Origin of the sequence: Streptomyces regalis (genome assembly GCF_001509475.1) — a bacterium.
Lineage (GTDB): Bacteria > Actinomycetota > Actinomycetes > Streptomycetales > Streptomycetaceae > Streptomyces > Streptomyces regalis.
This window is the reverse complement of sequence record NZ_LLZG01000382.1, coordinates 1-47,086: the sequence shown is the minus strand read 5'-3', so window position 1 is coordinate 47,086 and position 47,086 is coordinate 1. Positions and strand designations below refer to the sequence as shown.

Here is a 47,086-nt window from a genome sequence, read left to right as displayed (position 1 = left end):
GGCCTGGGGTTGTCGACGGGTCGGCTTCGCGTGAGGCGGGACTGTCCCGGGGGTGCTCACGGGCCGGGCCTGCGTGAGGTGGGACTGGCCGGGGGTGCCCACGGGGCGACCCTGTGGAAGGCGGGGCCGGCGTGGGAACGCCGACGGCCCGGCACCGCGCGAGGCGGGGCCGGGCCGTCGTATGGGAGATCAGCTCTCCGCGGGCTCCGTGGCGGCCGTGGCCTTACGGGTGCGGCGCACCTTGGGCTTTGCCTCGGCCGTGGCGTCGGCGGCCTCTACGGTCGCAGCGGCCTTGCGGGTGCGGCGACGGGGCGCGGGCGCCTCCGTGGCCGTCGGCTCCTGCGTGGCCTGGGCCGGGATGTCGGCGGCCGAGGTGGCGGTCGCCGCGGTCTTGCGGGTGCGGCGTGCCTTGGGCTTGGCCTCCGTGGCCTCGGCCGTGTCGACGGCGGTCTCGGCGGCGGCCGTCGCCTTGCGGGTGCGCCGCGGCTTGGCCTCGGCGGCCTCCGGCTCCGCGACGGTCGCGGCGGCCTTGCGCGTACCGCGCGGCTTGGCCTCCGTGCCTTCGGCCGTGTCGACGGCGGCTTCGGCCGTGGCCGTGGCCTTGCGGGTGCGGCGCGTCTTGGGCTTGGCCTCCGCTGCCTCGGCCGTGTCGACGGCGGCCTCCGCTGCGGCGGTCGCCTTGCGGGTCCGCTTGGGCTTGGCCTCGACGGCCTCCGGCTCCTGGGCCGTCTGGGCCGGGATGTCGGCGGCCTGGGTGGCGGATGCCGCGGTCTTGCGGGTGCGGCGTGCCTTGGGCTTGGCCTCGGTGGCCTCGGCCGTGTCGACGGCGGTCTCGGCGGTCGTCGCTGCCTTACGGGTGCGGCGGCGCGGCTTGGCCTCCGTCGCCTCCGTCGCCTCCGGCACCTCCGGTGCGGCCTCGGGGGTGCCCTCGGCTGTGTCGACCGCGGTCTCCGCCGTGGCCGTCGCCTTGCGGGTGCGGCGGCGCGGCTTGGTGGCGGGGGCCTCCTCGGGCTCCGCGACCTGGGGAGCCGTAGCGGCCTCGGACGCCTGCACGGCCTCCGTGACCTTCGCGGCCTCCGCCTCGGGCGCCGGCACGGCCTCCGCCGAAGTCGCCTTCGGCTCGGCCGAGTTGCGGGTCCGGCGGCGGCGCGGCTTCGCCGTGGCCTCCTCGGCGGTGTCCAGGGACGGGCCCTCAGCCGTGGTGACAGCCGCCTCTGCGGCGTCCGCGGGCTCGGGGGCCGAGGACACGGCCGTCACGGCCGGGGTCGGCTCCGCCGATGCCCCGCTGCGCGTACGGCGACGGCGGCGCGGGGTACGAGGCGCGGTCACGGACTCGGCCGTGGTGGCCTCGACGGTCTCGTCCGCAGTCGCGGGACCGGCGGCCGGAGCCGACGTCCCGTCCAGCGATGCTCCGCCGCGCGTACGGCGGCGGCGACGCGGCGTACGCGCCGAGCGCTCGCGGTCCGGCGAGGACGAGCGGGACTCGTCCCGGCCGCCCCGGCCACCGCGACCGCGTGCACCGCGTCCACCGGTCTCGCCGAGGTCCTCCAGCTCCTCCGCCCCGAGCCCGGCGCGCGTGCGCTCCGAACGCGGCAGGACACCCTTGGTGCCCGCGGGGATGTTCAGCTCCTCGAAGAGGTGCGGGGAGGTGGAGTACGTCTCCGGCGGGTCGTTGAAGTTCAGCTCCAGCGCCTTGTTGATCAGCTGCCAGCGCGGGATGTCGTCCCAGTCGACAAGAGTGATCGCGATGCCCTTGGCGCCCGCGCGGCCGGTGCGGCCGATGCGGTGCAGGTACGTCTTCTCCTCTTCCGGCGACTGGTAGTTGATGACGTGCGTCACACCCTCGACGTCGATGCCGCGCGCGGCGACGTCGGTGCAGACAAGGACGTCCACCTTGCCGTTACGGAAGGCGCGCAGCGCCTGCTCGCGGGCGCCCTGGCCGAGGTCACCGTGAACCGCGCCGGCGGCGAAGCCGCGCTGCTGGAGCTGGTCGGCAAGGTCGGCCGCCGTGCGCTTCGTACGGCAGAAGACCATGGCCAGTCCCCGGCCGTCGGCCTGCAGTATGCGCGCGACCATCTCGGGCTTGTCCATGTTGTGCGCGCGGTAGACGAACTGCGCGGTGTTCGCGACCGTCGCGCCCTCGTCGTCCGGCGCGGTGGCGCGGATGTGGGTGGGCTGCGACATGTAGCGGCGCGCGAGGCCGATCACCGCGCCCGGCATGGTCGCCGAGAACAGCATGGTCTGGCGGCGGGCCGGCAGCATGTTGATGATCTTCTCGACGTCGGGCAGGAAGCCCAGGTCGAGCATCTCGTCGGCCTCGTCGAGGACGAGCGCCTTGATGTGCTTGAGGTTGAGCTTCTTCTGGCCCGCGAGGTCCAGCAGCCGGCCCGGGGTGCCGACGACGACGTCGACGCCCTTCTTGAGGGCCTCGACCTGGGGCTCGTAGGCCCGGCCGCCGTAGATGGCGAGGACGCGGACGTTGCGCACCTTGCCCGCGGTCAGCAGGTCGTTGGTGACCTGCGTGCACAGCTCGCGCGTGGGGACGACGACGAGCGCCTGCGGGGCGTCGGTGAGGGCCTCGGGCTTGGCGCGCCCGGCCTCCACGTCGGCGGGGACGGTGACGCGCTCCAGGAGGGGGAGACCGAAGCCCAGCGTCTTGCCGGTGCCGGTCTTGGCCTGGCCGATGACGTCCGTGCCGGAGAGGGCGACGGGGAGGGTCATCTCCTGGATGGGGAAGGGGGTGACGATGCCGACGGCCTCAAGGGCCTCGGCGGTCTCGGGAAGGATTCCGAGCTCTCGGAAAGTCGTAGTCAGGGTGCTGCCTCTTCTGTGTGCGCGGTGCGAGGCGAGCGCGGGGGTCTTTGACGGACCGTGCCGGGGGACGTCGGCTGCCATACGGTCGGGCCGTAAGGCACGGGACCACTGCCGACGCTCTAGCGCTCGTACCGCTGAGGGTGTCCCCCTCCGGGCTCCGTACGCAGAGTGCCGTACGGACGGGGAGGGCTGTCGGGTCGGAGCCGATCGGGCCACCGACCGGGCATCCTCATAACGTGCGGCCCGTCGAGATACGTCTGAGTACTCAGCGGGCGCATTACCACCATACCCCGGAAACGCGCACATGCGATGGCCGAATTGGTCACGTAGTCGGCGTCACAGTCATTGACCAGGGACTTCCGCGACGCGGTGAGCGAGCTATTGTGCGCTTCATGACGACGCCTGACAACACTCCTGACGCCTCTGACACCGCTGACTCCACCGTCGAAAACACCGGGGTCGCCGCCCAGGACTGGGCGCAGGCCTCCGCCGATCCGCAGTACCGGGCCGCTGTCGTTGACCTGCTCGGCGCGCTGGCCTATGGGGAGCTGGCGGCGTTCGAGCGGCTGGCGGAGGACGCCAAGCTGGCGCCGACGCTGGCGGACAAGGCGGAGCTGGCCAAGATGGCGTCGGCCGAGTTCCACCACTACGAGAAGCTGCGGGACCGGCTCACCGAGATCGGGGCGGAGCCGACTGAGGCCATGGAGCCGTTCGTCGCCGCGCTGGACGGGTTCCACAAGCAGACGGCGCCTTCGGACTGGCTGGAGGGGCTCGTCAAGGCGTACGTCGGTGACTCGATCGCCAGTGACTTCTACCGGGAGGTCGCGGCTCGGCTCGACTCGGACTCGCGGGGGTTGGTGCTGGCCGTGCTCGACGACACCGGGCATGCGTCGTTCGCCGTCGAGAAGGTGCGGGCTGCGATCGATGCCGATCCGCGGGTGGGTGGGCGGCTCGCGTTGTGGGCTCGGCGGTTGATGGGGGAGGCGCTGTCGCAGTCGCAGCGGGTGGTTGCCGATCGGGATGCGCTGTCGACGATGCTCGTGGGTGGGGTCGCGGACGGGTTCGATCTCGCGGAGGTCGGGCGGATGTTCTCGCGGATTACTGAGGCGCACACGAAGCGGATGGCTGCGCTGGGGTTGGCCGCGTAGGGTTTTCGCCCCCGCCGCCCCTACCCGTCCCATCCTGAAGGGGCTCCGCCCCTTCGACCCCGCCAGGGGGCTGCCCCCCTGGACCCCCGCTTCGGCCCTGAACGGGCCTCGTCCTCAAACGCCGGACGGGCTGATGTTGCTGACCGGCGTTGGTGCGTGGTCGTCGGCGTCAGGGCTTCGGCGGCCGGCGCTTCTTGGGGGTCACGCGGCCGCCGAGTGGCGGTGGAGTCTTCCCGCGGGGCGTACCAGCAGGGAGAGGGAGGCGGCGGAGACCACTGCCGCGCCGATGAGGATCACGAAGAGGTTGCCGAAGTCCAGCGCGGTGTGCGTGATGAAGGCGCCGAAGAGGGCACCGGCGACACCTGTCGGCAGGACCAGGGAGCGGGTGGGCAGGCGGTGCGGCAGGCGGTGGGCGGCAGCCCATGCCAGGGCCAGGCCGAGGATCGCGGAGCTGAGCGCTTCCAAGAGCATGCTGGGGTCCCTCCCACATGGCCGACCTGCTCGAAACGGTCGTAGCCCGTCATACCCCTGACCTGCGGAATGCAATCCTCCCCTGTGATCGGCTTGTGCTCCATCTGTGGAGAAATCCCATCCGGGGAGAGCCGGGGAGATCCGTGGAAGAAAAGGAGGGGCCCGGCGACCGTAGTCACCGGGCCCCTCCCGTCACGCCTGTCTGCCGGCGTCTTGCTACAGCGCCCCGAAGCCCACCTTGCGCGGGGCCGGCTCGCCGAGCTCCACGTACGCGAGGCGGTCGGCCGGGACCAGGACCTTGCGGCCGTGCTCGTCCACGAGGGTCAGCAGCTGTGACTTCCCGGCCAGCGCCTCGGACACGGCCCGCTCGACCTCCTCGGCACTCTGACCGCTCTCCAGAACGATCTCGCGGGGCGCGTGCTGCACGCCGATCTTGACCTCCACGGCTATGTCCCTCCGACGGTCAGTGAAGTGCGCGACCTTCCGCGCCGTACCAGCACACATTAGCCCGGTGAGGGGACGTACACGCTCCGCCCGAGAACGCCAGGAGCGAACAGCGGACGGGAACAAACGCCCCGCACACGCGCGTGCGTGTCAGTGATGCTCCGTGCCGTGCAGCGGGAAGCCCGCGATGCCGCGCCACGCCAGCGACGTCAGCAGCTGCACCGCCTGGTCGCGCGGAACGCTGCGGTCGCTGTGCAGCCAGGAGCGGGCCACCACCTGGGCGAGGCCGCCGAGGCCGGAGGCGAGCAGCATCGACTCCGCGCCCGAGAGGCCGGTGTCCTCGGCGATGACGTCGCGGATCGCCTCGGCGCACTCGTTCGTGACCTTGTCGACGCGCTCGCGCACGGCCGGCTCGTTCGTCAGGTCCGACTCGAAGACCAGGCGGAAGGCGCCGCCGTCGTCCTCGACGTACGCGAAGTACGCGTCCATCGTCGCCCGGACGCGCTGCTTGTTGTCGGTCGTCGACGCCAGCGCGTTCCGTACGGCCTGGATCAGGGACTCGCAGTGCTGGTCCAGCAGGGCGAGGTAGAGGTCGAGCTTGCCCGGGAAGTGCTGGTAGAGCACCGGCTTGCTGACGCCGGCGCGCTCGGCGATGTCGTCCATCGCGGCAGCGTGGTAACCCTGCGCGACGAAGACCTCCTGGGCGGCGCCCAGAAGCTGGTTCCGTCGGGCACGGCGCGGCAGGCGAGTGCCCCGCGGGCGTGCCGCCTCTGTCTGCTCGATGGCTGTCACGCCGCCTCCCAATGTCGTCCACATGCGGTGTGCGCCGCGCCGCCATCGTACTTTTCGGTAACCCTGCTGTGCGCGGTGCGAGCGCAGAATTTCACGGACCGGACGGTGACGAAAGTCCTACAGAAGGTTTGAAACCGGGCTGGAACGGGCAACAAATTGCCTCATTCCTGCTCAGCGGCGCTCTCTTCCACGCTCTTCCGTGTCCGGCCGCACCTTCGTTCGTGCTCGGCGGCACCCTGGGTCGGCTGCCGTCATCGGTGGTCACCGATAGTCGTCCTCGTCGATGGAGACGACACGCGCCTGTTCGGCCAGATCGGCCTCGTTGGCCCGGTCCTGGTTCGCGCCGGTCATCGGGTCGTCGCGGTCGGGCCTGACGTCGGCGTGCTGCTCGGCGGCGTCGGCCGCGGGGGCCTCGACGTCGAACTCCTCGGCTTCCTCGGTGTCGTCGTCCACGAATGTCTCGGGATCGGTGGGATCGACGGCCATGGCGGGCTCCCTTCCTAGAACGTCCCCGTGGGGCACGACGTCCCTGGGTGATGCAGGGGTCCATGTGCGGGTGCCCTGCGTATGAGCCTAGGAGACACAGGTTCTGGACGCTATGCGATCCGCGGGGGATCTGTCGGGGGATTTGCATGGGGATCTGCGGGTATTTGGGCGGGTGTGTGGCTGCCATGTACGTGTCGACTTGTGACGGCGAACACATGAACCATGGCGTGATCGTCTCGTAACATTGCCGCATGTCTTCGACCGAACTCCCGTCCGCGCCGGCGACTGCCAATGTGCTGCCCAAGGTGGCGACCGTCAGGGTCGCGGAGGGGGAGCGGCTTCGATCGGTCGGGCTGCCGGGGATCACGCTGACGGTGCGTTCGAGGCCGCCCGCGCGCGAGGGCCTGCCGCCCGCGCTGTACGTCCACGGACTCGGCGGTTCCTCGCAGAACTGGTCGGCGCTGATGGAGCAGCTCGAGGGCGACGTCGACTGCGAGGCCGTCGACCTGCCGGGCTTCGGCGACTCGCCGCCACCGGACGACGGCGACTACTCGATCACCGCGCACGCACGCGCGGTGATTCGTTATCTGGACGCCTCCGGCCGCGGTCCCGTACACCTCTTCGGTAACTCGCTCGGCGGCGCGGTCACCACGCGCGTCGCGGCGGTTCGTCCCGATCTGGTCCGTACGCTCACTCTTGTGTCGCCCGCGCTGCCCGAAATCCGCGTCCAGCGCACGGCTGTGCCCACAGCGCTGCTCGCGGTGCCCGGGGTGACCGCGCTCTTCACCCGGTTCACCCGGGGCTGGACGGCCGAGCAGCGGGTCCGTGGCGTGATGCACCTCTGCTACGGCGACCCCGGGCGGGTGACGCCGGAAGGGTTCCGCAACGCCGTCGAGGAGATGGAACGGCGGCAGCAACTGCCGTACTTCTGGGACGCGATGACGCGTTCCGCGCGCGGGCTGGTCAACGCGTACACGCTGGGCGGGCAGCACGCGCTGTGGCGCCAGGCCGAGCGGGTGCTGGCGCCGACACTGCTCATCTACGGCGGCCGGGACCAGCTCGTGGGCTACCGCATGTGCCGCAGAGCAGCGCGCACCTTCCGTGACTCCCGCCTGCTGAGCCTGCCGGATGCCGGGCACGTGGCGATGATGGAGTACCCGGAGGTGGTCGCCCGGGCGTGCCGTGAACTCCTCGCGGAAGCGGAGGCGGGGGAGCCGGTGGCCGTCGGCCGGGGCGCGGACGGCGCCGGGGTCAGGAGTGCCGCCGCGGGCGAGGATGAGGCCGTGACCGAGAACGCGGGGAGCTGAGGCGACGTGGGACGCCACAGCCGCCGCGGGTCTGCCGACAAACGCGACACCGCGGACACAACTGCACGACAGGGCTCTCGGGGAGCGCCACCGGAGGCGGGCGGGGCCCAGCGGGGGCCGTCCGTGCCGGGTGCGGGTGGGGGATCCGGCAGGGTCCCCGCTGCGCGGCCGGGTGTGGCTCCGGGGGCGGGGCAGGGCGGTTGGTCGCAGGGCGGTGGTGCTGGGGGCCCCGGTGGGCCTGGTCTCGGCGGGCCTGGTGGTCCCGGGGGGCGCCGGGTGCCTGGTCCGCCGCCCGCTCGGCAGGGGGTGCCGACGGGTGGGGCGCCGACGTATGGAGGGCGGGGGTTCCCGGACGGTACGCCCGCGCATGGCTTTCCCCGGCTGCCTGATGGCACGCCTGCGCAGGGGATCCCGAGGCTGCCCGACGGTACGCCCGCACACGGCTTCCCGAGGCTCCCCGATGGCACGCCCGCCCGCGGTGTCCCTCGCCTGCCGGACGGCACCCCCGCTCAGGGCGTCCCCCGCTTCGTCAACGGCACTCCTGCCCACGGCACCCTCGTCCATGGCGCTCCACAGGCCCGCAGCGGTCACCCCGAGCAGCGTGAACCAGGCGGTGGCTGGGGCGAGTTGAGGGGAGGACCCGGGGTGGCGTACGGCGCTCCCGGGGCGGCCGGTGCTCCAACGGTGACCGGTGTTCCCCTTCCGCGGCCCCGGCGCGGATCGCCGCCCAACGGGCCCCGGCAGGAGTACATCGACGCCTTCGAAGGGGACGTCGACGTCTTCGCGCCCCGTACGTCCGACGCCGCGCACGCCGCCGATCCGTATGCCTCGGTCACCGACTGGGACACCGAGGCCGGGGGTCGTATCGGCGTCGCGAACGACACCGACGACGGTGACGACTTCGACGACGCCCCGCCGACCGGCGAGCCCGTGCAGGCGAAGGGCGCCAAGGGCCGGGCCTTCACCGGCATCGCGGCCGCCGCCGTTGTCACCGCGCTGGCCGTGGTCGTCGCCGGTCAGGTCACGAAGGGGCGGGAGGGCAGCGACGTACAGTCGCAGTCCGCCGCCGATCAGGCGCGGGACGCCCGTGACTCGGCCTCGCGCGGGGACGGGCGGCCGGCGCCGAGCGCGGCGCCGCTGACGTACGAGCAGAAGATCGGCAAGAGGTACGCGCTCAGCCCCACGCTCAAGGGCTCGGGGAAGTTCGACGCGGTCCCGGGGATCGACAGGGCGCCCGGTACGGGGCAGAAGTTCACCTATCGCGTGGATGTGGAGCAGGGGCTCGGGCTCGACGGTGAACTCTTCGCGCAAGCCGTGCAGAAGACGCTCAACGACGACCGCAGCTGGTCCCACAACGGCGCCCGCACCTTCGAGCGCATCTACTCCGGCAAGCCCGACTTCGTGATCACGCTGGCCAGCCCCGGTACGACGGCTGACTGGTGTGCCAAGTCAAGTCTGGACACCACCGTCGACAACGTGTCGTGCGACTCCGCCGCCACCGAGCGAGTGATGATCAATGCGTACAGATGGGCACAGGGGTCGGAGACATACGGTGATCGGATTCACGCGTACCGGCAGATGCTGATCAACCACGAGGTCGGCCACCGACTCGGCTACAACCACGTCACCTGCGACAAGGACGGCGACCTCGCTCCGGTCATGCAGCAGCAGACCAAGTTCCTCGAACGCAACGGGATCCGCTGCCGGGCCAACCCCTGGCCGTATCCCGGGAGTTGACGGGTGACTCACGAGTCACATTGACATGTGCAGCGAGTTCATACATATTTCTGCACATGTCGACCCGTCACGCCTCCTCTCGCGCCGCCATCGAGCTGGCGCTCATCGGTGTGACCCCTCTGTGCGTGGCCGACATTCACTGTCGCTGACGCCCGCCCCTCGGCGTGCGCGTCGCGTTTTTTCCACTCCTGTGAGTCGCTGACGGGTTTCCGGACCCGCGGCTCGTTCATGGGCTTCCGACGACCCGGCGCCGGGGCAGACGTCTGCTCATCTCCGTCTCACTCCTCGTCAAACCGTCTCGCCATTCGAGAACGGGTGCCTTCCGACCCGTCTCCGCGAGAGCAATCAATCCGAGAGGTCGTCTCCGATGCGTCAACCGTCCGTCATAGCGCGCCGCGTGGCCGCGGCATCCGTCAGCCTGGTCGTGGCAGCGGGCGCCGCCGCCTGCGGGCCTGAGGACAACGATGCCAAGAGCGCCGGCGGCGACTCCACGCCCCACAAGGGCGGCACGCTCACGGTCCTGAACTCCGATCCGCAGCAGGACTTCGACCCCGCCCGCCTGTACACCTCGGGCGGCGGCAACGTCCCCTCCCTCGTCTTCCGCACGCTCACGACCCGCAACCGCGAGAACGGCGAGGCCGGCGCCGAGGTCGTCCCCGACCTCGCCACCGACACCGGTCGCCCCAACAAGGACGCGACCGTGTGGACGTACACCCTCAAGGAGGGGCTGAAGTACGAGGACGGCACCAAGATCACCTCGGCCGACATCAAGTACGGTATCGAGCGCTCCTTCGCCCCCGAACTGTCCGGCGGCGCCCCCTACTTGCGGGACTGGCTGGTCGGCGCCGCCGACTACCAGGGGCCGTACAAGGACAAGAAGGGCCTCTCGGCGATCGAGACGCCGGACGAGCGGACCATCGTCTTCCATCTGAACAAGCCCGAGGGCGAGTTCCCGTATCTGGCCACGCAGACGCAGTTCACGCCCGTGCCGAAGAGTAAGGACACGGGTACGAAGTACGAGGAGCACCCGGTCTCCTCCGGGCCGTACAAGGTCGTCACCAACGAGAGCGACGGTGAGCGGCTCGTCCTGGAGCGCAACACCTACTGGTCCGCCTCGACGGACGCCGAGCGCAAGGCCTACCCCGACAAGGTCGACGTACGGTCCGGGCTCGACTCGTCCGTGATCAACCAGCGGCTGTCCTCGTCCCAGGGTGCGGACGCGGCCGCCGTCACCACGGACACCAACCTCGGTCCGGCCGAGCTGGCCAAGGTGACCGGCGACAAGGACCTTGCTTCTCGCGTCGGCACTGGACACTTCGGCTACACCAACTACATCGCGTTCAACCCGACGATCAAGCCGTGCAACAACGTCAAGGTGCGGCAGGCGATCTCGTACGCCATCGACCGGTCGTCCGTGGTCAACGCCGCGGGCGGTTCCGCGCTGGCCGAGCCCGCCACCACCTTCCTGCCGGACCAGAAGTCCTTCGGTTACGAGCCGTACGACCTGTTCCCGGCCGGCAAGGCGGGCAACGCCGCGAAGGCCAGGGAACTGCTGGCTCAGGCCGGTTACAGGGACGGGCTCACCGTCACCCTGACCCACTCCAACGCCAAGGACTTCGAGACCAGCCCCGAGATCGCGACCGCGATCCAGGACGCGCTGAAGAAGGCCGGCATCACGGTCAAGTTGCAGGGTCTGGAGGAGAACGACTACTCCGACAAGATCCACAACGTGAAGACCGAGCCCGGCTTCTTCCTCGCGCACTGGGGTGCCGACTGGCCCTCCGGCGGTCCCTTCCTCGCCCCGATCTTCGACGGCCGGCAGATCGTCAAGGATGGCGCGAACTTCAACACGGGCCTGCTCAATGACGAGTCGGTCAATGCCGAGATTGACGCGATCAACAAGTTGACCGATCTTGACGCGGCCGCGGAGCGATGGGGTGCACTGGACAAGAAGATCGGTGAGCAGGCGCTGACCGTGCCGCTGTTCCACCCGGTCTACAAGCGGCTGTACGGCGAGGACGTCAAGAACGTCGTGATCAGTGACTGGACCGGTGTTCTGGACATCTCCCAGGTCGCGGTGAAGTAGCGCCGTGAGTGAGGCAGTTCTCGCCGTCGAGGCTCCCGGGGTGTCTGCCCCGGGGGCCTCGGGGGCCCGTCAGCTCTGGCGGCGGCTGCGGACGCAGCGCTCCGCCCTTGTCGCGGCGGTCGTCGTCGCGCTGCTCGTCCTGGTCGCGCTCGGCGCACCGCTGCTCACCGCGATCGAGGGCCAGGACCCGACCACGTACCACCCGTCCCTGGTGGACTCCGCGCGCGGGGGCGTGCCCATCGGGTCGTTCGGGGGAGTGAGCGCCGAGCACTGGCTCGGCGTCGAACCGCAGACCGGCCGGGACCTGTTCGCACGGCTGGTCCACGGCGCGCGCGTGTCGCTCGGTGTCGCGCTGGCGGCGACGGTCGTGCAGCTCGTGCTGGGCGTCGTCATCGGCGTCGCGGCCGGGCTCGGCAACCGCTGGGTGGACCTGGTCCTGACCCGGATCGCCGACATCTTCGTGGCCATGCCGCTGATGGTCGTCGCGCTCGCGCTGCTCGCCATCGTTCCCACGAGCTTCCCGCGCCCCGTCCTGGTGGCGCTGGTCGTCGGGCTGGTCTCCGGCTGGGGCACGCTCGCCAAGATGGTGCGCGCGCAGACGCTCACCCTCAAGGAGCTCGACTACGTCGCCGCCGCCCGGCTCAGCGGTTGGGGCACGGTCAGGATCGCCCGCCGCGAACTGCTCCCCGGACTCGCCACACCCGTCATCACATTCGCGGCCATCCTCGTCCCGACGAACATCACCGTCGAGGCGGCCCTGTCCTTCCTCGGCGTGGGTGTGAAGCCGCCGACGCCCTCCTGGGGGCAGATGCTCACCTCCGCCGACGTCTGGTACCAGGCCGCCCCGCAGTATCTGCTGCTGCCCGCCGGCGCGTTGTTCGTGACCGTCCTCGCCCTCACCGTGCTCGGCGACGGCGTGCGCACAGCCCTCGACCCTCGCGCGGCGTCCCGGCTGAGCGTCGGGACGGGCCGCAAGCAGGAGGCCAAGGGGGAGGTGTCGTGACCGGCTTCGGTGGTTTCATTCTGCGGCGTGCCGTCGGCGCCCTGGTAACCCTGTTCGCCCTCTCGGTGATCATCTACGTCGTCTTCTACGTCACGCCCGGCAACGTCGCCCAGATCACCTGCGGCCCGCGCTGCTCGCCGGCCCAGGTACAGCAGGTCGCCGGGCAACTGCACCTCGACGACCCGCTGTACGCGCGTTACTGGCACTTCCTGCAGGGCCTCTTCGTCGGCCAGGACTACTCCACCGGCACGTCGGTGCAGCACTGCTCGGCGCCCTGCCTCGGGCTGTCGTACCAGAGCGACCAGCAGGTCACGGAGCTGATCCTGGCCAAGCTGCCGGTCACGGCGTCGCTCGCGCTCGGCGCCATGGTGCTGTGGCTGGTCATCGGCGTCGGCACCGGCGTGCTGTCGGTGTGGCGGCGCGGCCGGCTCACCGAGCGGCTGCTGACCACGCTCACCCTCGCGGGCATGTCCACGCCGGTCTTCGTCATCGGCCTCGTCCTGATGATCGTCGTCTGCGGGCAGCTCGAGCTGCTGCCGTTCCCGCAGTACGTCGCCTTCACCGACGACCCCGAACAGTGGGCCTGGAACCTGCTGCTGCCCTGGCTGTCGCTCGCGCTCATCGAGTCCGCCACGTACGCCCGGCTGACCCGGGCCTCGATGCTGGAGACCCTCGCCGAGGATCACGTCCGCACCTTCCGGGCCTACGGCGTCGGGGAGCGGGGGATCATCTGGCGGCACGCCCTGCGCGGCGCGGTGGCCCCGCTCATCGCCGTGAACGCCAACAACATCGGCGTCCTGTTCGGCGGCGCCGTGCTCACCGAGACGCTGTTCGGTCTGCCCGGCATCGGCCAGGAGATGGTCGAGGCGGTCAAGGTCGTCGACCTGCCGGTGGTCGTCGGCATGGTCCTGGTGACCGGCTTCTTCGTGGTCCTGGCCAACGCCGTCGCGGACGTGCTGTACGCGGTGGCCGACCGACGGGTGGTGCTGACATGAGCGAGGCCGAGAAGGCGCCCTCCAGGAGCCTTGTCGAAGTGACCGACCTGACAGTCGAGTTCGGCGAGCTGCGCGCCGTCGACCGGCTCTCGTTCCGCCTCCAGCGGGGCGCCGCCCTCGCCCTCGTCGGCGAGTCCGGCTCCGGCAAGTCCACGGTCGCCGCCGCCCTGCTCGGCCTGCACCGCGGCACGGGCGCCCGGGTCGCCGGCGCGATCGAGGTGGCCGGCGTCGACGTACAGGAGGCGCCGGAGCAGACACTGCGGCGGCTGCGCGGCGGCAAGGCGGCGATGGTGTTCCAGGACCCACTGTCGTCCCTGGACCCGTACTACGCCATCGGGGACCAGATCGCCGAGGTCTACCGTGTGCACACGCGTGCCTCGCGACGAGCGGCACGCGCGCGTGCCGTGGAGGTGCTGGACCGGGTTGGAATTCCGGACGCGGTACGGCGATCCCGTTCGCGCCCGCACGAGTTCAGCGGCGGCATGCGCCAACGCGCCCTCATCGCCATGGCGCTGGCCTGCGAACCCGACCTGCTGATCGCCGACGAGCCGACGACCGCGCTCGACGTGACCGTCCAGGCCCAGATCCTCGACCTCCTGCACACGCTCCGCGAGGAGATGGGGACGGGGCTCCTCCTCGTCACGCATGACGTCGGGGTCGCCGCCGAGAGCGTCGACGAGGTGCTGGTGATGAGGCACGGGCGGTCGGTGGAACATGGGCCGGTCTCCGCCGTACTGGGCTCGCCCGAGCAGCCGTACACGCGCGAACTGCTCGGCGCGGTCCCGCGCGTGGACGTGCCGCGCGCCTCGTCCGAAGCTCCCGAGGAGCCGGCCGCGGTCGTCCTGGAGGCGACCGGCCTCCGGCGCGAATTCGGGCGCGGGAAGCGGGCGCTCACAGCCGTGGACGACGTGTCGCTGACGATCCACCGCGGCGAGACCCTGGGCATCGTGGGGGAGAGCGGCAGTGGCAAGACGACCCTAGGGCGCATGCTGGTCGGTCTCCTGGAGCCGACGGCCGGCGAGGTCCGTTACGACGGCCACGCGCGCGTGGGCGTGAATCCCGCGGTGCAGATGGTCTTCCAGGACCCGGTCTCCTCCCTCAACCCCCGCCGCAGCGTGGGCGAGTCGATAGCCGACCCGCTACGCGCGCGTGGCGAGGGCGATGAGAGGCGCGTCCGGGGGCGTGTGCGGGAACTGCTGGAGCGCGTGGGGCTCGAAGCGGCGCATTACGACCGCTACCCGCACGAGTTCAGCGGCGGCCAGCGCCAGCGCGTCGGCATCGCGCGGGCGCTCGCGGCTGACCCGCGCGTCATCGTCTGCGACGAGCCCGTCTCCGCGCTCGACGTGACCACGCAGGCCCACGTGATCGCCCTGCTCGGCGAGCTGCAGCGCGAACTCGGACTTGCGCTCGTCTTCGTCGCACACGACCTCGCCGTCGTACGCCAGGTCAGCGACCGGGTCGCGGTGATGCGGCGCGGGCGGATCGTCGAGGAAGGCCCTGCCGACGAGGTGTACGACAACCCGCAGGACCCGTACACCAAGCAGCTCCTGGCCGCCGTACCTGCACTCGATCCGCAGATCGCGGCCCAGCGGCGGGCCGCACGACGGGAGTTGGCCGTGGTGTGACCGCCCCGGTCGCCCCGGCCGCCCAGTCCGTCCGGTTCAGGAGTGACGGTCCGTGCGCGTTTGAACTCTTAGCGCGACGGAACGCGACCTGCACGGGAAAGTTACGACCGTTCACCCCTTTTGGTGGCGCGATGGACAACCGTCCATCGCGCCACCGCCTTGTCCGCATACGTTCGTCCCGCTGTGAGCCGCGGGGAACGGCGGCTCCCCTTACGGGAGATCGGGGGTGTAGTCGTGCGCATCGGACTGGTTACGGAGGGTGGCTATCCGTATGTGAACGGTGACGCCAGGCTCTGGTGCGACCGCCTCGTACGCGGGCTCGCACAGCACGAGTTCGACATCTACGCGCTCAGCCGCAGCGAGCGCCAGGAGGACGAGGGCTGGGTCCCGCTGCCACCGCAGGTCAGCCGTGTGCGCACGGCGCCGTTGTGGACCGCCGAGGATGACGGGGTGGCGTACGGGCGCCGTGCGCGCCGGCGGTTCGCCGAGTGCTACGGCGAGCTGGTGGCCGTGCTCTGCGCGGGCGGAGCCGCAGACGCATCCGGGGCCCCCGGGGGTGCGTCGGCCACTGAGGCGGACCGTTTCGGCAATGCGTTGTACGGGCTCGCCGAACTCGCCCGCGACGAGGGCGGCCTGGTGGGAGCGCTCCGCTCCGAGGCCGCCGTACGCACCCTTGAGCGCGCCTGCAGGGCGCGGGGCGCCCTGCGCGCGGCGCGTGAGGCGCGCGTACCCGATCTGCTGGCCGTTGCCGCGCATCTGGAACACGCCCTGCGCCCCCTCTCGCTCGACTGGTACGAGGACGACAACCTGGGCTCGGTCGACCTGTGCCACGCCGCTTCCGCCGGTTCGGCGGCCCTGCCCGGCCTGCTCGCCCACCACTTCTGCGGCGTACCGCTGCTGCTGACCGAGTACGGAGTCCGGCTCCGCACGCACTACCTGGCCGCCCCCGAGTCCTCGCCCGCCGTACGGTCCCTGCTCGCCGCCTTCCACGGCAGGCTCGCCGCCGAGACCTACGCCCGGGCCGCCCTCGTCACACCCGGCAACACCCACGCCCGCCGCTGGCAGGAGCGCTGCGGCGCCGACCGCGCGAAGCTGCGCACGGTCTACCCCGGCATGGACGCCGCGCGCTTCGCGGAGGTCGGCGAGGCCCCCGAGTGCGCGGACCCGGACACGCTCGTCTGGGTCGGCCGTGTCGAACCGGCCAAGGACCTGGTGTCGTTGCTGCACGCCTTCGCCGAGGTCCGCAAGGAGGAGCCGAAGACGCGGCTGCGGATCGTCGGCGCCCCCTCCTGCTCCGAGGGCGCCGCCTATCTCGGCCACTGCAAGGTGCTCGCCGCGCAGCTCTTCCCCGACGAGGCCGAGGGCCCGCACACGGTCGGCGACAACCCGGTCTCCTTCGAGGAGGTCGGCGGCCCGGAGATCCCCACGCTCGCCGATGCATACGCCGCGGGTGCCGTGGCCGTCCTGTCCAGCGTCGTCGAGGGCTTCCCGATCAGCCTGGTCGAGGCCATGTTCTGCGGCCGCGTGACGGTGTCCACGGACGTCGGCGCGGTGGTGGAGGTCATCGGCGGCACCGGTCTCGTCGTACCACCGCGCAACCCACGGGCGCTCGCGGAGGCCTGTGTGGCGCTGTTGCGCGACCCTGAGCGCCGTGAGCGCCTGGGCGCGGCGGCACGCGCGCGTGCGCTCGAACTGTTCACCGTCGAGCAGAACGTCGCGGCATTTCACGGCATTTACCTGGAGATCGTCTCGCGCACGCCGGTCCGCCGCGTCGTCCTCGACGAGGCCGGAGCCCCCCTGCCCTTCGCCGTCCCCGCCGAGGCCCACGTCCCCGGCCGCTGGACCGAGCGATCCGCACGCCTGGTGGCCCGCGGCGGCCCGTCCCGCCCGGCGGGAGCCCCCGTGCGCGCCACGGCGTTGCCCGCGACGGAGGCGGCGCGATGAGCGGCCTGGGAGGCCTGGGAGGCCTGGACCGTCCCGAAGCCCCGACCAGCCCTGGGGCCTGGGACGAGCGGTCAGGGGAGTGGCTCGTGGCGGAGACGGACGTCCGCGGGAACGGAGCCGACGCACCGCCCACCGCCGGTCAGGAACCAACCGCCACGCGCACCAACGGCCCCCGACCTGCCCCCACCCGTCGTACCGGCGCCGACCCCGTGAAAGCGCTGATCCACCGTCACCGCGACCTGTGCGAACGCGCGGTGGACCCCCTGGAGATCGCCGCCGGCCTGGAAGCCCACGGCCTCACCGACCGCACCGCGGCACGCTTCCTGCACCGCGACGTCTTCTCCCTCGCGGAGGAGATGTACGCGCGCGTGGCCCGCGACGGCGAAACGCCCTCCAGCCTCCCGCCCCTCACCACCCCCCGCGCACGAGCCGACTGGATTCTCCTCACCCTCCTCCCCGGAGCCCTCTGCGCGGCGGCCGTGACTGCCCTGCACCTGACCCACGGCCGGGCCCGCCTGATCGCGGCCGCCGCGGGAGCCCTCGCCGTGACCCTCGCCCTGCGCGCGGCACTGGCCCGAGGTCCCCTCGCCACCCCGCACGCCGCACGCTCGGCGGCCACCCGCACCTGCTGGCTCTTCGCCTACGCGCTCCTCGGCGACGGACTCCTCCAGGCAGCCGCCATCGGAGGCCCCGACGCCCTCCCCGCCGGCACCGCCGACGGCCCCTGGCCGTTCACCACCGCCCCCGTCCTGGCCCTCGCCCTCTCCTGCGCCCCCGCGGCATGGTGCGCCCACCTCCTTGCCGTACGAGCCCGCCGCAAACTGTCGGCCAGCCGAGCCCTGGAGGACTTCGCCACCTCCGTAAAGCCCCTGCTCCTGGGCACCTTCGCCCTCTACCTCTGCGCCCTGACGGCCCTGCTGACCCTGACCGCGACGGTCCTGGATGAGCCCACCGCCTACCCCCAGACCCTCACCCTGGGCGCCCTCCTGCTCCTCGCCCGCCTCCTCACCACCCACGGCTTCACTCACGCCCCGGGGCTGGTCCTCACCGCCACAGTGACAGCCGAGGCCACGGCCCTGGCCGCTCTCCTCGCAGCCCGCCTCCCCGGCTGCGCCTGGCTGGCCACCCCCGTCCAGTCCCTCATCGACACCTGGGGCCCGGCCGCCATCCCCACCATCGCCTGCGGCGCGGGCGCCCTGACCCTCCTGCTCCACGCGACACGCACCCTCACGAGGGCGTCGGCACACGCACCGGCGGACGGCCCATGCTGACGCGACAGGCACCAGCGACGAGCCGCCCCCGCGTACGGCGCGAAGGCGCGGTGCCGGTGGGTGACCGCCGGCAGCGGCCGACGTCGACGCCGGGGCGCTCTTCGGGTCACCGTTCCGCGAGCCCCCACCCAGCCGCACAGGCCGCCGCAGGCATCCCGGCTCCACCGCCGGAGGCACCCGCAGGCATACGTGCCCGCAGACCCGCTGAAGCCCTTCTGCCTGAAAGTCCCTCTGCCTGAAGTCCTGAAGTCCTGAAGGAGACCCCCAAATGATCACCTCCCGACCCGACCACCCCTCGGCCCCGGGAGCCGCCCGATGAGAGTCCTGCTGATCGGAGCCAACGGCTACCTCGGCCGCTTCGTAGCCGACCGCCTCCTCGCCGACCCCGCCGTCCAACTCACCGCACTGGGCCGGGGCGACGACGCCGACGTCCGCTTCGACCTCGCGTCCGGCAGCCCCGGCGCCCTCACCCGCTTCCTCGACGCGGTCCACCCCGGCGTCGTCATCAACTGCGCGGGCGCCACCAGAGGCGGCGCCCGCGAACTCACCCGCCACAACACCGTCGCCGTCGCCACCGTCTGCGAGGCCCTGCGCCGCAGCGGCTGCGGCGCCCGCCTCGTCCAGATCGGCTGCGGCGCCGAGTACGGCCCGAGCCAGCCCGGCTCCTCCACGGCCGAGGACGCCGTCCCCCGCCCCGGCGGACCGTACGGCGTCAGCAAACTCGCCGCCACCGAACTGGTCCTCGGCTCCGGCCTGGACGCCGTGGTCCTCCGTGTCTTCTCACCCGCAGGCCCGGGCACCCCGGCCGGCTCCCCCCTCGGCCGCCTCGCCGAGGCCATGCGCCGCGCCATGCAGTCCGGCGACGGCGAGCTCAAACTCACCGGTCTCGGCGCGCAGCGCGACTTCGTCGACGTCCGTGACGTGGCCCGCGCCGTCCACGCCGCCTCGCTGTCCGCCGCGCAGGGCGTCATCAACATCGGCTCAGGCCGCGCCGTCCGCCTTCGTGACGCCGCCGCCGTCCTCGCCCGCGTGGCCGGGTACGGCGGCGCCCTCCACGAACTCGACGGCCCGCCCGGCCCGTTGCGGCCGTCCATCGGCCACCCCCGCGCCGACTCGGACCACATGGCCCACGCGGCGCACGCGGGCCACGCCGCCCCGGTCGCGTACCCGGACGGCTGCGGGAGCTGGCAGCAGGCCGACGTGCGCACCGCACGCGACCGGCTCGGCTGGCGCCCCCGGATCAACCTCGAAGAGTCCCTCGGTGACATCTGGATGGAGGCGGCATGCCGTATCTGACCGGCACACCACCGACTGCAACGAGCACAGACCTCCGCACCGGCCTCGGCATCCCCGGCTACGCACACCCCCTCCTCGCCCCCACCGAGTGGGGCGAACTCACCCGCCCCGGCACCCCCGTGCACTGGGTGGTCCTGAACGTCGCGGACGGCCCCGGCACCCGCCCCGACCCGCACTGCCTCGAGACCGCCGGAAGGCTCCGCAGAGCGGGAGTCCGCGTTCTGGGCCACCTGGGCACGGCCCGCCTGGAAACAGGCCGTCGGGAGACGGTTCGTCGGGAGACGGCCCGCCTGGAGACGGCGCACCCCGACCCGGCGCACCTCGACACGGCCCACGGCGCCCGCGCCTTCGGCGAGGTGATCTCCGAGGCGCACCGTTACCTCGACTGGTACCGGGTCGACGGCTTCTTCCTGGACCGCTGCCCGACCGAACGCGCCGACCTGCCCGCGATCCGCCGCACGATCACCACGCTCCGCGCGCTGCGTGACGAGGCCCACATCGTCCTCGGCCCCGGCACCCACCCCCACCCGGGCTACGCCGAGTGCGCCGACCAGTTGGTCACCTTCCGCGGCTCGTGGAGCGACTACCGGTGGTCGCAGGTGGCGGAGTGGACCGCCGACTACCCGCCCGACCGCTTCTGCCACTTCGTCCACGGAGTGCCCCGCCCCCACCTGGACGAGGCCCTGCGCATCGCCCGCTGGCAGGGCGCGGCGACCATCTATTTCACCGACCACACGGACCGCACCGACCGTGGTGGCCGCACCGACGCCTGGGGGACCATGCCCGGCTACTGGGACGAAATCGTCTCGCGGATCGGAACAGGTGTCTCGGAATGAAAAAGGCCATGGCACTGTTACGGAGAGAACAACCGTAGTGATCGACCGACCAACGGAGTCCCCGTGTCGCTGCCACCCCTGGTCGAGCCCGCATCCGAGCTCACCGTAGACGAGGTCCGCAGGTACTCCCGCCACCTGATCATCCCCGACGTGGGGATGGACGGGCAGAAGCGGCTGAAGAACGCCAAGGTGCTGTGTGTGGGCGCCGGCGGCCTGGGCTCGCCGGCGCTGATGTACCTGGCCGCCGCGGGCGTCGGCACGCTCGGCATCGTGGAGTTCGACGAGGTCGACGAGTCGAACCTGCAGCGCCAGATCATCCACAGCCAGGCTGACATCGGCCGCTCCAAGGCCGAGTCGGCGCGCGACTCCGTCCTCGGCATCAACCCGTACGTGAACGTGATCCTTCACGAGGAGCGGCTCGAGGCCGACAACGTGATGGACATCTTCAGCCAGTACGACCTGATCGTCGACGGCACGGACAACTTCGCGACCCGCTACCTGGTCAACGACGCCTGCGTGCTGCTGAACAAGCCGTACGTGTGGGGCTCGATCTACCGCTTCGACGGCCAGGCCTCCGTCTTCTGGTCCGAGCACGGCCCCTGCTACCGCTGCCTCTACCCGGAGCCCCCGCCGCCGGGCATGGTCCCCTCCTGCGCCGAGGGCGGCGTCCTGGGCGTGCTGTGCGCGTCCATCGGCTCCATCCAGGTCAACGAGGCCATCAAGCTCCTCGCCGGCATCGGCGAGCCGCTGGTCGGCCGACTGATGATCTACGACGCCCTGGAGATGCAGTACCGCCAGGTCAAGGTCCGCAAGGACCCGAACTGCGCGGTCTGCGGCGAGAACCCGACCGTCACCGAGCTCATCGACTACGAGGCCTTCTGCGGCGTCGTCTCCGAGGAGGCCCAGGAGGCGGCCGCCGGCTCGACGATCACTCCCAAGCAGCTCAAGGAGTGGATCGACGACGGCGAGAACATCGAGATCATCGACGTCCGCGAGATCAACGAGTACGAGATCGTCTCGATCCCCGGCGCCACGCTGATCCCGAAGAACGAGTTCCTCATGGGCACCGCCCTGGAGACCCTCCCGCAGGACAAGAAGATCGTCTTGCACTGCAAGACGGGTGTCCGCAGTGCGGAAGTCCTCGCGGTCCTCAAGTCGGCGGGCTTCGCCGACGCGGTCCACGTCGGCGGTGGCGTGATCGGCTGGGTCAACCAGATCGAGCCGCACAAGCCGGTCTACTGAGCGGACTTCCTGGCCCGCAGGGCGGGCCTGGCTCGGACGGCGGGGGCTTCGCGCACCACAGGTGCACGAGGCCCCCGCCGCCGTCATGAGCAGACCTTGCCGTCCTTCGGCACCGTCCCCTGCAGCAGATACGCGTTCACCGTGGAGTCGACGCAGTCGCTGCCCTTCCCGTACGAGGCGTGGCCCTCGCCCTTCCAGGTGAGCAGCACGCCGATGCCCTTGCCCAGTTCGTCCGCCATCTTTCGGGTGCCCTCGTAGGGCGTCGCCGGGTCGCCGGTGTTGCCGACCAGCAGGATCGGTGCCGCGCCCGGCGCACTCACCTCCGGGGTGTCGTACTGTCCGGCCACCGGCCAGTCGTGGCACCAGCCGGCCGTGTCCCAGCCCAGCATGGGGCCGAACACGGGCGAGACCTTCTCGAACCGCCGCAGCAGCTTCTTCGTCTCCTCGACCGTCGGCCGCTGCTTGGTGTCCAGGCACGATATGACCCGTTGCGAGTGGGTCCCCGTGAGGTAGTGCCCTGAGGCGTCGCGGTCGTTGTAGTCGTCGGCGAGCGCCAGGAGTTCCGAGCCGTCTCCATCCTCGGCTGCCTCCAGGGCGCTGGTCAGGGTCGGCCAGCTCGCCTCGCTGTACAGCGGCCTGATGATGCCGGTGAGTGCGAGTGCCTCGGTGAGTTTCCGCCCGGATGACGTCGCCAGCGGCTTCGCGTCGATCCGCCTCAGCAGGTCCACGATCTTCTGCGAGCCTTCTTCGGCGCCCTGGCCGGTGGACTCGAGGTAGTTGTTCAGGGCGCGCTGAAAGCCCCTGGCCTGGTTCTCGGCGTGTCCCTCCCCGTCGGCGCTCGGGTCGACGACCGCGTCCAGGATCAGCCGCCCCACGTTCTTGGGGAACAAGTGGGCGTAGACGCCGCCGACTTCGGTGCCGTACGAGATGCCGAAGTAGTGCATCTTCGGGTCGCCGAGGACCTGGCGCATCAGGTCCATGTCGCGGGCGGTGTCGGTGGTCGACACATGCGCGATCAGCGTCCCCTCGGACTTCTGGCAGCCCTTGCCGAAGTCGGCGGCATCGCGGAGGTACGCCGTCTCCTCGGCCGGGGTGTCCGGCGTGATGTCCACGGACTCGGAGGCCTGGATCTCCTTGTCGCTGCGGCAGCGGACGCCTTCACTGGCGCCCACCCCGCGCGGGTCCCAGCTCACCAGGTCGTACCGCTTGCCGAGCTCGGGAGTGGAGGAGGCGTACCACGGCAGCGTGGCCAACCCCGAGCTGCCGGGGCCGCCGAAGTTGAACAGGAGCGAGCCGATGCGGTCGTCGCCGCCGGCCTTGGCGCGGATCAGTGCGAGGTCGATCGTCCTGCCGTCCGGCTTCGCCCAGTCCAGCGGCGCCTCGAGCGTCGCGCACTGCCACTCGTCGCCCGGTGTGGGGGAGTCCCCGGTGGCCTTGCAGCGCCCCCAGTCGAGCTTCTGCGAGGTCAGCGAGGACGGCAGCGGGGTCGCCGAGCCGGCGGATGGGGCCGGCGAACTCGTCCCGCTCGACTTCCCAATGGCCTCGCCGCCGTCGGACGAGCCGCCGCTGCAGCCCGTCACCAGCAGCGCGGCGGTGGCCGTCAGGGCCGTCCACCGTAGGAAACGCGCCATGTCACTTCCCCCCTCGCAGGCCGTCCGCACCGTGCCGCGGATGGCGGTCAGGCCATAGTAGGCGGATCACGAAAGGGCCGTAGCGGCCTGTGGATAACTCTCTGACCTGCTGATTTGTCGCTTACCTGCGCGCCTTCAGGAGCAGACGGTGCCCGCCGCCGGCACCTTCCCGTCCAGCAGATAACCGTTCACCGCGTCCTGCACGCACTTGTTCTTGCTGTTGTACGCCCCGTGTCCCTGTCCCTTGTACGTCATCTCGACGCCCACCCCCTTGCCCAGCGCCTGGACCATCTTCCGGGCGCCCTCGTACGGCGTGGCCGGGTCGCCCGTGTTGCCCACGACGAGGATCGGCGCCGAGCCGGGCGCGCCGACCTCGGGATGGTCGGCGGCGCCCGCCACGGCCCAGTCGGTGCAGCTGAGCATGGACCAGGCCAGGGAGTCGCCGAACAGGTTCGAGGCGGCCCGGAACTCGGGCAGTCTCCGCTCCACGTCCTCGGCTGTGTAACGGGGCTTGTCGTCGGCGCAGTTGATCGCCACGTTGGCCGGGACGATGTTGCTGTACTCGCCGTTCTCACGGCGTCCGGTGCTCGCGTCGGCCAGCCGCATCAGGGCACTGCCATCACCGTCGTACGCCTGCACCAGGCCCTGGGCGAGGTACTCCCAGAAGCTCTTCGAGTACAGCGCCTGCAGGATGCCGGAGGTCGCGGTCGTCTGGGTCAGCTCACGCGGGAAGATGCCCTGGATCGGTTTGCTGTCGAGGCCCTTGAGCAGCTTGGCGATGCGGTCCTTGACGTCCTGGGGGGTGTCGCCGATCGGACAGCCCTCGGTCTTGGAGGTGCAGTCCTCGGCGAAGTTGTCCAGCGCGAGCTGAAAGCCCGCGGCCTGCGCGAGCGCGTTCTGCTCGGGGTCCGTTGTCGGGTCGACAACCGCGTCGAAGACGGCGCGTCCCACGTTCCTGGGGAACAAGTGGGCGTAGACGCCGCCGAGTTCGGTGCCGTAGGAGATGCCGAAGTAGTGCAGCTTGTCGTCGCCGAGGACCTGGCGCATCAGGTCCAGGTCACGGGCCGCTTCGGTGGTGGTCACATGCGGCAGCATCCCCTCGGAGTTCTTCTCGCAGGCCGCGTTGAACTCCTTGGCGCTGTCCATCAGTTCGGTCCGCTCGTCGGCGTCGTCCGGCGTCGCGTCCTGCTGGAAGTAGGCGTCGAGCTGCTGGTCGTTCTCGCACCGCACGGGCTCGCTGCGGCCGACCCCGCGCGGGTCGAAGCTCACCAGGTCGTAGCGGGTGCGCAGCTTCGCGAACCCGTCGGCGAAGGAGGGCAGGCTGGTGACGCCCGAGCCGCCGGGCCCGCCGAAGTTGAAGATCAGTGAGCCGATGCGCCGGTTCTCTTCGCTGCTGGTCCGCACCCGGATCAGCTCGATGTCGATCGTGTCGCCCTTGGGGTCGTCCCAGTCGCGGGGTGCCTTCATCGTGGCGCACTGCCAGGTGCCATCGTCCGGCAGAGGTGACGGGCTGCCCCCGCCGCCCTGCGCCTGGGAGGGGGCCGGGCAGTCCTTCCAGTTCAGCTCCTGGGCCGTCAGGTCCTCGTCCCCGGAGTCGTCGTCGCTGCAGCCCGCCAGCAGGGCGGACACCAGCAGGGCCGTGGCGGTCAGGGCGGCTGCGCGCATCCGGGGAGGGTTCGGCATGGTCCCATCCTGCGGTCGGACGTGGTGGGGCGCTCGGGGCGCGAGCCGTACGAGGGACCGCGGTGCCTCACCTGTTCCGTGCCCCTACAACGTACGGCCACAACGTACGGCGCCATGCTCCTCGCTCGACGAGACCTTCCGCTCGACGAGACCTTCTGTACGACAGGACCTCCTGCGACGAGATCTCGCGTACGACGAGACCTCGCGGCCCCCTGCACAACGCCTAGCGCTACAGCGCGCCCTTGCGCGTCAAGTGGTTGAATGCCAGCCAGCCCGGCAGCACCGGCAGCCACAGCGTCAGCATCCGGAAGAGCAGCACGGAGGGCGCGGCGACCTCGCTGGGCAGGCCCACCGCGATCAGACCGACGGTCAGGGTCACGTCCACGGCACCCACGCCGCCCGGGGTCGGGGCCGCCGAGCCGAGCGCGTTGCCCGCGAGGAAGACGACGGCCACGCTGGCGAGGCTGAGCGAGGTGCCCTCGCTGCCGAAGGCCCGGATCGAGGCGTCCAGGCACATCACGAAGCAGGCGGTCAGCAGCAGCATGCCGCCGATGCCGGTGACCAGCTTCTGCGGTCGCTGCAGCACATCGAGCATGCGCGGCACGACGCCCGCGAACAGCGACCTCACGCGCGTGACGACGAACTTGCGCAGGAAGGGCACCGAGGTCACCACGAGCACCAGCACCGCCACCGTCAGCAGACCCGCGATGACCGTCCGGGACGGCGACAGCGACGGCGTCTTCTCGGTGCCGGTCAGATAGCCGAAGGCCAGCAGCATCAGGATGTGGCAGCCGAGCCCGAACAGCTGTGATGCGCCGACACTTGCCACCGCGAGCCCCGGCCGCACTCCCGCGCGCTGCAGGAAGCGCGTGTTGAGGGCGACGCCGCCGACCGCGGCCGGCGCGACGATCTTCACGAACGACCCGGCGACCTGGGCCGCCACGGTCCGCCGGAACGGCACCCGCTCGGGCACGAAGCCCAGCAGCGCCATCGCCGCCGCGAAGTAGCTGCACGCAGAGAACAGCACGGCCGCGGCCACCCAGCCCCACTGGGCGTTGGCGATGAGCGGGCCGAACTCGATGTGCGTGAGCTGGGTCAGCAGGAAGTACGCGGCGATGGCACCGGCGATGAAACTGATCAGCGTGCGCGGCCGCACCCGCTCCAGGCGGGCAGGCTCGACCGGTGCCTGCGGCCTGATCAGCAGCACCTCGTGGCGGATCTGCGTGAGCAGATCCTCCTCGCGGGCCTCGTCCAGAGCCTCGTCGATGGCCCGCTTCTCGGCCCGCGCCTGCGCCCGCACGGTCTTCTTATCCGGCTTGTCCGGCTTGTTCAGTGCGGCCCCGGTGTCGCCCGCGGCTTCCTCGCTGCGGGCGTGCTTCGCGAGCCGGGACGCCTCCAGTACGGCCTCGCGCTCGCGCTGGGCCCGCTCCCGGGCGAGTCTGCGCAGCGTCGCGCGCGTGGAGCGGCTCAGGGCGATGGGCTGCAGCATCGGCAGACAGTCGGCCACGGCGTCGGGGCCGAGCACGCCCACCGCCGAGGCCACCGCGCGCTCGGCGCCCACCCGGAGGCCGAGCGTCACCAGCAGCTGGGAGATGTCCATGCGCAGCAGCAGATTGTTGGCCGCGATCTCGCCGATGCGCAGGTCGATGATGATCACCTTGCCGGAACGATCCACCAGAATCGCGTCACCCACCAGCCTGCGGTGCGCGATCCGCCGGGACTGCAGCGCTTTCACCTGGAGCCAGGTGCCGCGCAGCAACTCGTCGGTGATCTCCTCGTCCGACAGCGAGTCCAGGGTGTGCCCGCCGGTGTGCTCGTAGACGAGCATCACGGCGTCCGGGCCGAGCTCGGAGGTCGCGATCAGCTTGGGCGCGTTGGCACCGGCCGCGATGGCCGCGTAGGCGAGCAGCGCCTCCTGCTCCAGGGCCTGGCGCAGCGACTGGAGGCTGCTGCGGGTGGCGAAGCCGCGCAGCGTCAGATTGCGCCACGCGCGATAGAAGAAGCCCTGTGCCTGCTGCTCCCGGTCGACCACCGTCACATCCAGCGGCGGGCCGTCCTCAAGGGTGACGAAGTAGCGCCGACCGCGGTCGGTGGTGGTCTCCTGGGTGTCGGGCACCTCCTCACGGGCCGCGCTCACCGGGCGGAAGCCGACGTGCCGAAGGCCCGCCATCAGGGTCCGTCCGGTGGGACGGACGTTGGGCGAGCCGACCGCGTAGAGCGTGCCGTAGGCGACGGCCCAGCCGATCAGCAGCGTCAGGAGGATCGAGAACGGCGTGGTGTAGCCGGTGACCAGCATGGAGAAGGCGTACAGGACCAGGACCGCCCAGAGCACCGCACGCCAGCGGGGCCTGCGGGACATGCCCACGGCCGTCATGTACGCGATGACCGGCGCGAGATAGCCGTGCACCGGGTCCGTGAGGGTGCCGACGTCGCCGGGCGACGGCTGGGTGAGCGCGTCCCGGATGGACTCAGGGGCGGCCCGCGCGACCCACAGGTCGGTGGCGAGCGTCACCCCGTGCGCGAGGACGGCAGCGAGGACGCCGTCGGCGATGCGCAGCCCGTCCCGCTTGATCAGCCGCTCGATCGCGAAGGCGACGGGCACCAGAAGGATCGCGATGCTCGACACCAGTCCGGCCATCTTGCTGAACACGTCGGGCGCCTGGCCGGTGCCCTTGTTGATGTCCTGCTCGAGACCCGAGGTGGTGCCGTGCGCGAACGCGGCGATCGCGAGCAGCAGGGCGATGCCCAGCACGCCCACGAGCAGCCGCATCAGGTCGGACGGACGGTGCACGCGCGCGGGGAGCAGCGGTTCGTCGCCCTCGACCTCGTCGACGTGCACCTCTTCGAGGTCGTACGGCGCCTTCCCCTCGACCGCCTTCCGGCCGGCGTCGCTCGTGTCGGCGTCCTTCTTGACCTCGTCCTTCTTGGCCTCGCCCTTCTTGACCTCGTCCTTCTTGTCGCTGTCGCTGTCGCTCTCGCCGGTGTCCTTCTTGCCGGCGTTCGCGGTGTCCGGGCGCGACGAAGCGTCAGAGGTGCTCATCGCGTCCTCCGGGTGCACACCCTGTTGCTTCATCGTCTCTTCTTGATCTCGTATCACCAGTCACCGCCCGCACGATGGTGGCATGCCCCACCGACACACGGGGGCATCAGGGTGCAAATGCGGGGGCGCACAGTCTGCCCGAAGCTCCGCCCCGGGGCGAGGCAAGCGCACAGTGGCGAGCCCGTCACATTGTCGGTGGAATGGGGCAGGATGGGCCGGATGAGCGAGGAGAGCCTTCCGCACGACGCCCGTCCGGACTGCGACGACGCCCACCCGAAGTCCGCGGACGCGCTGCCGGAGTACGCCGAGCGGGTCCTCGAGGTCGCCGAGCTGATTCCGCCGGGCCGCGTCATGACGTACGGGGACGTCGCGGAGTGGCTGGAGGAAGGCGGGCCCCGGCAGGTCGGCCGGGTGATGGCCCTCTACGGGGGAGCCGTCCCGTGGTGGCGGGTGGTCCGCGCGGACGGGGTCCTGCTGCCGGGCCACGAGCTGAGAGCGTTCGGCCACTACCGCGCCGAGGGCACGCCCCTGAAGGAGGTGAGCAGGGCCGCCGAGGGCCACCTGCCGCGCCTCGACATGAGGCGGGCGCGGTGGGACGGCGGCGAACGCGCACAGGGTCACACCTGACAGCTTCCGCCATCGGACGGCCCTCGGTGTGACCTGTGATCCGTACGGGGGAAGCGGGGCACATCCGTGGCATGACGTACGTTCGTGAGACGAGGGACCCACGCGCCACGAGTGCCCCGAGGGATGAATCGGAAGCCCTGCTTCCGCACCATCCGTCGGCGTAGCGTCGGCTGCGCGTGTCCCCCTCACCCCGCGGCCACCGCCCCGCACGCGCGAGGGGGCGTCCCACCAGCACAACCACCAGGACCGGCGAACCACGTGAGCTCCTCTTTCTCCACCAGGCGCCTGTCGCACCCCCAGGTGCGACAGGGGACCCGTGGCGCTTACCGGTTGGTGCGTACCCCTCCGGTCCGGGTGGCTCCCCCTCATCTGGACGCCGCACAGCGCGCCGTGGTTGACCACGCGACCGGCCCGCTGCTCGTTCTCGCAGGTCCGGGCACCGGAAAGACCACCACGCTCGTCGAGTCCGTGGCGGCGCGTATCGCCCGTGGCGGGGACCCCGAGCGCATTCTGGTGCTGACATTCAGCCGCAAGGCCGCCGTCGAACTGCGCGACCGTATGGCGCTGCGCATAGGGGCGGCCCGCGCGCCCCAGGCGACCACGTTCCACTCGTTCTGCTACGCCCTGGTCCGCGCCCACCAGGACAGTGACCTGTTCGTGGAGCCGCTGCGGCTGCTGTCCGGCCCCGAGCAGGACGTGACCGTACGGGAACTGCTCGCGGGCCAGCCGGACCTGGAGCGGCTCGGGCTGGCCGACGTGCGCTGGCCGGACGAGCTGCGCGCCTGCCTGACCACCCGCGGCTTCGCCGACGAGGTCCGCGCGGTCCTCGCCCGCAGCCGAGAGCTGGGCCTCGGCCCTGACGCCCTGGACGCCTTCGCCCGCCGCATCGGCCGCCCCGACTGGCGCGCCGCGGCGTCCTTCCTCGCCGAGTACCTCGACGTGCTCGACATGCAGGGCGTGCTCGACTACGCCGAACTGGTCCATCGCGCGGTGCTCCTCGCCCGCCGCCCCGAGGCCGCCGAGCGACTCGCCGCGCAGTACGACGCCGTGTACGTCGACGAGTACCAGGACACCGATCCGGCCCAGGTACGGCTGCTGCACGCCCTCGCCGGCGGCGGCCGAACCCTCGTCGCCTTCGGCGACCCCGACCAGTCGATCTACGCGTTCCGGGGCGCCGACGTGAACGGCATCCTGGAGTTCCCGCACGCCTTCCCGCGCGCGGACGGCCGCCCCGCGCCCGTCGAGGTCCTGCGCACCTCCCGCCGCTCCGGCGCCGCCCTGCTGACCGCGACCCGGCTGCTGACCCAGCGCATGCCGCTGACCCGGCTCCCGGCGGAGAAGGTACGCGCCCATCGCGAGCTCGCTGCGGTCCGCGAGGGCGGCCGCGTCGAGGCCTTCACGTACCCGACGCCCGGCACCGAGCTGGACAACATCGCCGACATGCTGCGCAGAGCGCACCTGGAGGACGGCGTGCCCTGGGGCGAGATGGCCGTCCTGGTGCGCGCGGGCTCGCGCACGATCCCGACGATGCGCCGGGCGCTCACCGCGGCCGGGGTGCCTTTGGACATCGACGGCGACGACGTGCCGCTGCGGCACGAGCCGGCGGTGGCACCGCTGCTGACGGCGTTGCGGGCGGTGGCCACGGCAGAGGCCTCGGTACGCCCCGAGGACGAGGCTTCCACCGACCAGCCGGAGCCGTCCTGGCTCGACACCGAGACCGCCCTCACCCTGCTCGCCTCCCCTCTCGCCGGCATGGACGCCGCCGACCTGCGCCGCCTCGGGCGAGCCCTGCGCGACGAGGAGCGGGCCGCGGGCAACCCCTTGCCGCCGCCCTCGGACGAGCTGCTCGCCCGGGCACTGGCCGAGCCGGAGCGCCTCGCGGTGCACGACCCCACGTACGCGCGTGGCGCCCAGCGCCTCGGCGCGCTGCTCGGCAAGGCCCGTGAGCGCCTCGCGGGCGGCGGTACGGCCGAGGAGGCGCTGTGGGACCTGTGGGAGGGCACGCCGTGGCCCACGCGCCTGGAGCGGGCCGCCCGCCGCGGCGGCGCGGCCGGACGCAACGCCGACCGTGACCTCGACGCCGTATGCGCACTGTTCGCGACCGCGGCCCGCGCGGAGGAGCGCACCGGCGGCCGGGGCGCCCTGAACTTCCTGGAGGAGATCGAGGCCGAGGACATCGCCGCCGACACCCTCACGCGGCGTGCCGTGCGCCCCGACGCCGTGCGCCTGATGACCGCGCACCGCTCCAAGGGCCTGGAGTGGCGGCTGGTCGTGGTCGCGGGCGTCCAGGAGGGACTGTGGCCGGACCTGCGCCGCCGCGGCTCCCTCCTGGAGGCCGACCGCATCGGCCGTGACGGACTCGCCGAACCGCTCACCCCGGGGGCGCTGTTGGCGGAGGAGCGTCGCCTGTTCTACGTCGCCGCCACACGCGCGCGTGAACGCCTCGTCGTCACGGCGGTGAAGGCCCCGGCCGACGACGGCGATCAACCTTCCCGCTTCCTGACCGAACTCGGCGTCGAGCCGAGGGACGTGACGGGCCGCCCGCGCCGCCCGCTGGCCGTCGCAGCGCTCGTCGCCGAACTCCGGGCGACGACGGTCGACCCGCGCGCGTCGGACACTCTCAGGGAGGCCGCCGCCCGCAGACTGGCCCGGCTCGCCGCGCTCGCCGACGAGGAGGGCCGCCCGCTGGTGCCGTCCGCGCATCCCTACCGCTGGTGGGGCATGTTCGAGCCGACCGAGTCCAAGGTGCCGCTGCGCAACCGCGACCAGCCCGTCGTGCTCTCCGGAAGCGCCCTCGACCAGCTCGCCAACACCTGCGCCCTGCAGTGGTTCCTGGGCCGCGAGGTGAAGGCCGACGCACCCGCGACCGCCGCCCAGGGCTTCGGCAACGTGGTGCACGTCCTCGCCGACGAGGTCGCCTCCGGACACACCCCGGCCGACCTCGCCGTCCTCATGGAGCGTCTCGACTCCGTGTGGAACGCGCTGGCCTTCGACGCGCCGTGGAAGTCGGCACAGGAGAAGGACAACGCGCGCGTGGCGCTCGAACGCTTCCTGAAGTGGCACGTGATGGACCGCGCGGGACGTACACCGGTGGCCAGTGAGCACGACTTCGACGTCACCCTCGAAGCGGGCGACGTGGAGGTCCGCATCCGCGGCCAGATGGACCGCGTCGAGGCCGACGGCGATGGGCGGGCCTACGTCGTCGACTTCAAGACGGGCAAGCAGGCACCCAGCGCCGCCGAGGTGGCCCGCCACCCGCAGCTCGCCGTCTACCAGCTCGCCGTCCGCGAGGGCGCCGTCGACGAGGCCTTCGACGGCGTACGTCCGGAGCCGGGCGGCGCCGAGCTCGTTCAGCTGCGCCAGGGCGCCGCCAAGCGGGACGGCGGTGAGACCCTGCCCAAGGTGCAGGGCCAGGAGCCCCTGGACGGTCCCGAGGGGGAGTGGGTCGGCGACCTGCTGGCCACGGCGGCCGGCAAGGTTCTCGACGAACGGTTCACGCCCAGCGCGGGCCAGCACTGCACGCACTGCGCGTTCCGGGCGTCGTGCAGTGCGAGGGCCGAGGGGCGGCAGGTGGTCGAGTAACCGGAGTGACCGATCGCACCTCCCGTGCTGACCTGCGCTTCTTACGGCCCGAAGGCCGATCGGGCCTCCACTGTCAGTGGCCGCAGCTAGCCTCTCTGAGGTGTCCGCCCGTATCACCGATCCCGATCAGCTCAAGGAGCTCCTCGGCATCCCGTTCACTCCGGAGCAGACGGCGTGCATCATCGCGCCGCCCGCCCCGCAGGTGATCGTTGCCGGAGCCGGATCGGGCAAGACGACGGTGATGGCGGCGCGTGTGGTGTGGCTGGTCGGAACCGGCCAGGTCGCCCCCGAGCAGGTCCTCGGCCTGACCTTCACCAACAAGGCGGCCGGTGAACTCGCCGAGCGCGTCCGCAAGGCGCTCGTCAAGGCCGGCGTCACCGACCCCGACGTCATCGACCCGGACAACCCGCCGGGCGAGCCGGTGATCTCGACGTACCACGCCTTCGCCGGCCGCCTGCTGACCGACCACGGCCTGCGCATCGGCCTCGAACCGACGTCCCGCCTGCTCGCCGACGCCACCCGCTACCAGCTCGCCGCGCGGGTGCTGCGCGAGTCCCCGGGCCCGTACCCGGCCCTCACCCGCTCCTTCGCCGACCTGGTCAGCGACCTTCTCACCCTGGACGCCGAGCTCGCCGAGCACCTCGTACGACCCGAGGCCCTGCGCGCGTACGACGCCGAGCTGCGGCTCACCCTGCAGGGCGCCAAGCTCACCAACGCCGATCTGCGCAAGGTCCCCGAGACGGCTGCCGCCCGCCGTGAACTCGCCGAGCTGGTGGTCCGCTACCGCGCCGCCAAGCGTGAGCGCGACCTGCTCGACTTCGGCGACCAGATCGCACTGTCGGCGCAGCTCGCTCGGATCCCCGAGGTGGGCCGCATCCTGCGCGACGAGTTCCGGGTGGTCCTCCTCGACGAGTACCAGGACACCTCCGTCGCCCAACGCGTCCTCCTGGCGGGCCTGTTCGGAGGCGGCACCGGCCACCCGGTGACCGCCGTCGGTGACCCCTGCCAGGCGATCTACGGCTGGCGCGGCGCCTCCGTCGCCAACCTCGACGACTTCCCCGAGCACTTCGCCCACCCCGACGGCCGCCTCGCCACCCGCCAGGCGCTCAGCGAGAACCGCCGCAGCGGCGGCCGCCTCCTCGACCTTGCCAACGGCCTCGCCGAGCCCCTGCGCGCCATGCACGCGGGCGTGGAGGCCCTCCGCCCGGCCCCCGGAGCCGAGCGCGACGGCACCGTGCGCTGTGCGCTGCTGCCCACCCACGCCGAGGAGATGGACTGGCTCGCCGACTCCATCGCCCACCTAGTGAACACGGGGAAGGCGCCCGGCGAGATCGCCGTCCTGTGCCGTACGGCGACCGACTTCGCCGAGATCCAGGGCGCGCTCGTCGCCCGGGACGTCCCCGTCGAGGTCGTCGGCCTGTCCGGGCTGCTGCACCTGCCCGAGGTCGCCGACCTGGTCGCCGTCTGCGAGGTCCTCCAGGACCCCGGAGCCAACGCCTCCCTGGTCCGCCTCCTCACCGGCCCACGCTGGCGCATCGGCCCGCGCGACCTCGCCCTTCTGGGGCGTCGCGCCCGGCTGCTGGTGTCCCACGCACGCGTGGACGGCGACGGCGACCCGGACCGCCGGCTCGCCCAGGCCGTCGAGGGGGTCGACCCCGCCGAGGTGATCTCGCTCGCGGACGCCCTCGACACGTTCCTGGAGACGCCGCTCGACGGCGACGGGGACGACGACGGCCTGCCCTTCTCGCCGGACGCGCGCGTGCGGTTCGCCCGCCTGGCCACCGAACTGAGGGACCTGCGCCGCTCCCTGTCCGACCCGCTGATGGACGTCCTGCACCGCGTCCTCGCCGTCACCGGCCTGGAGGTCGAACTCTCGGCCTCGCCGCACGCCCTGGCCGCCCGCCGCCGCGAGACCCTGTCCAACTTCCTCGACATCGCCGCCTCGTTCGCGGCCGGCGACAACGAGGCGACCTTGCTCGCCTTCCTCGCCTTCCTGCGCACCGCCGCCCAGTACGAGAAGGGCCTCGACAACGCCCTGCCCGGCGGCGAGAACACCGTCAAGGTGCTCACCGCGCACAAGTCCAAGGGCCTGGAGTGGGACGTCGTCGCCGTCCCCGGCCTGGTCACCGGAACCTTCCCCAGCACCCAGGGCCGCGAGAAGTGGACCGCCCAGGGCAAGGTGCTCCCGCACGAGCTGCGCGGCGACGCCGACACGCTCCCCGACGTCGCCTCCTGGGACTCCCGCGGCCTGAAGGCCTTCCACGAGGCCATGAAGGACCACCAGCACACCGAGGAACTCCGCCTCGGCTACGTCACCTTCACCCGCCCCCGCTCCCTGCTCCTCGGCTCGGGCCACTGGTGGGGCCCGAGCCAGAAGAAGCCCCGCGGCCCCTCCGACTTCCTGCAGGCCCTGTACGACCACTGCGCGGCCGGTTACGGCGAGATCGAGGCGTGGGCCGACGAGCCCGCCGAGGACGAGGCGAACCCGGCCCTGCACCGGGAGACCGCCGACCAGATCTGGCCCCTGCCCCTCGACGCGGCCGCCCTGGCGCGACGCCGCGCGGCCGCCGAGACGGTCCTCGCCCACTTGGAGAACCTCACCTCCCACGAGGACGGCCACCCTGCCGCGGCGCACGACCCGGACACGTACGACGATCCGGACTGGCCTCCGCCACCGGATGACGACGAAGCGCTCTTTGAGGACTTCTCCGCCGAGGACGAGCACTTCGAAGGCGCACCCTTCTCCGAGGAGGGCCCGGACGACTGGGACTCCTGGACCACGGACCGCCCGGATCGCCCGACCGTCCCGCACCAGGCGACATCCCCGGAGCCCCCCGCCGAACCACCGGCACGTCCCCACCCCACGGAGCCGGAACCCCTCACCCCGGAGGAAGCGCGCACCATCGCCTCCTGGGACCGCGACCTCGACGCCCTTACCGGAGAGCTCCTGCGCGCCCGCGCGAGCGTCACCGACGTACCGCTGCCGGCGTCGCTGACCGCGTCCCAGCTCATGCGACTGGCCGCCGACCCGGACGGATTCACGCAGGAACTCGCGCGCCCCATGCCGCGCCCTCCACAACCCGCCGCACGCCAGGGCACCCGATTCCACGCCTGGGTCGAGGCCCGCTTCGAAGAGCTGACGCTGCCCATGCTGGAGCCGGAGGACCTGCCCGGCAGCGAGTCGGAGATCGCCGACGAGCGCGACCTGGAGGCCCTCAAGGACGCCTTCGAGCGCACCGAGTACGCACACCGCACGCCGTACCGGGTCGAGGCCCCGTTCCAGCTCGCGATCGCCGGCCGCGTCGTACGGGGGCGTATCGACGCCGTCTACAGGGACGGCGACAGCGACGGCGATGGGGCGACGTACGAGATCGTCGACTGGAAGACCAACCGCACCCGCACCGCCGATCCGCTCCAGCTCGCCCTGTACCGGCTCGCCTGGGCCGAGCAGCAGGGCGTGCCCCTGGAGTCGGTCAACGCCGCGTTCCTGTACGTCCGCAGCGGCGAGGTCGTACGCCCGCAGGACCTGCCGGGCCGGGCCGCACTGGAGCGGCTGCTGACCGAGGAGCCGGGCGCGGAGCCGGAGTGTGAGGAACCGCCCACCGAGGATGTCGGTGCGGGCCGATAGGCTCGTGACCATGAGCCATCCCGTTGACAGCGACGTCAGCGCCGTCCGCGCGTACATCGAGCAGCACCGCGTCGCCTTCCTCGACGACCTCGCCGAGTGGCTGCGCATCCCGTCCGTGTCGGCCCAGCCCGACCACGCGCCCGACGTACGCCGCAGCGCCGACTGGCTCGCCGCCAAGCTCGAGGAGACCGGCTTCCCGACCACCGAGGTCTGGCCGACCCCGGGCGCGCCCGCCGTCTTCGCCGAGTGGCCCTCCGACGACCCCGAGGCGCTCACGGTCCTCGTCTACGGCCACCACGACGTGCAGCCCGCCGCCCGCGAGGACGTCTGGGACAGTGAGCCCTTCGAGCCCGTCGTCCGCGAGGGGCGTCTCTACGCGCGCGGGGCGGCCGACGATAAGGGCCAGGTGTTCTTCCACACACTCGGCGTCCGCGCCCACCTCGCCACCACGCGCCGCACCGCGCCGGCCGTCAACGTGAAGCTGCTGATCGAGGGCGAGGAGGAGTCCGGCTCTCCGCACTTCCGCGCCCTCGTCGAGGAGCACGCCGAGCGGCTCGCAGCCGACGCCGTGATCGTGTCCGACACCGGCATGTGGTCCGAGGACACCCCCACGGTGTGCACCGGCATGCGCGGCCTCGCCGAGTGCGAGATCCGGCTGTACGGCCCCGACCAGGACATCCACTCCGGCTCCTTCGGCGGCGCCGTGCCCAACCCCGCGACCGCGGCCGCCCGCCTGGTCGCCGCCCTGCACGACGAGCACGCGCGCGTGGCGATCCCCGGCTTCTACGACGGCATCGTCGAACTGACCGACCGCGAGCGCGAGCTCCTCGCCGAGCTGCCGTTCGACGAGCAGCAGTGGCTGCGCACCGCCAAGTCGTACGCCACCCACGGCGAGGCCGGCCACACCACCCTGGAGCGCATCTGGGCCCGCCCCACCGCCGAGGTCAACGGCATCGGTGGCGGCTACCAGGGCCCCGGCAGCAAGACGATCATCCCGTCCTCCGCCATGGTGAAGCTCTCCTTCCGGCTCGTCGCGGGACAGGACCTCGACCAGATCGAGAAGGTGGTGCGCGCCTGGGCCGCCGAGCAGATTCCCGCCGGCATCCGCTGCGAGATCACGTTCTCGGCGGGTACGCGCCCGTGCCTGACGCCGCTGGACCACCCGGCCCTGCAGTCCGTCGTACGCGCCATGGGCCGCGCCTTCGAGAAGCCCGTCCGCTTCACGCGCGAAGGCGGCTCGGGACCCGCCGCCGACCTCCAGGACGTCCTCGGGGCACCCGTGCTCTTCCTGGGCATCTCCGTCCCCTCCGACGGCTGGCACGCCCCGAACGAGAAGGTCGAGCTCGACCTGCTCCTCAAAGGCGTCGAGACCACCGCATACCTGTGGGGCGACCTCGCCGCGAACTGGCGCCATGCGCCCTGAGCGCCCCCGGCCGTCCGGAGCGGCTTCGCGCGCAGGGCACACTGAGAAGGCCGCCCCGCACCGCCGAGCCCTGCCGCACCCGGTCGCCTCCTGTCCTACGTCCCGCCGATCCGCCCGCCGAAGTACACCGTTCCACTGGGGGAGTTGGAAGCACCTGTGACCACTTGGACCGACCACACCGCCGACCGACCCATCTCGCTCACCGCCCCGAGCGGCATCGACCGCGCCGCCCACCACCGGCTCGACGAGGCATGGCTCGCGGCGGCGTGGAGCCACCCCACGACCCGCTGCTTCGTGGTTTCCGGCGGCCAGGTCCTCATCGACGAGACGGCGGACGGGCGCACCGAAGTCGTCATGACCCCCTCGTTCGAGGCCCCCCTCACCGAGGCGCACCGCTACTTCCTCGGCATCGACGAGGACGGCGTCAGCTACTTCGCCCTCCAGAAGGACGCGCTGCCCGGCCGTATCGACCAGTCCGCGCGCCCGGCCGGCCTGCGCGAGGCGGGCCTGCTGCTGTCGCCGCGCGATGCGGGCCTGATGGTGCACGCCGTCGGCCTGGAGAACTGGCAGCGCACCCACCGCTTCTGCTCCCGCTGCGGCGAACGCACCGTCATCGCAGCGGCCGGACACATCCGCCGCTGCCCCGCGTGCGGCGCCGAGCACTATCCGCGCACCGACCCCGCTGTGATCATGGCCGTCACCGACGAGGACGACCGCATCCTCCTCGGCCGCCAGGTCCACTGGCCCGAGGGCCGCTTCTCGACACTTGCCGGCTTCGTCGAGCCCGGCGAGTCCATCGAGCAGGCGGTGCGCCGCGAGGTCTTCGAGGAGGCCGGTGTCAGCGTCGGCCAGGTCGAGTACGTCGCCAGCCAGCCCTGGCCCTTCCCGTCCAGCCTCATGCTGGGCTTCATGGCCCGCGCCACCTCCACCGAGGTGAATGTCGACGGCGACGAGATCCACGAGGCCCGCTGGTTCTCCCGCGAGGAACTGCGCGCCGCTTTCGACTCGGGCGAGGTCCTGCCGCCGTACGGCATCTCGATCGCGGCCCGCCTGATCGAGCTCTGGTACGGCAAGCCGCTGCCTACGCGCAGCGTCTGAGTGCCGAGGACGTCATAGGAAAAAGAAAAGAGGGTGGCGGCCCCGACTCGGGGCCGCCACCCTCTTCAAGCGTGTCGATCACACGCCGATCTTCTGCTTCACCTGAGCCAGCGACGGGTTCGTCAGCGTCGAACCGTCCGCGAAGAGCACGGTCGGGACCGTCTGATTTCCGCCATTCGCCTTCTCGACGAACACCGCGGACTCGGGGTCCTGCTCGATGTTGATCTCGGTGTACGCGATGCCCTCGCGCTCCAGCTGCTTCTTCAGCCGCTGGCAGTAGCCGCACCACGTGGTGCTGTACATCGTCACAGTGCCCTGCATGTCTCGCGCGCTCCTCAGGTAGCTCGGGGGAACAGGTCGTCCGGGGAGGGAACGTACGCGACTGGGGCGCCATTCCCGCCCGGGGTATGCCCGGCCACGTGATGCCTGCCGCATTAGTACGACTATCAGTGCCTGCCTGTGGACAACCGGCACAGCCGTCTCCGGCGACCTGGCAGCATGGCCGTGTGACAGCAGCAACGCACTCCCCCCTCTTCCCGCAGGTACCGGACTCGGCCGACGCGGTGCTCGAAGGGCTCGACCCCGAGCAGCGCGAGGTGGCCACCGCCCTGCACGGTCCGGTGTGCGTGCTCGCGGGCGCCGGCACGGGCAAGACCCGGGCGATCACCCACCGCATCGCCTACGGGGTGCGTTCCGGCATCCTCCAGCCCTCCAGCGTGCTCGCCGTCACCTTCACGAACCGCGCCGCGGGAGAGATGCGCGGCCGACTGCGCCAGCTGGGCGCCGCCGGAGTCCAGGCCCGGACGTTTCACTCGGCCGCCCTGCGGCAGCTCCAGTACTTCTGGCCGAAAGCAGTCGGCGGCTCCCTGCCCCGGCTCGTCGACCGCAAGATCCAGCTCGTCGTCGACGCGGCCGCCGCCTGCCGCATCCGCCTCGACCGGAACGAGCTGCGGGATGTCACCGCCGAGATCGAGTGGTCCAAGGTCACCCAGACCGTCCCCGCCGACTATCCGCTCGCCGCCGCAAAGGCGGGCCGCGATGCCCCCCGCGACCCGGCCGAGATCGCCCAGATCTACAACGTCTACGAGGACCTCAAGCGGGACCGCTCGGTCATCGACTTCGAGGACGTCCTGCTGCTCACCGTCGGCATCCTCCAGGACCGGCACGACATCGCCGACCAGGTCCGCTCCCAGTACCAGCACTTCGTCGTCGACGAGTACCAGGACGTCAGCCCGCTCCAGCAGCGCCTGCTGGAGCTGTGGCTCGGCGACCGCGACAACCTGTGCGTGGTCGGCGACGCCAGCCAGACGATCTACTCGTTCACAGGAGCAACTCCCGACCATCTGCTCGACTTCCGCATCCGCCACCCCGGTGCCACCGTCGTCAAGCTGGTCCGCGACTACCGCTCCACCCCCCAGGTGGTCCACCTCGCCAACGGCCTGCTCGCCCAGGCCCAGGGCCGCGCCGCCGACCACCGGCTGGAGCTGATCTCCCAGCGCGACCCGGGCCCCGAGCCCGTCTACACCGCCTACACCGACGAGCCAGCCGAAGCAGAGGGCGCCGCCCGCCGCATCCGGGAACTCATGGACTCAGGCGTCCCGGCCGGCGAGATCGCCATCCTGTTCCGTACGAACGCCCAGTCCGAGACCTATGAGCAGGCCCTCGCCGACGCGGGTGTCCCCTACCAGCTGCGGGGCGCCGAGCGGTTCTTCGACCGTCCCGAGGTGCGCAAGGCGGGCATCGCCCTGCGCGGCGCGGCCCGCTTCGGCGGCAACGACTCGCTCCTCGACGACGCCGTAGACCTGCCCTCGCAGGTACGTGCCGTGCTGTCGGGAGAGGGCTGGACGACCGAGCCGCCGGCCGGGTCCGGCGCCGTCAGAGAGCGCTGGGAGTCCCTGGCCGCCCTGGTGAACCTCGCCCAGGACTTCGCCGCGGCCAAACCCGGCGCCACCCTCGCCGACCTCGTCGCCGAACTCGACGAACGGGCGAACGCCCAGCACCCCCCGACCGTCCAGGGCGTCACCCTCGCCTCTTTGCACTCGGCCAAGGGCCTGGAGTGGGACGTCGTGTTCCTGGTCGGTGTCGCCGAGGGCATGATGCCGATCACCTACGCAAAGACCGACGAGCAGATCGAGGAAGAACGCCGCCTCCTGTACGTCGGCGTCACCCGCGCCCGGCAGCACCTCCATGTCTCCTGGGCCCTCAGCCGCGCGCCCGGCAGCCGGCCCAACCGCCGCCCCAGCCGCTTCCTCGACGGACTGCGCCCCGGCTCGACCGCCACCGCCGGACGCACCGCCGTCGGCGGCGGCTCCGCAGGCGTCGAGCGCGGCTTCACGAGCAGACCGGATGCCGCCCCGAGACGGACACAGCGCGCCCCGGCCCGGTGCCGCGTCTGCGGGCGCACGCTCACCGACGCCGGTGAGATGAAGCTGATGCGATGCGAGGACTGTCCCTCCGACATGGACGAGGGTCTCTACGAGCGGCTCCGCGAGTGGCGTGCGGTCCAGGCGCGACTCAGCGGGCAGCCGGACTTCTGCATCTTCACGGACAGGACCCTGATGGCCATCGCCGAAGCGGAGCCAACCAGTCCGGTTGAGTTGTCCCGCATCTCCGGTGTCCTCAAGCGCAAGCTTGAGCGCTACGGATCCGATGTTCTGGCCATCTGTGCAGGCCAGGAGGTTGGGGAGGGCGCCGGCGGGGAATGACACGAACTCGTCGAAAAAATAGTTTGCGCATGCCCCAGCAATCCCCATAGGTTCTTAGCCACGGGAACGGAGGCCTTCTCGGAGGCCCCAATTCCGTGTTCTACTTGCATACCCGTCGGACTGGCTCACCCCAGTCCCCTTAGACGCCGAGAGGAGGCGAGTCCAGTGATCAGCATCAACACCAGCTCCATCAGCATCGTGAAAATGACCGATCGCTCGGTCGTCGCCTCCCTGTGCATGCTCGGCGTCTCCAACCCGGGCACCGGTCTGTCCGGCATTCGTGCCGCGCGTCCGGCGTCCGCCCTGTCTCTCGCGGGTCTCCCTGTCCGCGAGGGCAATGAGCGACCGACCAAGGCACTGGAAGCGGCAGTAATGGCACAGGCCAAGGCCTATGCCTTTACGGCGACCGGTGCCGGATTCCGGAAGCAGACGACGCAGCACCACCAGATGTGGGCCTTCCGTGGGCCAGAACCCTGGAGTGATCCAGCCTGATTGTCGATCAGGCCGGCGCCTTCAGGGCCGCGGAACCCCATCCGGGATCCGCGGCCCTTCTGTTTGTCCTCCAACGGGGATGACGGAGCGAAGGGGCCTCGGGCAAGAAAAGACCCGGTACCAGCCGCCACCCGGTCCAACAGGGCCGGAACGACCAGACGAGGAAGACGAACCGTGCAACTCGAAGCGCACGCCCCGTCCGTACCGCCTTCAGACGTGATCCCCAAGCCCGGCCTCACGGAGGACTCCACCTTGACCCCGCTCACCGCGCTCACCGCGCTCGACGACGCCATCGAGAACCTCGGCGTACCCGTCCCCTGCCGCTCCTACGACCCGGAGGTCTTCTTCGCCGAGTCGCCGGCGGACGTCGAGTACGCCAAGTCCCTCTGCCGCACCTGCCCGCTGATGGAGGCCTGCCTCGCCGGCGCCAAGGAGCGGCGTGAGCCCTGGGGCGTCTGGGGTGGCGAGCTGTTCGTCCAGGGTGTCGTCGTCGCCCGGAAGCGGCCCCGTGGTCGCCCGCGCAAGAACCCGGTCACGGCATGAACACCGCAGGAACGATCGACCGCCCCTTCACGCACGACCCCCAGAAGCAGGCCCCGATGAAGCCGTCCACCCACGAACTCGCAGGCTCCGCGCCTGAAGACTTCACCACGAGTGGCGCGAACGACTCGCGTCAGAACAGGAACCGAGAGATGCAACTCATCCAAGAAGCCCTGGCACGTGCGCATATGCACGAGCGGCAGCACGCGGCCGAGCAGGAACGCCGGGCCGTGCGCCTGGCGACCGCTCGCCGTATGCAGCGCCGGGCCGAGCGCGCCTCGCAGCGCGCCCGCCGTGCGCTCGCCATGGCAGTCATGCAGTAACCGCCCAACCGCCAAGCGGTGGTGCTCTCCCGACTCGGGAGCGGTGATTCCCCGCGGGGGCCGGTCTGTACGAACGGACCGGCCCCCGCGGTGCGTTGTGCCCGCCGATCGGTCAGCGGCGGCGTTATCGTCGGCGAGTGACGAGTCTTCCCGGAGGCAGTGACAACGGCGGCTCCGCCACGGAGCCCCAGCCCCTCGTATGCGCCCGCTGCGGCACCCAGGCCAAGGCCCCGCAGCCCACCTGGACCTGCTCCGTGGAGAACGGCATCCGCCACTACATCTGCGACACATGCTCCCGCGAGAACCTCAGGGCGATCGAGGGGCGACTGGACTCGGCCTGGTGGTAGGGCCGCTCACGCCTCCGCCGCCGACTCCTCCTCGTCCGTCATCTCCTCCGGCACGAACCCCGGCAGCCACTCCTCCAGTTCCTGGCGCAGCCGTACCCTCGCGCCCAGCTGGCACAGCACCCCGATCGTGCTCAACGTCACCCGGTGGATAAGGAGGTAAGCCGGGGGCAGATTGAGCCGTTTGCCGAGTTGGTAGGCGGGGGAGCGGGGGTCGGCCACGCGGGCGGCCTGGCTGCGCATCCAGCCGCGGGTGAAGGTGAACTCGTCGACCTGTGCCGGTTCGATGATCGGCAGCAGATAGTCGAGGACGGCGTCGGGGTCCAGGTCTATCGACTCCTTGACGAAGCCCTCGACACAGAGGAGTTCGTAGACGGCTTCCGCCTCGCCGTCCAGGGTCATGCGCAGGGAGTCGCCGATGGGGGTCGGCAGGCCGCCGGGGAGGCGGTCCACCGTGCCGAAGTCCAGGACGCCGAGCCGCCAGTCGTCCTCGCCGTCCGGGCCGCCCGGCAGGAGGCGGAAGTTGCCGGGATGCGGGTCGGCATGCAGCAGGCCGGTGCGGGCCGGACCGGAGAAGAGGAAGCGGGCCAGCAGCTGGCCGGCGCGGTCGCGCTGCTCCTGGGTGCCGTCGGAGATCACCTCGGAGAGCGGGACGCCGTCGATCCACTCCGTGATCAGGACCTGCTCGCTCTGGTGGACCACCGCCGGCACGACGACGTCCGGATCGTCGGCGAACTCCTCCGCGTGCGCCTGCTGGGCCTGGGCCTCCAGGCCGTAGTCCAGTTCCTCGGAGACCCGGTCTTTGAGCTCCGCGATCAACGGCTTGATGTCCATGCCGGGAATCAGCGGACCCAACAGTCGGGCAAACCGGCTCAGTTGGTTCAGGTCGGACAGCAGGGCCTCGCCGGCTCCCGGGTACTGCACCTTGACCGCCACTTCACGGCCGTCGTGCCATACCCCCCGGTGCACCTGGCCGATCGAGGCCGCCGCGGCGGGCTTGTCCTCGAACTCCAGGAACAGGTTGTGCCAGTCCTCGCCGAGCCGATCCGCCAGCACCGTGTGCACGGTGCGCGTCGGCATCGGAGGCGCCGCCTCCTGCAGCTTTGTGAGCGCCGCGCGGTAGGGGCCGGCGATCTCCTCCGGCAGGGCCGACTCGAAGACGGACAGGGCCTGCCCGAACTTCATCGCGCCGCCCTTGAGCTCGCCGAGCACCTTGAACATCTGCTCGGCGGTGCGCTGCTGCAGCTCGCGCCCGACGATCTCCGCGGACTCGCCGACGATCCGCTTGCCCAGGCCCCAGGTCGCCCGCCCGGCGAAGCCGAGCGGGAGCGCGGCGAGCTTGGCGGTACGGGTGACCGCCTTGCGGGGAAGATCAGACATGCGCCCTCCAGGTCCCAGCCAGCCGCTGCGCGTCTGCCTTACGACGTAACTCCTTCGACGGCCCTTGCTCCGTCATTGTCTCGTGCGACCCCTCGTCCTCGGAGGGGTGTTCTCCCTCACCTTTCTCCGTGGCGCCGCACGGGCATGCGGGATGTGCCCACACCGGCCGGGCGTGCCAGTTCAGACCGGGGAGGGACACTTCCCAGCGTGCACCCGCGCTCGACGGAATCCGGCCGTCCAGGAAGGCGAGGGCGTGCGCGGCCGCCAGTCCGGCGGCCGTGGTGGCCAGCGCCAGATCGCAGGGTCGCACATCACGCGTCCTCCCCGAGCCCGAGCGCCACTGCGCGACCAGGCGGGGCCAGGCCGGGTCCCGGTCGGTGCGCCCCTCGTTCAGACAGCCTGCGCAGCCGGTCTCGCCGGGCAGGACGAGCGGGCCTACGACGCCGGTTCCCTCCACGACGCCGACGTACAGATGGGGCGTACCGGACGTGATGAGGGGTTCGGCGGCGGACGGGGAGGGCGCGTGCACGGCGACGTCGTCCCGTGGGGCGATGATCACCAGGGAGTGGCCCGCGCCGTCCTCCCCTGGAGTTGCCTTGGGGCCGCGGCGCGGCGGGCGGTCTGGCGCTGAGCGGCGTGCGGCCCGTCGAGCGGCTTCGTCCCTGCGGTCGCCGACCGCCTCCGCGGGCAGCCCGCCCGGCGCCACGTCCCACGGCTCGACACGGCCGACGTCGCGCACGTCGACCTCGCCGACCCCCGCGCCCGACAGCAGTGAGGCCACCACCGCACCCACCCGGCCGGCCCCGCGCACCTGCACGCGCAGTGAGCGGCGGGCAGCCAGCCGGTCGATCGCCTCGCTCGGCTCGGACGTGGTCAGGGACAGGGAGGCCAGATCGGGGCGCAGCCGGTCCAGGACCTCCTTCCTGCGGCGCAGGGTGTCGGCGGCCGGACCGCCTCCCTTCGCGTCGTCGAGCAGCCCGGCCCGCGCCAGTCGCCGTACCAACCCCTCGACATGACCGTCCGGCAGATCCATACGGCGGCCCTCCTCGCGCAGCAGGTCCAGTCCGCGGGTGCCGTTGAGCAGGTCGAGGAAACTGCCGGTAGCCGTGTCCATCGGGCCCAGCGTCAGCGCGTGTGCCGGAGTCATCCCGAACTGCACGGTATTGAGATCCCGCCAGCCGCGCCTGAGCGCGGGCTTCACCGCCGGAGCCCGCGGAGCCGTCGTATCCGCCGGAACTGCTGAACCTGCCGAAACTGTCGAATCCGTCGCTTGCATGAACAGGCCCCCGTAGCCGTCGTGGAACGTCCCCGTGTGCCGGTGGAGCTCGGTCGTAGCTCCGCCGATGACTGCCAGCATGCCCCTACGCGCCGCCCCGTGCCGAAAGTTGTCCACAGGTGGTGGATATTCGTCGTACAAATCAAACGCATGGTGGGGGATCGGCATCGAACCGTCCCGGAGTCGGGACTTCCCCCATGTGCAGCGGGTAACGTCGGGGCGTGTCCGCCGACCCACTGCACCGCGCCGGAACGCCACAGCGCAGTACGACGAGCCCGCCGACGAGCGGCTCGGGGGCGAGCGCGATCGAGGTCCGCAGGAGCGCCCGGCGCCGCCGGACGGTCTCGGCGTACCGCGAGGGCGATCGCACCGTCGTGCTCATCCCCGCCCGGATGTCCGAGGCCGAGGAGCAGCGCTGGGTGAACGTCATGCTCGACAAGCTTGCCGCCCAGGAGAGCAAGCAGGTCCTCGGCGACTCCGAACTGGCCGAGCGTGCCGAGCAACTGTCGGCCCAGTACTTCGACGGCCGTGCCCGGCCCAGCTCGGTCCGCTGGGTCACCAATCAGAACACACGCTGGGGCTCGTGCACCCCGGCCGAGGGCAGCATCCGTCTTTCGCACCGCCTGCAGGGCATGCCCGAGTACGTCGTCGACTACGTCCTCCTCCATGAGCTCGCGCATCTCCTGGTGCCCGGACACGGGCCCCGCTTCTGGCGGCTGCTGGAGGGGTATCCCCGCACCGAGCGGGCGAAGGGTTACCTGGAAGGAGTGGTTGCCGCCGAGCGCTTGCCCCATGTGCCCGGCGCGCGCGGCGAGTGACCGCTCCCTGAGGAAGACACCCCGGAGACAGTGCTTCCGGTACGGCTGGGCGCGGGTTGTGTACCGGGTCTGTACCGGCTTCGTCCGATGTCGGAGTTTGCCGTTAGCCTGGCGCGACGCACTCACATTCGGGATGGGGGACGGTCGTTACGCATGGCCAGGGAATTCCAACGCGGCCACAAGGCCAGGATCAGTGACCTCACCGCGGGCACGGATCTGTACGTAGGTGTGCAGATCAGCGCCCCAGGGCTGACCTTCGACATCAGCTGCTTCGGTCTCGACGCCGACGAACGGCTCTCGGACGACCGCTACTTCGTCTTCTTCAACCAGCCGAAGTCCCCCGAGGAGTCCATCCAGCTCCTCGGCGCCCAGGCCGGCGACACGGAGTCCTTCCGGGTCACGCTCGACAAGATCCCCCCGCAGATCCAGAAGCTGTCCTTCACGGCGACGATCGACGGCGCCGGACAGATGTCGCAGATCAGTCCCGGATACCTCCGCATCGTCGCCGGCGGCGAGGAGGTGGCCCGATACGCCTTCAACGGTTCGGAGTTCTCCACCGAACGTGCCGTGATGCTGGGCGACTTCTACCTCAAGGACGTGTGGCGGTTCGCGGCCGTCGGGCAGGGCTTCGACGGCGGCCTCGATGCGCTGCTGAGGAACTTCGGTGGCGAGGTCGCCGAGGAGGAGACGCCCGCCGCCCCGCCGCAGCCCCAGCAGCCTCAGGCAGGTGCGACTCCTGGCTTCGCACCGCCCGCCCAGGCGACCGCGCCGCCCGCATTCGGCGCCCCGGCTCCCGCGACCACGGCCCCCGCGCCCGCCCCTGCACCGGCTCCGCAGCCCGCAGCCGCGCAGGGCTTCGCGCCCCCACCGGGGGCCACCCCGCCGCCTCCGGCCCCGGCGCCCGCGCCGTCGGTGCCCGCCCAGCCCACCATCGTCGCGCCCATGACGCCGCCCGGCAGTGCCCCGCCGCCCCCCGCCCCGGCCCCCGCGCCGTACGGC

The 47,086-nt window shown here is 71.5% G+C and carries 36 protein-coding genes; 25 read left to right on the top strand and 11 right to left on the bottom strand.

The window, feature by feature from the left end; genetic code table 11:
* Positions 1-189: 189 nt before the first annotated feature.
* Positions 190-2,895, bottom strand: coding sequence for a DEAD/DEAH box helicase (locus ADL12_RS38585; RefSeq protein ID WP_062711809.1), 2,706 nt, complete (start codon positions 2,893-2,895; stop codon positions 190-192).
* 311 nt (positions 2,896-3,206) lie between these two features.
* On the opposite strand from ADL12_RS38585, the gene ADL12_RS38580 reads away from it, so the two are divergent.
* The gene (locus ADL12_RS38580; protein ID WP_062711819.1) at positions 3,207-3,962 is read left to right on the top strand and encodes a ferritin-like fold-containing protein; all 756 of its coding nucleotides are present in this window, start codon (positions 3,207-3,209) and stop codon (positions 3,960-3,962) included.
* A gap of 201 nt (positions 3,963-4,163) precedes the next feature.
* On the opposite strand, the gene ADL12_RS38575 is transcribed toward ADL12_RS38580, so the two are convergent.
* From ADL12_RS38575 to ADL12_RS38560, 4 genes are all read right to left on the bottom strand, one after another.
* Positions 4,164-4,433, bottom strand: coding sequence for a hypothetical protein (locus ADL12_RS38575; protein WP_062711806.1), 270 nt, complete (start codon positions 4,431-4,433; stop codon positions 4,164-4,166).
* Between the two features lie 216 nt (positions 4,434-4,649).
* Positions 4,650-4,877, bottom strand: a complete 228-nt coding sequence (locus tag ADL12_RS38570) for a DUF3107 domain-containing protein (RefSeq protein WP_062711803.1) — start codon at positions 4,875-4,877, stop codon at positions 4,650-4,652.
* A gap of 150 nt (positions 4,878-5,027) precedes the next feature.
* On the bottom strand, positions 5,028-5,669 hold the full coding sequence (locus ADL12_RS38565; protein WP_062711801.1) for a TetR/AcrR family transcriptional regulator: 642 nt from the start codon (positions 5,667-5,669) through the stop codon (positions 5,028-5,030).
* Between the two features lie 261 nt (positions 5,670-5,930).
* The gene (locus ADL12_RS38560; RefSeq protein WP_062711799.1) at positions 5,931-6,155 is read right to left on the bottom strand and encodes a hypothetical protein; all 225 of its coding nucleotides are present in this window, start codon (positions 6,153-6,155) and stop codon (positions 5,931-5,933) included.
* 251 nt (positions 6,156-6,406) lie between these two features.
* Between ADL12_RS38560 and ADL12_RS38555 the strand changes: the two genes are divergently transcribed.
* The 12 genes from ADL12_RS38555 to moeZ all read left to right on the top strand — a co-directional run bounded on the left by ADL12_RS38555 (position 6,407) and on the right by moeZ (position 21,497).
* A complete protein-coding gene (locus tag ADL12_RS38555; RefSeq protein WP_062711797.1) occupies positions 6,407-7,462 on the top strand; it encodes an alpha/beta fold hydrolase in 1,056 nt (351 codons plus the stop codon).
* A 6-nt stretch (positions 7,463-7,468) separates the two neighbouring features.
* Complete coding sequence (locus ADL12_RS38550) at positions 7,469-9,199, top strand: DUF3152 domain-containing protein (RefSeq protein WP_062711795.1); 1,731 nt, start codon at positions 7,469-7,471, stop codon at positions 9,197-9,199.
* 56 nt (positions 9,200-9,255) lie between these two features.
* Positions 9,256-9,348: an Ms4533A family Cys-rich leader peptide gene (locus ADL12_RS58185; RefSeq protein WP_341846396.1), complete on the top strand. Its 93-nt coding sequence runs from the start codon at positions 9,256-9,258 to the stop codon at positions 9,346-9,348.
* Positions 9,349-9,566: 218 nt separating this feature from the next.
* Positions 9,567-11,285 carry an ABC transporter substrate-binding protein gene (locus ADL12_RS38545; RefSeq protein WP_062711793.1) on the top strand — a complete coding sequence of 573 codons (1,719 nt, stop codon included), beginning with the start codon at positions 9,567-9,569 and terminating at the stop codon, positions 11,283-11,285.
* A 4-nt stretch (positions 11,286-11,289) separates the two neighbouring features.
* Positions 11,290-12,288 (top strand): ABC transporter permease, encoded by a 999-nt coding sequence (locus tag ADL12_RS38540; RefSeq protein ID WP_062711790.1) that lies wholly within the window; start codon positions 11,290-11,292, stop codon positions 12,286-12,288.
* On the top strand, positions 12,285-13,283 hold the full coding sequence (locus tag ADL12_RS38535) for an ABC transporter permease (RefSeq protein ID WP_062711786.1): 999 nt from the start codon (positions 12,285-12,287) through the stop codon (positions 13,281-13,283). The genes ADL12_RS38540 and ADL12_RS38535 overlap by 4 nt, the downstream gene beginning before the upstream one ends.
* Complete coding sequence (locus tag ADL12_RS38530; protein WP_062711783.1) at positions 13,280-14,908, top strand: dipeptide ABC transporter ATP-binding protein; 1,629 nt, start codon at positions 13,280-13,282, stop codon at positions 14,906-14,908. The genes ADL12_RS38535 and ADL12_RS38530 overlap by 4 nt, the downstream gene beginning before the upstream one ends.
* Before the next feature lie 234 nt (positions 14,909-15,142).
* A complete protein-coding gene (locus ADL12_RS38525) occupies positions 15,143-16,852 on the top strand; it encodes a DUF3492 domain-containing protein (protein WP_062711780.1) in 1,710 nt (569 codons plus the stop codon).
* 5 nt (positions 16,853-16,857) lie between these two features.
* Positions 16,858-18,123, top strand: a complete 1,266-nt coding sequence (locus tag ADL12_RS38520) for a hypothetical protein (RefSeq protein ID WP_062711817.1) — start codon at positions 16,858-16,860, stop codon at positions 18,121-18,123.
* Positions 18,124-18,438: 315 nt separating this feature from the next.
* On the top strand, positions 18,439-19,419 hold the full coding sequence (locus ADL12_RS38515) for an NAD-dependent epimerase/dehydratase family protein (protein WP_062711778.1): 981 nt from the start codon (positions 18,439-18,441) through the stop codon (positions 19,417-19,419).
* Positions 19,407-20,255 carry a spherulation-specific family 4 protein gene (locus ADL12_RS38510; RefSeq protein WP_062711775.1) on the top strand — a complete coding sequence of 283 codons (849 nt, stop codon included), beginning with the start codon at positions 19,407-19,409 and terminating at the stop codon, positions 20,253-20,255. The genes ADL12_RS38515 and ADL12_RS38510 overlap by 13 nt, the downstream gene beginning before the upstream one ends.
* Before the next feature lie 63 nt (positions 20,256-20,318).
* Positions 20,319-21,497 carry an adenylyltransferase/sulfurtransferase MoeZ gene (moeZ, locus tag ADL12_RS38505; protein ID WP_062711772.1) on the top strand — a complete coding sequence of 393 codons (1,179 nt, stop codon included), beginning with the start codon at positions 20,319-20,321 and terminating at the stop codon, positions 21,495-21,497.
* Positions 21,498-21,580: 83 nt separating this feature from the next.
* On the opposite strand, the gene ADL12_RS38500 is transcribed toward moeZ, so the two are convergent.
* From ADL12_RS38500 to ADL12_RS38490, 3 genes are all read right to left on the bottom strand, one after another.
* On the bottom strand, positions 21,581-23,128 hold the full coding sequence (locus ADL12_RS38500; protein WP_062711770.1) for an alpha/beta hydrolase: 1,548 nt from the start codon (positions 23,126-23,128) through the stop codon (positions 21,581-21,583).
* 135 nt (positions 23,129-23,263) lie between these two features.
* Complete coding sequence (locus ADL12_RS38495) at positions 23,264-24,811, bottom strand: alpha/beta hydrolase (RefSeq protein ID WP_062711767.1); 1,548 nt, start codon at positions 24,809-24,811, stop codon at positions 23,264-23,266.
* 229 nt (positions 24,812-25,040) lie between these two features.
* On the bottom strand, positions 25,041-27,884 hold the full coding sequence (locus ADL12_RS38490) for a lysylphosphatidylglycerol synthase domain-containing protein (protein ID WP_062711765.1): 2,844 nt from the start codon (positions 27,882-27,884) through the stop codon (positions 25,041-25,043).
* Between the two features lie 186 nt (positions 27,885-28,070).
* Between ADL12_RS38490 and ADL12_RS38485 the strand changes: the two genes are divergently transcribed.
* From ADL12_RS38485 to nudC, 5 genes are all read left to right on the top strand, one after another.
* The gene (locus tag ADL12_RS38485) at positions 28,071-28,478 is read left to right on the top strand and encodes an MGMT family protein (protein ID WP_062711814.1); all 408 of its coding nucleotides are present in this window, start codon (positions 28,071-28,073) and stop codon (positions 28,476-28,478) included.
* 258 nt (positions 28,479-28,736) lie between these two features.
* Positions 28,737-32,060, top strand: coding sequence for an ATP-dependent helicase (locus ADL12_RS38480; protein ID WP_062711763.1), 3,324 nt, complete (start codon positions 28,737-28,739; stop codon positions 32,058-32,060).
* Positions 32,061-32,160: 100 nt separating this feature from the next.
* Positions 32,161-35,688: an ATP-dependent helicase gene (locus tag ADL12_RS38475; protein WP_062711760.1), complete on the top strand. Its 3,528-nt coding sequence runs from the start codon at positions 32,161-32,163 to the stop codon at positions 35,686-35,688.
* 10 nt (positions 35,689-35,698) lie between these two features.
* Complete coding sequence (locus ADL12_RS38470; protein ID WP_062711811.1) at positions 35,699-37,111, top strand: dipeptidase; 1,413 nt, start codon at positions 35,699-35,701, stop codon at positions 37,109-37,111.
* A gap of 156 nt (positions 37,112-37,267) precedes the next feature.
* A complete protein-coding gene (gene nudC, locus ADL12_RS38465) occupies positions 37,268-38,209 on the top strand; it encodes an NAD(+) diphosphatase (protein WP_062711757.1) in 942 nt (313 codons plus the stop codon).
* Positions 38,210-38,287: 78 nt separating this feature from the next.
* Here nudC and ADL12_RS38460 read toward each other — a convergent pair whose 3' ends face one another.
* Positions 38,288-38,530 (bottom strand): mycoredoxin, encoded by a 243-nt coding sequence (locus ADL12_RS38460; protein ID WP_062711754.1) that lies wholly within the window; start codon positions 38,528-38,530, stop codon positions 38,288-38,290.
* Positions 38,531-38,715: 185 nt separating this feature from the next.
* Here ADL12_RS38460 and ADL12_RS38455 point away from each other — a divergent pair, with 185 nt between their 5' ends.
* The 5 genes from ADL12_RS38455 to ADL12_RS38435 all read left to right on the top strand — a co-directional run bounded on the left by ADL12_RS38455 (position 38,716) and on the right by ADL12_RS38435 (position 42,616).
* Positions 38,716-40,914, top strand: coding sequence for an ATP-dependent DNA helicase UvrD2 (locus ADL12_RS38455; protein WP_208614701.1), 2,199 nt, complete (start codon positions 38,716-38,718; stop codon positions 40,912-40,914).
* Positions 40,915-41,079: 165 nt separating this feature from the next.
* Positions 41,080-41,406: a hypothetical protein gene (locus ADL12_RS38450; RefSeq protein WP_062711747.1), complete on the top strand. Its 327-nt coding sequence runs from the start codon at positions 41,080-41,082 to the stop codon at positions 41,404-41,406.
* Positions 41,407-41,580: 174 nt separating this feature from the next.
* On the top strand, positions 41,581-41,949 hold the full coding sequence (locus ADL12_RS38445; protein WP_031479359.1) for a WhiB family transcriptional regulator: 369 nt from the start codon (positions 41,581-41,583) through the stop codon (positions 41,947-41,949).
* Positions 41,946-42,269, top strand: a complete 324-nt coding sequence (locus ADL12_RS38440; RefSeq protein ID WP_062711744.1) for a hypothetical protein — start codon at positions 41,946-41,948, stop codon at positions 42,267-42,269. The genes ADL12_RS38445 and ADL12_RS38440 overlap by 4 nt, the downstream gene beginning before the upstream one ends.
* Before the next feature lie 137 nt (positions 42,270-42,406).
* Positions 42,407-42,616, top strand: coding sequence for a hypothetical protein (locus ADL12_RS38435; RefSeq protein WP_062711741.1), 210 nt, complete (start codon positions 42,407-42,409; stop codon positions 42,614-42,616).
* Between the two features lie 6 nt (positions 42,617-42,622).
* Here the strand turns inward: ADL12_RS38435 and ADL12_RS38430 are convergent, their stop codons facing one another.
* Together ADL12_RS38430 and ADL12_RS38425 are read right to left on the bottom strand one after the other, a co-directional pair.
* Entirely contained in the window at positions 42,623-43,993 is a 1,371-nt protein-coding gene (locus tag ADL12_RS38430) for an ABC1 kinase family protein (protein WP_062711738.1), read from the bottom strand.
* Positions 43,986-45,140 carry a TOMM precursor leader peptide-binding protein gene (locus ADL12_RS38425; RefSeq protein ID WP_244188203.1) on the bottom strand — a complete coding sequence of 385 codons (1,155 nt, stop codon included), beginning with the start codon at positions 45,138-45,140 and terminating at the stop codon, positions 43,986-43,988. The genes ADL12_RS38430 and ADL12_RS38425 overlap by 8 nt, the downstream gene beginning before the upstream one ends.
* 350 nt (positions 45,141-45,490) lie before the next feature.
* Here ADL12_RS38425 and ADL12_RS38420 point away from each other — a divergent pair, with 350 nt between their 5' ends.
* Positions 45,491-46,087, top strand: a complete 597-nt coding sequence (locus tag ADL12_RS38420; RefSeq protein ID WP_062711731.1) for a M48 metallopeptidase family protein — start codon at positions 45,491-45,493, stop codon at positions 46,085-46,087.
* A gap of 153 nt (positions 46,088-46,240) precedes the next feature.
* Positions 46,241-47,086, top strand: an 846-nt coding sequence (locus tag ADL12_RS38415) for a TerD family protein (RefSeq protein ID WP_167364457.1), incomplete at its 3' end; no start/stop codon positions are given.

What these genes read in the sequence shown, in the direction of transcription:
- ADL12_RS38585 (WP_062711809.1), bottom strand. Translation starts at nt 2,895, where the DNA reads ATGGCAGCCGACGTCCCCCGGCACGGTCCGTCAAAGACCCCCGCGCTC.
- ADL12_RS38580 (WP_062711819.1), top strand. Translation starts at nt 3,207, where the DNA reads ATGACGACGCCTGACAACACTCCTGACGCCTCTGACACCGCTGACTCC.
- ADL12_RS38575 (WP_062711806.1), bottom strand. Translation starts at nt 4,433, where the DNA reads ATGCTCTTGGAAGCGCTCAGCTCCGCGATCCTCGGCCTGGCCCTGGCA.
- ADL12_RS38560 (WP_062711799.1), bottom strand. Translation starts at nt 6,155, where the DNA reads ATGGCCGTCGATCCCACCGATCCCGAGACATTCGTGGACGACGACACC.
- ADL12_RS38555 (WP_062711797.1), top strand. Translation starts at nt 6,407, where the DNA reads ATGTCTTCGACCGAACTCCCGTCCGCGCCGGCGACTGCCAATGTGCTG.
- ADL12_RS58185 (WP_341846396.1), top strand. Translation starts at nt 9,256, where the DNA reads ATGTCGACCCGTCACGCCTCCTCTCGCGCCGCCATCGAGCTGGCGCTC.
- ADL12_RS38545 (WP_062711793.1), top strand. Translation starts at nt 9,567, where the DNA reads ATGCGTCAACCGTCCGTCATAGCGCGCCGCGTGGCCGCGGCATCCGTC.
- ADL12_RS38530 (WP_062711783.1), top strand. Translation starts at nt 13,280, where the DNA reads ATGAGCGAGGCCGAGAAGGCGCCCTCCAGGAGCCTTGTCGAAGTGACC.
- ADL12_RS38515 (WP_062711778.1), top strand. Translation starts at nt 18,439, where the DNA reads ATGAGAGTCCTGCTGATCGGAGCCAACGGCTACCTCGGCCGCTTCGTA.
- ADL12_RS38510 (WP_062711775.1), top strand. Translation starts at nt 19,407, where the DNA reads ATGCCGTATCTGACCGGCACACCACCGACTGCAACGAGCACAGACCTC.
- ADL12_RS38500 (WP_062711770.1), bottom strand. Translation starts at nt 23,128, where the DNA reads ATGGCGCGTTTCCTACGGTGGACGGCCCTGACGGCCACCGCCGCGCTG.
- ADL12_RS38495 (WP_062711767.1), bottom strand. Translation starts at nt 24,811, where the DNA reads ATGCCGAACCCTCCCCGGATGCGCGCAGCCGCCCTGACCGCCACGGCC.
- ADL12_RS38490 (WP_062711765.1), bottom strand. Translation starts at nt 27,884, where the DNA reads ATGAAGCAACAGGGTGTGCACCCGGAGGACGCGATGAGCACCTCTGAC.
- ADL12_RS38485 (WP_062711814.1), top strand. Translation starts at nt 28,071, where the DNA reads ATGAGCGAGGAGAGCCTTCCGCACGACGCCCGTCCGGACTGCGACGAC.
- ADL12_RS38470 (WP_062711811.1), top strand. Translation starts at nt 35,699, where the DNA reads ATGAGCCATCCCGTTGACAGCGACGTCAGCGCCGTCCGCGCGTACATC.
- ADL12_RS38460 (WP_062711754.1), bottom strand. Translation starts at nt 38,530, where the DNA reads ATGCAGGGCACTGTGACGATGTACAGCACCACGTGGTGCGGCTACTGC.
- ADL12_RS38440 (WP_062711744.1), top strand. Translation starts at nt 41,946, where the DNA reads ATGAACACCGCAGGAACGATCGACCGCCCCTTCACGCACGACCCCCAG.
- ADL12_RS38430 (WP_062711738.1), bottom strand. Translation starts at nt 43,993, where the DNA reads ATGTCTGATCTTCCCCGCAAGGCGGTCACCCGTACCGCCAAGCTCGCC.
- ADL12_RS38425 (WP_244188203.1), bottom strand. Translation starts at nt 45,140, where the DNA reads ATGACTCCGGCACACGCGCTGACGCTGGGCCCGATGGACACGGCTACC.